The 56028-nt window shown below is 64.1% G+C and carries 55 protein-coding genes and 2 rRNA genes (2 of these 57 only partly in view); 28 read left to right on the forward strand and 29 right to left on the reverse strand.

What is annotated here, in order from left to right:
• Both ACLF6L_RS03695 and rrf read left to right on the forward strand, forming a co-directional pair.
• Nucleotides 1-707, forward strand: a 23S ribosomal RNA gene (locus ACLF6L_RS03695); it begins 2180 nt to the left of the window's first position.
• 104 nt (nucleotides 708-811) lie between these two features.
• Nucleotides 812-927: ribosomal RNA gene (gene rrf, locus ACLF6L_RS03700) — 5S ribosomal RNA — on the forward strand.
• A gap of 273 nt (nucleotides 928-1200) precedes the next feature.
• Here the strand turns inward: rrf and hemG are convergent.
• The 11 genes from hemG to ACLF6L_RS03755 all read right to left on the reverse strand — a co-directional run bounded on the left by hemG (nucleotide 1201) and on the right by ACLF6L_RS03755 (nucleotide 13124).
• Entirely contained in the window at nucleotides 1201-2544 is a 1344-nt protein-coding gene (hemG, locus tag ACLF6L_RS03705; protein ID WP_008930603.1) for a protoporphyrinogen oxidase, read from the reverse strand.
• 108 nt (nucleotides 2545-2652) lie between these two features.
• Complete coding sequence (gene ubiE / locus ACLF6L_RS03710) at nucleotides 2653-3378, reverse strand: bifunctional demethylmenaquinone methyltransferase/2-methoxy-6-polyprenyl-1,4-benzoquinol methylase UbiE (RefSeq protein ID WP_238617702.1); 726 nt, start codon at nucleotides 3376-3378, stop codon at nucleotides 2653-2655.
• Nucleotides 3379-3412: 34 nt separating this feature from the next.
• Complete coding sequence (locus ACLF6L_RS03715) at nucleotides 3413-3874, reverse strand: SRPBCC family protein (RefSeq protein WP_238617701.1); 462 nt, start codon at nucleotides 3872-3874, stop codon at nucleotides 3413-3415.
• Between the two features lie 72 nt (nucleotides 3875-3946).
• Nucleotides 3947-5422, reverse strand: a complete 1476-nt coding sequence (locus tag ACLF6L_RS03720) for an SDR family oxidoreductase (protein WP_412852389.1) — start codon at nucleotides 5420-5422, stop codon at nucleotides 3947-3949.
• Between the two features lie 31 nt (nucleotides 5423-5453).
• A complete protein-coding gene (locus tag ACLF6L_RS03725; RefSeq protein ID WP_238617699.1) occupies nucleotides 5454-5882 on the reverse strand; it encodes a hotdog fold thioesterase in 429 nt (142 codons plus the stop codon).
• Nucleotides 5883-5884: 2 nt separating this feature from the next.
• Complete coding sequence (gene menE, locus ACLF6L_RS03730) at nucleotides 5885-7291, reverse strand: o-succinylbenzoate--CoA ligase (protein ID WP_412852390.1); 1407 nt, start codon at nucleotides 7289-7291, stop codon at nucleotides 5885-5887.
• Nucleotides 7288-8217, reverse strand: a complete 930-nt coding sequence (menC, locus tag ACLF6L_RS03735) for an o-succinylbenzoate synthase (RefSeq protein WP_238617697.1) — start codon at nucleotides 8215-8217, stop codon at nucleotides 7288-7290. The genes menE and menC overlap by 4 nt, the downstream gene beginning before the upstream one ends.
• 103 nt (nucleotides 8218-8320) lie before the next feature.
• Complete coding sequence (menB, locus tag ACLF6L_RS03740) at nucleotides 8321-9169, reverse strand: 1,4-dihydroxy-2-naphthoyl-CoA synthase (protein ID WP_238617696.1); 849 nt, start codon at nucleotides 9167-9169, stop codon at nucleotides 8321-8323.
• Nucleotides 9166-9978, reverse strand: coding sequence for a 2-succinyl-6-hydroxy-2,4-cyclohexadiene-1-carboxylate synthase (menH, locus tag ACLF6L_RS03745; RefSeq protein WP_412852391.1), 813 nt, complete (start codon nucleotides 9976-9978; stop codon nucleotides 9166-9168). The genes menB and menH overlap by 4 nt, the downstream gene beginning before the upstream one ends.
• Entirely contained in the window at nucleotides 9975-11666 is a 1692-nt protein-coding gene (gene menD, locus ACLF6L_RS03750) for a 2-succinyl-5-enolpyruvyl-6-hydroxy-3-cyclohexene-1-carboxylic-acid synthase (RefSeq protein WP_412852392.1), read from the reverse strand. Before menD ends, menH begins: the two co-directional genes overlap by 4 nt.
• A gap of 9 nt (nucleotides 11667-11675) precedes the next feature.
• On the reverse strand, nucleotides 11676-13124 hold the full coding sequence (locus ACLF6L_RS03755) for an isochorismate synthase MenF (protein WP_238617693.1): 1449 nt from the start codon (nucleotides 13122-13124) through the stop codon (nucleotides 11676-11678).
• Nucleotides 13125-13450: 326 nt separating this feature from the next.
• On the opposite strand from ACLF6L_RS03755, the gene clpB reads away from it, so the two are divergent.
• Nucleotides 13451-16045: an ATP-dependent chaperone ClpB gene (gene clpB, locus ACLF6L_RS03760; protein ID WP_412852393.1), complete on the forward strand. Its 2595-nt coding sequence runs from the start codon at nucleotides 13451-13453 to the stop codon at nucleotides 16043-16045.
• On the forward strand, nucleotides 16042-16341 hold the full coding sequence (locus ACLF6L_RS03765; RefSeq protein WP_238617691.1) for a hypothetical protein: 300 nt from the start codon (nucleotides 16042-16044) through the stop codon (nucleotides 16339-16341). The genes clpB and ACLF6L_RS03765 overlap by 4 nt, the downstream gene beginning before the upstream one ends.
• A gap of 19 nt (nucleotides 16342-16360) precedes the next feature.
• Here ACLF6L_RS03765 and ACLF6L_RS03770 read toward each other — a convergent pair whose 3' ends face one another.
• Complete coding sequence (locus ACLF6L_RS03770) at nucleotides 16361-16855, reverse strand: TM2 domain-containing protein (protein ID WP_412852394.1); 495 nt, start codon at nucleotides 16853-16855, stop codon at nucleotides 16361-16363.
• 69 nt (nucleotides 16856-16924) lie between these two features.
• Here ACLF6L_RS03770 and ACLF6L_RS03775 point away from each other — a divergent pair, with 69 nt between their 5' ends.
• The 4 genes from ACLF6L_RS03775 to ACLF6L_RS03790 are packed head-to-tail and all read left to right on the forward strand — an operon-like array spanning nucleotide 16925 to nucleotide 20109.
• Nucleotides 16925-17854: a selenium metabolism-associated LysR family transcriptional regulator gene (locus ACLF6L_RS03775; protein WP_238617689.1), complete on the forward strand. Its 930-nt coding sequence runs from the start codon at nucleotides 16925-16927 to the stop codon at nucleotides 17852-17854.
• Nucleotides 17855-17912: 58 nt separating this feature from the next.
• Entirely contained in the window at nucleotides 17913-18656 is a 744-nt protein-coding gene (locus tag ACLF6L_RS03780; protein WP_412852395.1) for a type 1 glutamine amidotransferase, read from the forward strand.
• A complete protein-coding gene (locus ACLF6L_RS03785; protein WP_412852744.1) occupies nucleotides 18539-19015 on the forward strand; it encodes a Crp/Fnr family transcriptional regulator in 477 nt (158 codons plus the stop codon). The genes ACLF6L_RS03780 and ACLF6L_RS03785 overlap by 118 nt, the downstream gene beginning before the upstream one ends.
• On the forward strand, nucleotides 19012-20109 hold the full coding sequence (locus tag ACLF6L_RS03790; protein WP_238617686.1) for an AI-2E family transporter: 1098 nt from the start codon (nucleotides 19012-19014) through the stop codon (nucleotides 20107-20109). The genes ACLF6L_RS03785 and ACLF6L_RS03790 overlap by 4 nt, the downstream gene beginning before the upstream one ends.
• 10 nt (nucleotides 20110-20119) lie before the next feature.
• On the opposite strand, the gene ACLF6L_RS03795 is transcribed toward ACLF6L_RS03790, so the two are convergent.
• From ACLF6L_RS03795 to ACLF6L_RS03805, 3 genes are all read right to left on the reverse strand, one after another.
• On the reverse strand, nucleotides 20120-21532 hold the full coding sequence (locus ACLF6L_RS03795; protein ID WP_238617685.1) for a PhoH family protein: 1413 nt from the start codon (nucleotides 21530-21532) through the stop codon (nucleotides 20120-20122).
• 29 nt (nucleotides 21533-21561) lie between these two features.
• The gene (locus tag ACLF6L_RS03800) at nucleotides 21562-22038 is read right to left on the reverse strand and encodes a peroxiredoxin (protein ID WP_238617684.1); all 477 of its coding nucleotides are present in this window, start codon (nucleotides 22036-22038) and stop codon (nucleotides 21562-21564) included.
• Between the two features lie 66 nt (nucleotides 22039-22104).
• A complete protein-coding gene (locus tag ACLF6L_RS03805; protein WP_238617683.1) occupies nucleotides 22105-22662 on the reverse strand; it encodes a glycine cleavage system protein R in 558 nt (185 codons plus the stop codon).
• A 186-nt stretch (nucleotides 22663-22848) separates the two neighbouring features.
• On the opposite strand from ACLF6L_RS03805, the gene dapA reads away from it, so the two are divergent.
• Nucleotides 22849-23742, forward strand: coding sequence for a 4-hydroxy-tetrahydrodipicolinate synthase (gene dapA, locus ACLF6L_RS03810; RefSeq protein ID WP_238617682.1), 894 nt, complete (start codon nucleotides 22849-22851; stop codon nucleotides 23740-23742).
• Nucleotides 23739-24887 (forward strand): outer membrane protein assembly factor BamC, encoded by a 1149-nt coding sequence (gene bamC / locus ACLF6L_RS03815; protein WP_412852396.1) that lies wholly within the window; start codon nucleotides 23739-23741, stop codon nucleotides 24885-24887. The genes dapA and bamC overlap by 4 nt, the downstream gene beginning before the upstream one ends.
• 52 nt (nucleotides 24888-24939) lie before the next feature.
• On the opposite strand, the gene folE2 is transcribed toward bamC, so the two are convergent.
• From folE2 to ACLF6L_RS03855, 8 genes are all read right to left on the reverse strand, one after another.
• A complete protein-coding gene (gene folE2, locus ACLF6L_RS03820) occupies nucleotides 24940-25755 on the reverse strand; it encodes a GTP cyclohydrolase FolE2 (RefSeq protein WP_008930626.1) in 816 nt (271 codons plus the stop codon).
• A 15-nt stretch (nucleotides 25756-25770) separates the two neighbouring features.
• Nucleotides 25771-26148, reverse strand: a complete 378-nt coding sequence (gene queD, locus ACLF6L_RS03825) for a 6-carboxytetrahydropterin synthase QueD (protein WP_412852397.1) — start codon at nucleotides 26146-26148, stop codon at nucleotides 25771-25773.
• Nucleotides 26149-26215: 67 nt separating this feature from the next.
• Complete coding sequence (dxs, locus tag ACLF6L_RS03830) at nucleotides 26216-28072, reverse strand: 1-deoxy-D-xylulose-5-phosphate synthase (protein ID WP_412852398.1); 1857 nt, start codon at nucleotides 28070-28072, stop codon at nucleotides 26216-26218.
• 91 nt (nucleotides 28073-28163) lie between these two features.
• Nucleotides 28164-29048, reverse strand: a complete 885-nt coding sequence (gene ispA / locus ACLF6L_RS03835; protein ID WP_238617678.1) for a (2E,6E)-farnesyl diphosphate synthase — start codon at nucleotides 29046-29048, stop codon at nucleotides 28164-28166.
• Entirely contained in the window at nucleotides 29049-29315 is a 267-nt protein-coding gene (locus tag ACLF6L_RS03840) for an exodeoxyribonuclease VII small subunit (RefSeq protein WP_238617677.1), read from the reverse strand.
• Nucleotides 29316-29418: 103 nt separating this feature from the next.
• Complete coding sequence (gene radA / locus ACLF6L_RS03845) at nucleotides 29419-30777, reverse strand: DNA repair protein RadA (protein ID WP_238617676.1); 1359 nt, start codon at nucleotides 30775-30777, stop codon at nucleotides 29419-29421.
• 7 nt (nucleotides 30778-30784) lie between these two features.
• Complete coding sequence (locus ACLF6L_RS03850) at nucleotides 30785-32065, reverse strand: HlyC/CorC family transporter (RefSeq protein ID WP_238617675.1); 1281 nt, start codon at nucleotides 32063-32065, stop codon at nucleotides 30785-30787.
• Nucleotides 32066-32206: 141 nt separating this feature from the next.
• The gene (locus ACLF6L_RS03855; protein ID WP_238617674.1) at nucleotides 32207-33025 is read right to left on the reverse strand and encodes an inner membrane protein YpjD; all 819 of its coding nucleotides are present in this window, start codon (nucleotides 33023-33025) and stop codon (nucleotides 32207-32209) included.
• A 145-nt stretch (nucleotides 33026-33170) separates the two neighbouring features.
• Between ACLF6L_RS03855 and ACLF6L_RS03860 the strand changes: the two genes are divergently transcribed.
• From ACLF6L_RS03860 to ACLF6L_RS03925, 14 genes are all read left to right on the forward strand, one after another.
• Nucleotides 33171-33938, forward strand: a complete 768-nt coding sequence (locus ACLF6L_RS03860) for a 3',5'-cyclic-nucleotide phosphodiesterase (protein WP_238617673.1) — start codon at nucleotides 33171-33173, stop codon at nucleotides 33936-33938.
• Between the two features lie 51 nt (nucleotides 33939-33989).
• On the forward strand, nucleotides 33990-35351 hold the full coding sequence (ffh, locus tag ACLF6L_RS03865) for a signal recognition particle protein (protein WP_008930636.1): 1362 nt from the start codon (nucleotides 33990-33992) through the stop codon (nucleotides 35349-35351).
• A gap of 90 nt (nucleotides 35352-35441) precedes the next feature.
• Entirely contained in the window at nucleotides 35442-35702 is a 261-nt protein-coding gene (gene rpsP / locus ACLF6L_RS03870; RefSeq protein WP_008930637.1) for a 30S ribosomal protein S16, read from the forward strand.
• Between the two features lie 29 nt (nucleotides 35703-35731).
• On the forward strand, nucleotides 35732-36238 hold the full coding sequence (gene rimM, locus ACLF6L_RS03875; RefSeq protein ID WP_412852399.1) for a ribosome maturation factor RimM: 507 nt from the start codon (nucleotides 35732-35734) through the stop codon (nucleotides 36236-36238).
• Nucleotides 36239-36248: 10 nt separating this feature from the next.
• The gene (trmD, locus tag ACLF6L_RS03880) at nucleotides 36249-37013 is read left to right on the forward strand and encodes a tRNA (guanosine(37)-N1)-methyltransferase TrmD (RefSeq protein ID WP_412852400.1); all 765 of its coding nucleotides are present in this window, start codon (nucleotides 36249-36251) and stop codon (nucleotides 37011-37013) included.
• A gap of 13 nt (nucleotides 37014-37026) precedes the next feature.
• Nucleotides 37027-37374, forward strand: a complete 348-nt coding sequence (rplS, locus tag ACLF6L_RS03885) for a 50S ribosomal protein L19 (protein ID WP_008930640.1) — start codon at nucleotides 37027-37029, stop codon at nucleotides 37372-37374.
• 106 nt (nucleotides 37375-37480) lie between these two features.
• Nucleotides 37481-39250: a tetratricopeptide repeat protein gene (locus ACLF6L_RS03890; protein WP_238617670.1), complete on the forward strand. Its 1770-nt coding sequence runs from the start codon at nucleotides 37481-37483 to the stop codon at nucleotides 39248-39250.
• A 22-nt stretch (nucleotides 39251-39272) separates the two neighbouring features.
• The gene (locus tag ACLF6L_RS03895; RefSeq protein WP_412852401.1) at nucleotides 39273-39788 is read left to right on the forward strand and encodes a methylated-DNA--[protein]-cysteine S-methyltransferase; all 516 of its coding nucleotides are present in this window, start codon (nucleotides 39273-39275) and stop codon (nucleotides 39786-39788) included.
• Between the two features lie 137 nt (nucleotides 39789-39925).
• Complete coding sequence (gene soxA, locus ACLF6L_RS03900; protein ID WP_238617668.1) at nucleotides 39926-40729, forward strand: sulfur oxidation c-type cytochrome SoxA; 804 nt, start codon at nucleotides 39926-39928, stop codon at nucleotides 40727-40729.
• Between the two features lie 19 nt (nucleotides 40730-40748).
• A complete protein-coding gene (gene soxX / locus ACLF6L_RS03905) occupies nucleotides 40749-41462 on the forward strand; it encodes a sulfur oxidation c-type cytochrome SoxX (protein WP_238617667.1) in 714 nt (237 codons plus the stop codon).
• 166 nt (nucleotides 41463-41628) lie between these two features.
• Nucleotides 41629-42483, forward strand: a complete 855-nt coding sequence (locus ACLF6L_RS03910; RefSeq protein ID WP_238617666.1) for a 23S rRNA (adenine(2030)-N(6))-methyltransferase RlmJ — start codon at nucleotides 41629-41631, stop codon at nucleotides 42481-42483.
• Between the two features lie 77 nt (nucleotides 42484-42560).
• Entirely contained in the window at nucleotides 42561-44447 is a 1887-nt protein-coding gene (htpG, locus tag ACLF6L_RS03915; protein WP_412852402.1) for a molecular chaperone HtpG, read from the forward strand.
• A 193-nt stretch (nucleotides 44448-44640) separates the two neighbouring features.
• On the forward strand, nucleotides 44641-47919 hold the full coding sequence (locus tag ACLF6L_RS03920; RefSeq protein WP_412852403.1) for an LAGLIDADG family homing endonuclease: 3279 nt from the start codon (nucleotides 44641-44643) through the stop codon (nucleotides 47917-47919).
• 14 nt (nucleotides 47920-47933) lie between these two features.
• On the forward strand, nucleotides 47934-48680 hold the full coding sequence (locus ACLF6L_RS03925) for an NrdJb (protein WP_200176808.1): 747 nt from the start codon (nucleotides 47934-47936) through the stop codon (nucleotides 48678-48680).
• 104 nt (nucleotides 48681-48784) lie between these two features.
• Here ACLF6L_RS03925 and ACLF6L_RS03930 read toward each other — a convergent pair whose 3' ends face one another.
• The 3 genes from ACLF6L_RS03930 to ACLF6L_RS03940 form a co-directional block, all read right to left on the reverse strand.
• The gene (locus ACLF6L_RS03930; RefSeq protein WP_412852404.1) at nucleotides 48785-50464 is read right to left on the reverse strand and encodes a glutamine--tRNA ligase/YqeY domain fusion protein; all 1680 of its coding nucleotides are present in this window, start codon (nucleotides 50462-50464) and stop codon (nucleotides 48785-48787) included.
• A 166-nt stretch (nucleotides 50465-50630) separates the two neighbouring features.
• Complete coding sequence (locus tag ACLF6L_RS03935) at nucleotides 50631-51131, reverse strand: hypothetical protein (RefSeq protein ID WP_412852405.1); 501 nt, start codon at nucleotides 51129-51131, stop codon at nucleotides 50631-50633.
• Nucleotides 51132-51149: 18 nt separating this feature from the next.
• Nucleotides 51150-51404, reverse strand: a complete 255-nt coding sequence (locus ACLF6L_RS03940) for a hypothetical protein (protein WP_412852406.1) — start codon at nucleotides 51402-51404, stop codon at nucleotides 51150-51152.
• A gap of 140 nt (nucleotides 51405-51544) precedes the next feature.
• On the opposite strand from ACLF6L_RS03940, the gene ACLF6L_RS03945 reads away from it, so the two are divergent.
• Nucleotides 51545-52225 (forward strand): hypothetical protein, encoded by a 681-nt coding sequence (locus ACLF6L_RS03945; RefSeq protein WP_412852407.1) that lies wholly within the window; start codon nucleotides 51545-51547, stop codon nucleotides 52223-52225.
• Nucleotides 52222-52689, forward strand: coding sequence for a YcgN family cysteine cluster protein (locus ACLF6L_RS03950; RefSeq protein WP_412852408.1), 468 nt, complete (start codon nucleotides 52222-52224; stop codon nucleotides 52687-52689). Before ACLF6L_RS03945 ends, ACLF6L_RS03950 begins: the two co-directional genes overlap by 4 nt.
• Before the next feature lie 7 nt (nucleotides 52690-52696).
• On the opposite strand, the gene ACLF6L_RS03955 is transcribed toward ACLF6L_RS03950, so the two are convergent.
• A complete protein-coding gene (locus ACLF6L_RS03955; RefSeq protein WP_412852409.1) occupies nucleotides 52697-53368 on the reverse strand; it encodes a glutathione S-transferase family protein in 672 nt (223 codons plus the stop codon).
• Nucleotides 53369-53434: 66 nt separating this feature from the next.
• On the opposite strand from ACLF6L_RS03955, the gene ACLF6L_RS03960 reads away from it, so the two are divergent.
• Both ACLF6L_RS03960 and ACLF6L_RS03965 read left to right on the forward strand, forming a co-directional pair.
• On the forward strand, nucleotides 53435-53827 hold the full coding sequence (locus tag ACLF6L_RS03960; protein WP_200176815.1) for an RNA-binding S4 domain-containing protein: 393 nt from the start codon (nucleotides 53435-53437) through the stop codon (nucleotides 53825-53827).
• 4 nt (nucleotides 53828-53831) lie between these two features.
• On the forward strand, nucleotides 53832-54308 hold the full coding sequence (locus ACLF6L_RS03965; protein ID WP_412852410.1) for an NUDIX domain-containing protein: 477 nt from the start codon (nucleotides 53832-53834) through the stop codon (nucleotides 54306-54308).
• Here ACLF6L_RS03965 and ACLF6L_RS03970 read toward each other — a convergent pair.
• Both ACLF6L_RS03970 and phaE read right to left on the reverse strand, forming a co-directional pair.
• Entirely contained in the window at nucleotides 54305-55372 is a 1068-nt protein-coding gene (locus tag ACLF6L_RS03970; protein ID WP_200176817.1) for a class III poly(R)-hydroxyalkanoic acid synthase subunit PhaC, read from the reverse strand. The genes ACLF6L_RS03965 and ACLF6L_RS03970 overlap by 4 nt on opposite strands.
• Before the next feature lie 15 nt (nucleotides 55373-55387).
• On the reverse strand, nucleotides 55388-56028 hold the 3' portion of the coding sequence (gene phaE, locus ACLF6L_RS03975) for a class III poly(R)-hydroxyalkanoic acid synthase subunit PhaE (protein WP_412852411.1). It continues 478 nt past the right edge of the window; the window shows 641 of its 1119 coding nt (coding positions 479-1119); the start codon falls outside the window, past its right edge; it ends in the stop codon at nucleotides 55388-55390.

Consider the following 56028-nt stretch of genomic DNA (forward strand, 5'->3'; position numbering starts at 1 on the left):
AACCTCGTCCTGTGATCCAGGACAGGGACCGTGTGTGGTGGGTAGTTTGACTGGGGCGGTCTCCTCCCAAAGAGTAACGGAGGAGCGCGAAGGTACCCTCAGCGCGGTCGGAAATCGCGCACTGAGTGCAAAGGCACAAGGGTGCTTGACTGCGAGACAGACACGTCGAGCAGGTGCGAAAGCAGGTCTTAGTGATCCGGTGGTTCTGAATGGAAGGGCCATCGCTCAACGGATAAAAGGTACTCCGGGGATAACAGGCTGATACCGCCCAAGAGTCCATATCGACGGCGGTGTTTGGCACCTCGATGTCGGCTCATCACATCCTGGGGCTGAAGCAGGTCCCAAGGGTATGGCTGTTCGCCATTTAAAGTGGTACGCGAGCTGGGTTTAGAACGTCGTGAGACAGTTCGGTCCCTATCTGCCGTGGGCGTCGGAGATTTGAGAGGGTCTGCTCCTAGTACGAGAGGACCGGAGTGGACGTACCTCTGGTGTTCCGGTTGTCACGCCAGTGGCATTGCCGGGTAGCTACGTACGGACGGGATAACCGCTGAAAGCATCTAAGCGGGAAGCCTTCCTCAAGATGAGATCTCCCTGGGCACTTGATGCCCCTCAAGGGTCGTCGAAGACTACGACGTTGATAGGCGGGATGTGGAAGCGCAGTAATGTGTGAAGCTAACCCGTACTAATTGCCCGTGAGGCTTGACCATATAACACCCAAGCAGTTTGAGGTGTGTAGTTGCAACGACATGACATGCCTGATGTTTTCCCGATTTTGCCGATGTTGAGTTGATCAGCATCAGCGTCAGTTTTGCCTGGCGGCCATGGCGAACCGGAACCACCCGATCCCATCTCGAACTCGGAAGTGAAACGGTTCAGCGCCGATGATAGTGTGGGGCCTCCCCATGTGAAAGTAGGTCACTGCCAGGCACCTATTCCAAAACCCCGATCGGGAAACCGGTCGGGGTTTTTTCTTGCCTCTCATTCCACCTCCGTCTCGTCATTCCCGCCCCGCGTCATTCCCGCCACCCCTCCGTCATTCCCGCGAACGCGGGAATCCAGTGACAGGGCAGAAAACCCTGGACTCCCGCTTGCGCGGGAGTGACGAATAAAGTGGCCCCCCTCGTCAAGACAGAAAGAACGCGGGAATGACGAAGGAATGATGACGATAGAGGTGGGACCATCACAGGCGGAAGGTCTTCCCTACAGCTTTTTCTCTCCCAGCAGGGCGGCGGCCTCGCCGGTCAGGCGACCGTTGCGGGCGCAGTCGTTCATGGCAATGCCCCGGTAGGCGTTGCCGGTCAGGTGCAGCCCCGGATAACGGCCCACATGGGCCATCAGACGATCCATGGCCTCGATATGGCCCACCGGGTAGCCAGGCAGGCCCCGCGGCCATTTCTTCACGAACTGCACGTCAGGCGTGACATCGATCCCCAGGGCCTTGGTGACGCCGTCCCGGGCGTGGGCAATGAGGGCGTCGTCGTCCAGATCCACCATGTGTGGATCCCGTTGTCCACCCAGCATCACGCGCACGCATTTCATGCCTTCCGGCGCCCGGTCCGGGAAGATGGAGCTGTCCCAGAGGATGCCCAGGAAGGGCATGCGGGCGGCGGCGGTGGTCAGCACGCCGAAGCCGTCCAGGGGGTGGTCCAGATGCTTCCAGCCAAAGCCCACCACGGCAATGGGGGCATAGTTGACCGCATCCAGCTGCTGTTCCAGCTCTCGGTCCAGTCCGGCCAGGATGCGGGCGGCGGCGTAAGCCGGCACGGCCAGGATCACTTGGTCCACGGTGCTCGACTTGTCGCCGGCCTCGACCCGGAACCCCTTGCCTTCCTGAACCACGGCTTCCACCGGTGTGCCCAGATGCCATTCTGCCTTGATGGTCTTGTGAAGGTGTTCGGTCAGGGCGTTCATGCCGCCCTTGAAGCTCATCAGTACGCCGCCGGGGCCGGCGCTCTGCTTGCGGCGGGCGATCATGCCCTTGAACAGGCCGCCGTGCTTGCGTTCCAGCTCCGTCACCAGGGGGAAGGCCGCCTTCACGGAGACCCGGTCGGCGGTGGTGCCATAGATGCCGGCGGTCATGGCATCCAGAAAGATGTCGGTGAATGCCTTGCCCAGACGACGGTAGCCGAAGGACTGCAGGGTCTCGTCGCTATCGTCCCGCTTGGGACGAATGAACACCTCGCCCATCACCCGCAGTTTCTGCGGCCAGTTGAGCAGTTCGGTCTTGAGAAACTTGCCCGGAGAGTCGGGCATGGGGTGCATTCGATCGGTATAAATGAAGCGTCTGCGGGAGGCATCCTGACTGCGCATGAGTACGTCACCGGCGCCGCAGTCCGTGACCAGTTGCAGCATGTCCGGCTTGTTGCTCAGAAAGCCGTTGCCGCCTTCCTCGAAGCGAAACCCCTCGATGTCGATGGTGTGCAGGGTGCCGCCCACGTGGGGATTGGCTTCATAGATGACGATGTCCGCATCGCTCCGGGCGCGTTGCAGATAAAAGGCCGTGGCCAGACCGCTGATACCGGCCCCGATAATGGCTACCCGCATGGGTGTCTCCCTTTCTATTCTCTATATCTGTGTCGAAATGGCCATGCGGGCTGTCATGCCCGGCATGGGTTGATGATGATCAAGTCATGTGCCGCGATGCCCGGCCAGTCACTGGCTTGCGGAGGCGGCCGGTTTGCGGGCGATGAACCGCGTCGAAATCCCCAGGAATTCATCTTGCACCTCCACCAGCTCAAACCCGGCCCGGGTGAGCATGTCACACAGCTGTTCCGTGCTCATGAAGCCCTGGATGGACTCCGGCAGATAGGTGTAGGCTTCCTTGTCCCGGGAAATCATGGCGCCGACACGGGGCAGTACCTGACTCATGTAGAGACGATTCATCCGGTCCATCAGGGTGAGTTTTTCACGGCTCATGAACTCCAGGATCACCGCCAGCCCGCCCGGTGCCAGCACCCGGTGAAATTCCCTCAGGGCACCCTCCACGTCCACCACGTTGCGAATGCCGTAGCTGATGCTGATCAGGTCGGCGCTGTCGTCCTCCAGAGGCAGGGCAGTGGCCGGTGCCTCCATGAACGTCACGTCATCCACCTTCCCGCGTGCCAGTTCCAGCATGCCCACGGCCGGATCCACGCCGGTGACCCGTTCGATGGTGGTGCCCTGGGATGCGGCTGCTTCGCGCCAGAACAGGATCAGGTCACCGGTGCCGGTGGCCACATCCACCAGATGGCGCACCGGACCGCCATGAATTTTCATGGCGGCCCGGCAACCGTTGCGTCGCCACTGCCGGTCCACCCCGAAGCTGAGAATGCGATTCAGCCTGTCATAGGTGGGAGAGATGTCGTTGAACATCTGAATGATGCGTTGCTGTTTGTCCATGCAGGGTTGTTCCGATCAAGGGAATGGGGGGATGTCAGGTCTTCGAACCGGACGAGCCGTTGCGGGAATCCAGCGCTCGGGCATTGATCAGGGAGCGGCGGATACGTTCGAAGGCCTGACGACTGATGTGATGGATGATCGGTTTGGCCACCCGGCCCACGGTCTTGTCCAGCAGCCGGGTGGGTAGATGATATTCGATGGTCAGTTGCACCCGGGTGCCGCCGGGGACGGAGGAAAACCGATAGTGTCCGGTATTGCGGATGCCGCTCAGGGACTGCCAGCGGATCATGTGCGGTGGATCCTCGTCGATGATGGTCACGTCCCAGTGAAAGACCATGCCGTTGGCGCGGACCTGCCAGCGATAGGTCTTGTCGTCCAGCGGAGTGACGGATTCCACGGCGTCGGCATAGCGGGGGAATTCATCCACCCGCCGGATCATCCCGAAGACTTCCTCCTGGTCCGCGGGAAACAGCATGTCATGATCAACGACCGGCATCTGATAATCAGCTCCCATGAACGGCGGGACGAATCATGCCCCGCGTGGTTATGTCAAAGACCATCGGACGGGTCAAGCGGCCCGGACCCTTCCGGCGATCCCCTCGGCCAATCCCTTGAAGACAAAGGCGTGGGCCGGTGCCATCAGGTACCAGTACAGCAGCCCCCACACGCCGGCCGGGTGCCAGTAGTTGGTGACGGTGATCCGGGTGCCCGGCGCCTCCGGTGACAATTCGATTTCCAGCACACCCGCCCCGGGGGCGCGCATGCCGAATCCCAGGGTGAGGCGTCGTTCCGGTTCAATGGCCATCACCCGCCAGGAGTCCACCATGTCGCCGAGGCGCAGCTCGGTCGGATGACGGCGACCGTAGTTGCGGCCGGGGCCTCCCAGCAGCCAGTCGATGCCTTCCCGGATCCTCCACAGGAGTTCATGGGCAAAGTAGCGGTTTTCCCCGCCGATGCGACGGACCACCTCCCAGACCTGATCCGGGGTGGCCTCCACCAGGGCACTGCCGGAAGCCTGTTTGGCGTAATAGGCGTAGTCCACCCGGTAGTCGCGGAACATGAACGCCCCTTCGGTCCAGCGGGCGGCGACTCCGTGGGATTTTTCAGCCTCGAAGGTGGCGCGCACCGCGGTACGAAAATCCATCAGCGCCTGGGGCATGAGGCGGCGGGTCAGTGCATCATCGGCCACATAGTCTTCCTTGAGGCCCTCGATCAGGGCCTGAGCAATGGAGGTGGGCACCGAGGTGACCAGACGCAGCCAGTAGGAGGAGGGTTTCGGTGAGAGCAGGGGGACCGGGATGATCCGGGGTGGCGTGCGCCCGGCCTCCTCGGCCAGGATGCGCATCATGTCTGCGTAGGTGAGGTATTCGGGACCGCCGGTATCCAGAATCTCGCCGGCGGCCTCCGGGATCCGGGGGGCGCGCTCCAGGTAGTCGAGCAGATTCTCCAGAGCGATGGGCGGTGAGGTGCGGGAGACCCATTTCGGGGTGACCATGACCGGCAGGTGCAGGACCAGATCACGCATCACTTCAAAGGCCGCCGAACCGGGGCCGACGATGATCCCGGCCCGCAATTCGGTGACCGGGACGCTGCCCTTGCGCAGCTCGTCACCGGTCAGGCGTCGGGAGACGATGTGCTCGCTGCGTGCCGAGTCCGGGGCCAGCCCGCCCAGATAGACGATGCGCCGGACCCCGGCCTCGGCGGCGGCACGGGCGAAATGTCTCGCCGCTTCCAGGTCCAGGCGCCCGAAGGACTTGCCGGCCCCCATGGAGTGGACCAGATAGTAAGCGACCTGGACATCCTTGAGGGCCGGCCCCAGGGTCTCGGGCTTGAGGGCATCGGCCGGGACCAGTTCGGCACCGGTCCAGCCCCGGGCCTCCAGTACCTTCAGCGTGCGCGAAGAGGCCCGAACCCGGGTGCCGCGGGCCAGCAGGCGGGGTACCAGGTTACTGCCGATGTAGCCGCTGGCACCGAACACCAGGGTGAGGGCATTCGGACCGATCGAGTCGTCCGCGGAAGGACTCAAGGTGCCGGGCGTCGCCATGGGGGATCTCCGGTGAGGGATTGTCATCGTACTATACGGGGTTTTTCTCCCTGAGCATCACTGTCAGTCGACAGACGCAGATCGTGGTTCCCGTCTCGTCTTCCAGTTGGATGTCCCATACCTGGGTACTGCGTCCCCGGTGCAGGGGGCGGGCACAGCCCAGGACCCGACCGTGGCGGACGGACTTGAGGTGGCTGGCGCTGATCTCCATGCCGGCGGCCACCCAGCCTGGCGGGGCCGCCAGATTGGAGGCCACGCTGCCCAGGGTTTCGGCCAGGGCCACGGAGGCGCCGCCATGGAGCAGGCCATGGGGTTGTCGGGTGCGTGCATCCACCGGCAGCGTGCCGAACAGGGCCGTGTCCGTGATCCGGGTGATCTCGATCCCCAGGGCTTCCATGAGGGTCCCCTGGTGGGCGGCATTGATGGCCTGCAGATCGATGGGGCGTTGCCAGAGGGACATGATCAGATTTCCCGGGGATGCATGACATTGGCCAGCCGGATCAGGTCGCGGCGTTGAATCTTGAGTCCGCTGGTGGGAGGCATGGGCAGGAAGGCCACCGGCACCATGAAGGGCTTGAGCCGTTCCCGCATCCAGGTGCGCAGGGCATGGGCATCCAGTTCCGTGCCGGACTGGATGAAGGCCACCGGGCGCTGGCCAAATTCCGCGTCCTGTCGCGGCACCACCACTGCACGGAGTATGTCGGGATGGGTATGCAGCAGTTGCTCGATGGCTTCCGGCTGGATGTTTTCCCCGCCGCTGATGAACTGGTTGTCGAGCCGCCCCACCACATGGAAACGGCCGTTTTCCCAGCGACCCAGGTCGCGGGTATGGAACCAGCCCTCTTCATCGGTCGCGGGGAGGATGCGTCCCGCGTCCCGATACCCGAGGAACAGGGTGTCACCGCGGACCAGGATCTCGCCGGTTTCGGCCAGCCGGCATTCCCGATGAGGCAGGATGCGGGCCGGTCCCTCCGGGGGTTGGGTGATCACCTGGGAACTCATCTCGGTCAGGCCATAGCTGGTCCAGCAGGGCAGGTTCTGCCGGCGTGCCTGCTCCAGCAATGAGTCACGGACCGGCCCGCCCCCCAGGAGCAGGTACCGCAGGCTGGAGGGAGGCGGGCCGCTTTGTTGCAGCAGGCGGTGCAACTGGGTTTCCACCATGGAGACATGGGTCACGCCCATGTGCATCAGGAAACCGGTATCCTCGGCGCGCCCGTCCAGCACCAGGGCGGCCCCCCCCATCAGACAGCGAAACACGATGGCCAGTCCACCCACATGGTGGGTGGGCAGGGACAGCAGGTATCGGTCCCCCGGCCGCAGGGGAATGCGTGTCGCGGCCCCCGCGGCGCTGAGCGCATGGTTGGCGTAGCTGTGGACGGCCAGCTTCGGTTGCCCGGTGGAGCCGGAGGTCAGAATGCCGGTGCAGGGGGTGTGCGGCTGAAATTGACGGCGCAGTTCCGGGGGAGGGGATGCCGGGGACGGGACGATCACATCCCGTTCGGTCGTATCGGTCGGTTGCAGGGGCTGCCCTGGTTCCCGTACCAGCCAGTGAACACCCTGTTGCCGCAGCAGGGCATGCAACGGGGTTTCCGGCATGGCCGGATTGACCGGCAACAGACAGGCGCCGCTGCGCAGAACGGCCAGCAGGTCGATGATGCCGTCAATCGTGGTCCGGGTCCGCAGGGCGATCCAGTCTCCACCCTGCACGCCCTGGGCCAGAAAGGTCATGGCCCGATGATCCACCCGCGTTTCCAGTTCGGCGAAGCTCAGGCTGTCTTCCGGGGTGATGATGGCGAGGGTCCCGGCATGACGCCTGCCTGCCTGCCATAGCAGGCAGGGCACGTCGGCATGGGGCGGGGTGTGTTTCATGTCCAGCATCCAAGGTATTCCAGTTCAGCGTGTGGTGTGACCGGCAATGTACGATGTTCCGGTTGGCTGAGGATGGGCGTCAGCAGCGCCCGGGCAAATATACCGAAGGTATCCAGGCCCTGTGGACCCCGCAGATCCCAGTCATGGACCAGGCGCGCGTGGAAGTCCAGGGTGAGGTTGCTTTCATAGGCCGCGCTCAGAACGACGGGAATGCCAAGCTGGCGGGCTTGCTGTATCAGCATGCCGGCGCGGCTCAGGCCGGTGAGCATGGGCTTGACGACCAGGGCACCCAGGCCCGGTGTCCGCAGATCGGGGGCCATGGTTTCTCTGAGGGTTTCATCCCAGGCAAAGGGGATGCCGGTACGGGACCACCATGACAGGTAGTCACTGCCTGCCGGCAGGGGTTCCTCGATGAACTGGATCCGTCGGTGGTCGATGGCGCGACAGAGTGTCTCGGCCTGTTCCAGGGTCCAGGAGCGATTGGCATCCAGGCGTAGCTGCTGCCCTTCCGTGAGCCGTGCCGTGACCCGGCGGATCCTGTCGATGTCCGTCGCCAGGGCGTCGCGCCCCACCTTGAGCTTGAAACAGGGGGATGCCCGATCCGCGGCAATGTCCAGGGCATCGTCATGGCGGATCAGACGGCAGCGGGGGACCGGAGCCGCCGGTGGCAATTGTCCGCTCCATTGCAGCCGTCCGGCTTCCAGGCCGAAACACACCTCCGGGGCGGTTTCCATCGGCAGACGCAGGAGGCGGTCGGGCAGGGGGCCGTCCTGTTCAAGGATCTGCCGGACCTGCTGATGACATCGGGCCAGCGTTGCCCGGCTGAAGCCGGGCAGGGGACTGATCTCGGACCAGAGGCTGTCCGCGCGGGGCCGACACCATTCCAGCAGCAGTCCCTCCCGTCGTGTCAGGGTGTGCCCCGGCATGGATAACGCCTGACGGAGGGGCAGGGAGAAACGCCAAAGCCGGATTTCATGGGGCGGGCATCCCTGCTGCCATGGGTTTTCCGTTCCCGTCGGCGGCACGACTTCAGGGCTGACGTCTGAATTTGCGGAAGTCGGGCTTGCGTTTCTCCAGGTAGGCGTTGCGGCCTTCCTGCCCCTCTTCGGTCATGTAGAAGAGCATGGTGGCGTTGCCGGCCAGTTCCTGGATGCCCGCCTGGCCATCGACCCCGGCATTGAAGGCGGACTTGAGCATGCGCAGGGCGATGGGGGAGTGCTCCAGGATCCGGCGGCACCAGGCCACGGTTTCCTGCTCCAGTTGCGCCAGCGGCACCACGGTGTTGACCAGCCCCATGTCCAGTGCTTCCCGGGCATCGTACTGCCGGCACAGGAACCAGATCTCCCGGGCCTTTTTCTGACCCACCACGCTGGCCATATAACTGGCGCCGAAGCCGCCGTCAAAGGAACCCACCTTGGGGCCGGTCTGGCCGAAGCGGGCATTGTCCGCGGCGATGCTCAGGTCGCAGATCAGATGCAGCACGTGGCCGCCGCCGATGGCATAGCCGGCCACCATGGCGATCACCGGCTTGGGGCAGGAGCGGATTTCCTTTTGCAGATCCAGCACGTTCAGATGATGCACGCCCTGTTCATCCTTGTAACCGGAATCCCCCCGGACCCGCTGGTCACCTCCGGAGCAGAAGGCCAGATCCCCCTGGCCGGTGAGGATGATGACACCGATCCCCTCGTCAAAGCGGGCATCGGACAGGGCCTGGCGCAGCTCCTTGACCGTGCGCGGGCGGAAGGCATTGCGGACTTCCGGCCGGTTGATGGTGATCTTCGCGATGCCTTCGGCCTTGTGATAGAGGATATCTTCATAAGGGGCCGAGTGGTCCTGCCAGTCCAGTGCCGGGATGATGGAAGACGCTGCTGTGCTCATGAGGATGCTTTACTCGTTTGGGTGAAATGCATGGGGTGGCAGACCCGTTCCATGACGGCGGCCACCTGCCCGGGGTCCTGAGCGTGGCAGTTATGCCCCAGGCCGTCCAGTTTGACAAGTTCAAGCCCGACGCAGGTGTCGGCCAGTGCCTGTCCCAAGGCACTGAACTTGGTGTCCTGTGCGCCCGCGATGAAAACCCGGGGACAGGTCAGTTCGGCCAGACCGGGGCGCAGGTCCGGCTGGCCACTCAGACTGGTGGCCAGCAACACCCGGGCCAGGGTGGCGGGGTCCTGGGCGGACCGAACCCGGATGAAGGCTTCCCGGCGAGCGGGTGCCAGGTCGGCAAACACCGGCTGTCGATACCAGTCTTCCAGGACCTGCGGCCAGGGCTCACGCGCCAGCCGCGTGGCCCAGTTTTCGTCATGGCGGCGGCGTGCCCGGCGCTCTGCCTCGGTTTCCAGCCCCGGATGGGCGCCCTCCAGGACGAGGGCGGCGATGGATTCGGGATGACGGGTTGCCAGCCAGGCGGCGATTCGCCCGCCCATGGAATAGCCCGCCAGGGCGATGCGGGCCGGCAGCAAGGGTGCCAGTTGCCGCCAGAACCGCTCACAGTACCCCTCGAAGTCCAGATCTGCCGGCAGGGGCTGACTTCCGTGCCCCGGCAGGTCCGGCAGCAGGCAGTGGTAACGATCCGACAGCAGGCGGGCCGTCCGTCGCCAGTCATCACCGCAACCCATGAAGCCGTGGAGCAGGACCAGGGTGGGGAGATGGGCGGCACCCAGCGCGCGGATGGGGGCTGGCCGGGTCATGTCTCGTAGCGGACGTCCACCAGGGCGCCGATCAGGCCCTTGATGATCCGGCTACTCTGGTTGGGGGGGAAGTTCAGTTCGATCAGGGTGACGCCGCCCTTGCGGCAGGCGTCGGTATAGGCCTTTTCGAAGCCGGCGGCCGAATCCGGGTTGGCGTAGGCCAGGCCGAACAGGGCTGCCGCATTGCGGAACGCAAGGCCGTGGGGCAGTTGGAACAGGGTCTGGAAATGCGACTTTTGCTCGGCGGCGGGCAGCAGGTTGAAGATGCCCCCACCGTCATTGTTCAGGACCACGATGATCAGCGGGTGGAAACACTGTTTCGCCAGTGCCAGGCTGTTCAGGTCATGGAGCAGGGACAGATCCCCGATCAGCAGGGTGGCCCCGGCCGGATGCCCCATGGCCAGTCCCATGGCCGTGGCCACCAGTCCGTCGATGCCGCTGGCCCCCCGGTTGGTGATGCAGCGATTGCCGCGTCCGGGACGGGCGACCATGTCCAGCAGTCGGATGCTCAGGCTGTTGCCGGGCAGCAGCAGCATGTCCTCCGGGATCGTCTCGGTGATGATGCGGGCCGCGGCCGGCTCCGAGAACGGATAGGTCAGTGCCAACGTCAGATGCTCGCCGAGCTGGGACTGCAGGGCGTCGATGCCCAGCCCTCGCTGGGGCGGGATCTGGATCTGGCCGCAGAACTCGGGAATCGAGGCCTGGATCTGGGTGGCCCGGTGCTCCGGGTCCAGACTGTCCTCATGGGGACTCACCAACCAGTACTGACCCTGGAAGCCTGCCAGCCATTGATTGATCCGCTTGCTGGTGATGCGGCCGCCGAACTGGATCACCTGATGCATGGCCTTGAAGCGGCGTCTGACATGGGTGATCGCCAGCAGCAGATCCGGGTGGGCCAGGACGCAGGGATGTTCCGTGAGCCGCAGCTGGCTGCCGATGTCGGCCAGGATGGGTACCGAGGACCGTTCGGCCAGGGCCAGGACCGCCGCGGCCTCGTCGGTATCCAGTTGCCCGGCGACGAATATCACCGGCTCCCTGAGCCGATGCAGGCTGAAGCCGGGCAATGGCGGCGGGGAGGATGCCACCGGTACCACGTCGGACAGCCAGGGGCCGAAGTCGACAGGCGCTTCGGTGCCGTAGAGTGGTTCCCGGAACGGGACATTGACATGCACGGGACCGCGTCCGGGTCCCTGGAGCCGGGCGAGGACCTTATCCAGCTGCTGGGCCAGCCAGCCGCCGGTCAGGGCGGCGTCGGGGGCCGGCAGATTCAGGGCTGCACGCACATGGTGCTGGAAGATGCCCGGTTGGACGATGGCCTGGTTGGCGCCGCAGCCCACCAGTTCCTCGGGACGATCGGCGGTGATCGCCACCAGGGGCTGATGGGTCTGGAAGGCCTCCACCAGGGCCGGATGCAGGTTGGGCACGGCGGTGCCCGAGGTGGTGATCAGGGCGACCGGGCGTCGCTTGGCCTTGCACAGCCCCAGTCCCAGGAAGGCCAGGCCACGTTCATCGAAGTGGGTATGCAACCGCAGCTCGGGATGGTCGTCCCGATAACGGGCCGCAGCCAGGGCCAAGGGGGCACTGCGACTGCCCGGGGCTAGGCAGATATCCCGTACCCCATGCTGATAAAGACGATCTATCAGCAGATGCGCCCATGCCTCATTGATGTGGGTGAACGGTGCCTCCATGACCGCCCCTCAGGATTCCAGCACGGCGAGGAAGGACTCGATCTTGGCCTCCAGTTCGTTCCATTCCGCGGCGGGGTCGGAGCCTTCCACGATACCGACGCCGGAGTAGCACAATGCCTGATTGCGATGGAGCAGGGTGGAGCGGATGGCCACGGCGAATTCCGAGCGCTGCGGACAGATCCTGCCGATCACGCCGCTGTACCAGCCCCGCCGGGCGGTCTCCTGACGGCTGATCAGATCCCGGGCCTCGCCGCGGGGAAAGCCGCAGACCGCCGGGGTGGGGTGCAGGGCCGCCAGCAACTGCTCGTCACGCACGTCCTCCCTGAGGGTGGCATGGATGGGCAGGTAGCGGTGCTGGATGCGATCCAGCTTGAAGACACCGGCCTGGGCCTGGGCGGGGCCTTCGATCTGGGTGATCCAGGGCGCGATCTGTTCACGTACATAGCGGGTGACCAGCTCATGCTCATGGATCAGCTTGGGATCTTGCAGCAGGACGCGTTCCAGGGCCGCGTCTTCCTGCGCCGTGCCGCCGCGGCGCACGGTGCCGGCCAGGGATTCGGTGAATACATGTCGGCCGGAACGACTGAACAGGCGCTCCGGGGAGCATCCCATGAACAGCCGTTCCCCATTTTCAATGGCAAAGCAGAAGCTGCCGGGATTGCTGCGATGCCAGCGTTCCAGGGTCAGAAAGGCCGGCGGGGATTCGTTCAGCTGCAGGTCCACCCGCCGGGCCAGTACCACCTTGCGGATGGGACCCTGGGCGATGTGGTTAAGGATGTTGCCGATGTGGCGGCTGCAGGTGTCGAAGTCCATGTGGTCGACGCGCCGGGTGATGCGCACGCTTGCCCGGGGGAGGCCGTCTGCCGGGGTCTGACGCAGTCGGCACAGGGCCGCGATGAGCCGGGTCTTGCGGGTCATGAAATCCCGTCGTGAGTCCGCCAGCAGATTCACTCCCAGGCGGCACTGGCCTCCCTGTCGTCGCAGCTCGACGGCCGGCAGCACGAAACGGGCCGCCGGAAACCCCTCCCAGTCGTCTTTCCCGGCCTGGCCGTCGAAGGAAAAGCCGCCGATGAAGGCCGTGGCCTGTCCGTCGAGGATGTCATGGATCCGGCGCAGCAGGGCAGGGTAGGCAGTGGCTTCCCGGGCGCTCAACGCCGCGGCGATGCCGATGCCGGCGATGCTTTCGTCCCCTTCCCGGTTCTGCCACAGGCTGCGCTCGCCGGCCGGCGCGGCCTGCAGCCAGCGGAAGGGGTTGGTCCGGGGGACGGGTACGCTCAGGTGCAGCAGATGGTCGCTGCGGAAGGACCAGTTCTTGATCCGGCCCAGCAGGGTTTCCACCGCCCCATGCAGGGGGCCTCCGGTATCCAGGCAGTCGCCTCCGGCATCTCGGCCCACGCCCGGAGTACCGGTGCCCAGGGGCTGGTCGAGTGATACCGGATATTGACTGACTGATGACACGGTACATCCTCTGAACAAGTGGCCGGCCTCGCACTCCCGTTCCGGACCGCCCGGCGGCTCCGGGGGGCGGGCAGGATCCGTCGCCGTCGTGAAGTGCCGCCCGCCAAAAATTATAAAAACCGGTGAATGGGGGCAGATATGACTTATATCACTTTGGATTGTGCCACAGGCGGGACGTTCCGAAACGCCGTGATGGCGACAGCATGGATCACCGGCGCAGGTATATGTTAATAAAAATGGGTTGCAAGTCAGTCCTGCTTGAAAGCCTGCCGCTCCAGCCCAATATCCAGGATTAATCTGACATAGTCTCAAGGGGTTTTGCCACCATGCGCATGGACAAATTCACCAGCAAGTTCCAGCTGGCACTGGCCGATGCCCAGTCCCTGGCCGTGGGCCGTGATCACCAGATGATCGAGCCGGTCCACCTGATGATCGCCCTGCTGGACCAGGCGGGGGGATCGGTGCGACCCCTGCTGGCTCAGAGCGGCGTCAATGTGAATCTGCTGCGGTCCCAGCTGGGGGAGGCCCTGGAGCGTCTGCCCAGCGTGGAGGGGGCGGCCGGTGACCTGCACATTTCCAACGACCTCGGCCGGTTGCTGAATCTGTGCGACAAGCTGGCCCAGGACCGCAAGGATCAGTTCATCTCTTCCGAACTGTTCGTGCTGGCAGCCCTGGAGCATCAGGGTCAACTGGGTGAACTGCTTCGCAAGACCGGCGCCACCAAGGGGGCCGTTGACAAGGCCATCCATGACCTGCGTGGTGGTCAGCGGGTGGATGACCCCAATGCGGAGGAGCAGCGCAAGGCCCTGGAAAAATACACCATCGATCTCACCGAGCGCGCCGAACAGGGCAAGCTGGACCCGGTGATCGGTCGCGACGAGGAGATCCGCCGCGCCATTCAGGTGCTGCAGCGGCGCACCAAGAACAACCCCGTCCTCATCGGCGAGCCCGGCGTGGGCAAGACCGCCATCGTCGAGGGGCTGGCCCAGCGTATCGTGGACGGCGAAGTGCCCGAGGGTCTGAAGGACCGGCGGTTGCTGTCCCTGGACATGGGGGCGCTCATCGCCGGGGCCAAGTTCCGTGGTGACTTCGAGGAGCGGCTCAAGGCGGTGCTCAGTGACCTGGCCAAGCAGGAGGGACGGGTGATCCTGTTCATCGACGAGCTGCACACCATGGTGGGCGCCGGCAAGGCGGAGGGATCCATGGACGCGGGCAACATGCTCAAGCCGGCCCTGGCGCGGGGAGAGCTCCACTGCATCGGCGCCACCACCCTGGACGAGTATCGCAAGTATGTGGAGAAGGACGCCGCCCTGGAGCGGCGCTTCCAGAAGGTGCTGGTGAACGAACCCAACGTGGAGGACACCATCGCCATCCTGCGTGGCCTCAAGGAGCGTTATGAGGTCCATCACGGGGTGGAGATCACCGATCCGGCCATTGTCGCCGCCGCGACCCTGTCTCATCGCTACATCACGGATCGCCAGCTGCCGGACAAGGCCATCGATCTGGTGGACGAGGCGGCCAGCCGCATCCGCATGGAGATCGACTCCAAGCCCGAGAGCATGGATCGCCTGGAGCGGCGTCTGATTCAGCTCAAGATCGAGCGCGAAGCCCTGAGAAAGGAATCCGACGAGGCTTCGCTCAAGCGCCTGGAGGCCCTGGAGGGGGAGATCGATCGCCTGGAGCGGGAGTATTCGGACCTGGACGAGATCTGGAAGGCGGAAAAGGCCGCCCTGTCCGGCACCGCCTCCATCAAGGAAGAACTGGAGCGGGCCCGGTTGGAGCTGGAGACCGCGCGCCGGGCCGGCGACCTGGGACGCATGTCCGAGCTGCAATACGGTCGCATTCCCGAGCTGGAACGGCAGCTGGACATGGCCGCCCAGGCGGAAATGCACGAGATGCGGTTGTTGCGCAACAAGGTGACCGACGAGGAGATTGCCGAGGTGGTTTCCCGCTGGACCGGCATCCCTGTTGCCAAGATGTTGGAAGGGGAGCGGGAGAAGCTGCTGCGCATGGAGGAGGCCCTCACCCGGCGCGTGGTGGGGCAGGACGAGGCAGTCAGGGCCGTGGCCGATGCCATCCGCAGGGCACGGGCGGGGCTTTCCGATCCCAACCGCCCCAATGGCTCCTTCCTGTTCCTGGGGCCGACCGGGGTGGGCAAGACCGAGCTGACCAAGGCCCTGGCCGCATTCCTGTTCGACACCGACGAGGCCATGGTGCGCATCGACATGTCGGAGTTCATGGAGAAACATTCCGTGGCCCGGCTCATCGGCGCGCCTCCGGGGTACGTGGGCTACGAGGAAGGTGGCTACCTGACCGAGGCAGTCAGGCGCAAGCCCTACTCGGTGATCCTGCTGGACGAGGTGGAAAAGGCCCATCCGGACGTCTTCAACGTGCTGTTGCAGGTGCTGGATGACGGTCGTCTCACCGACGGCCAGGGCCGTACGGTGGATTTTCGCAACAGCGTGATCGTGATGACCTCCAATCTGGGATCCCAGCTGATTCAGGAGATGGCCGGCGAGGAACACTATGATCAGATGAAGGCGGCGGTGATGGAGGTGGTCGGCACCCATTTCCGTCCCGAGTTCATCAATCGGGTGGACGAGGTGGTGGTCTTCCATCCCCTGGGTCGGGATCAGATCCGGGCCATCACCACCATTCAGTTGGATTATCTGCGTCGTCGCCTGGCGGATCGCGACCTGCGACTGACGGTATCCGAGGCGGCCCTGGATCGCCTGGGCGAAGCCGGGTTCGACCCGGTCTACGGCGCCCGCCCCTTGAAGCGGGCGATTCAGCAGCAGCTGGAAAATCCGCTGGCCCAGCGCATCCTGCGGGGCGAGTACGGCCCCGGGGATGTGGTGGCGGTGGATTGTGCCGGGGAGGGGCTGACCTTCGGCAATGATCGCGATATGCTTCGCCCATGAGCGAGACACTGCAACTATCAGGTGAACTGGTCCAGCAACTGCAGGAAGTGCTGGCCGGCCACGACCCGCGCTGCGGGGATCCTTTGGTGGCGGTCCAGTACATGGCCGCCGTCACCGGCTACCTGCTGGCCTGCCAGCACGTGCCGGATGATCGACGCCGGGAGTTTCTGGAGCAACTGCAGGCCTTCATGGGAAGCGTGTTCGAGGACGTGGTGGCACAGCAGCGTCAGGTGCCGCCGGAGCCTGCCCACGCCCCCCAGGAGGCCTTCGGTATCTGGCGCCCGGGCGATCCGTGAATGCCGGACGACCCTTGCCTCAGGGTGGCGTCCGGCGGCCCTTGTTGGCCTTCATCAGCGCCCGGAGCATGGCTTCCTGCTGATTGAAAGAGGCCGGTTGCGCCCCGGTGCTCCGCTCTTCTCGCGGATCCGGTTCTTCTCCTCGTCCTTGATAACCCGGCGGCGGCCGATGATCCGGCCGCAGGAAATGGCGCATGCGCAGGGTCTTGTTGAGGTGCGTGACGCGGCGGTCGATCCAGAACAGATCGAAAATCGCGCCGCCCAGCAGACCCAGGGCCGGTAGCAGCAGCCAGATCCCGGCACCGATGGGCAGGCCCAACAGCAGGCTCAGACTCAGGATCAGGTAGGCAATCCCGCCGAGGGGTTCCTTCAGATAGAATCGATGCAGGCCCAGCGGGAAAGCGGCCATCAGGGCATAGGCAACGACAGGGCGGCGCATGTCGCGGATGTATTCGGCATTCATCTGCTGCAGACCGGCCCCCTTGAGGTCCAGCTGCCTCCAAGCCTTGCTCATGCATACCCTCCCGTTGCAGTCACCATACCCAATCATCAGAGTGTAGGACGAAATCAGGGATATCCCATCATGGCTGACCGACGACTTCAGGTGTTCTATACGGTGGCGCGACTTTTGTCGTTCACCAAGGCGGCGGAGGCCCTGCACATGACCCAACCGGCAGTCACCTTTCAGGTCCGCCAGTTGGAGGAACACTTCAATACGCGCTTGTTCGATCGTACCCACAACCGGGTCAGTCTCACCGAGGCGGGACGCACTGCCTACGGGTATGCCGAGCGCATCTTCGAGGCCTACACGGAGATGGACAACGCCATTCGGGAGATCACCGGCGATGTCACCGGCGCACTGACCCTGGGGGCCAGCACTACCATCGCCGAGTACATGCTTCCGGCCTTGCTGGGTAACTTCAAGAAGAAGTATCCGGAAGTGAACCTGCGCCTGAAGGTGTCCAATTCCGAGGGGATCGTCTCCATGGTGGAGAACAACATCATCGACCTTGGCGTGGTGGAAGGCCCCGTGTCCAACCGCAACCTGCAGGTGGAGATGTGCCGACTGGATCAACTGGTGGTCATTGTCCCGCCCTCCCACCCCCTGGCGAAGAAGGACTGCCTGAGCATCGAAGAGATCCTGCCGTTCCCCTTCATTTGTCGGGAAGAGGGCTCGGGCACCCGCGAGGTGATCATGGATTATCTGGTCGCCCAGGACGTGGATCGCAACGGCCTGGCCATCTGTCTGGAACTGGGCAGCCCCGAGGCGATCAAAGGAGCTGTCGAGGCCGGCATGGGGGTCTCCATCCTCTCCCGTTCCACCATCGACAAGGAACTGGCCCTGGAACGTCTGGTGGGCATCCCGCTGGAGCCGCCCCTGACGCGACAGTTTTCGTTCGTGCATCAGCGCCAGAAGTTCCGCTTGCGGGCCATGGAGGAACTCCTGTCCTTCGCCCGTGATTACTGCGAAACCCAGTCCGCTGCCGAGGAGGAGCGCTGTCCGTCTTCCTGACCGGTCCCCGCCCAGGATCCGGTGCTTCAGGCCGCGAGACCCTGCAAGGGAGTCCGCCATGAAGAACTATGCGGTTGTACAGCACAGCTATGCAGAGTTTCTCGGCCTGATCGAGAGCCACCTGGAGCGTCGAGATATCGGCTTCAGTTATTTCCGTCCCTTCGTCGGACAGGGGCTGCCGGGATCGGCTGCCCAGTTCGATGGCCTCTGGCTGCTGGGAGGCGCCTGGCCCACCGCCGACGCGGCCCGCAATCCCCAGGTGCCCGATGAGTTGCGCCTGATCGACATTTTCCGCAAGGCCCGGCGTCCGGTGGTGGGGCTGGGCATGGGGGGGCTGCTGGTGGCGCAGGCCGCCGGCGGCGAGGCGACCCTGTCGCCTGACTGCACCGCGGGTTTCGTCACCGCCCGCAAGACGCCGGCAGGCGAGGGCGATCCCCTGGCGGAGGCCGTGGACGGGCAGCAGGTACTGGTGATGTACCATGGTAACGTCGTCCTGCCCGAGGGGTTGGAGCCCATCCTGGTGGACGAGTCGGGGCATTGGCTGGCGGTGCGGCCCGATCCCCTGACCTACGGTCTGTTGTTTCGGCCCGAGCTCAAGCCGGGCATGCTGGAAGACATCATCATGGAGCCCGGGCACAATCCGCCCCCCGACATCACGGCACTGCTGGTGCAGGCCCGGGATCTCTGGCCGCGGATGCAGGACATGACGGCCCGGGTGGTGGCGGCCCTGGTGACGGCGCTGGGCCTGATGCAGGAGCGCCGCAAGATGCCCGTGTTCAATCTCAAACTGGAGCCCAAGTGAGTCTGCCGCCCCATTCCACCTCCGAGCGACGCCTGCGGAGTCTGTATCGTGGCCTGTCGACCGCTGATCGGGATACCCTGCTGGCCTTTGCCGAGTTCCTTGCCGGCCGAGCCGCGGCGGTACCCACGTCCATTCCCGCACCCGAACCCATTCCCCGTCCCGAGGAGGAGAGCGTGATCCGGGCCATGAAACGCCTGTCCGCCACCTATCCGATGCTGGACAAGGCGCGTCTGCTCAACGAGACTTCACAGCTCATGACCCAACATGTGATGCAGGGGCGGGCGGCGGTGGAAGTGATCGATGAACTGGAGGCGGTGTTTGCCCGCCATTATCAGCGTCTGTGCGAGGCCCGCGAATGATCCCGGTCCTGCGTCGCTGGTACGAACGCCATTTTTCCGATCCCCAGGTGGTGATCCTGGCGTTCCTTCTGCTGTTGGGATTTGCCGTGGTGTTGTTTGCCGGCCGGCTGCTGGCGCCGCTGCTGGCCAGCATCATCATTGCCTACCTGCTGGAGGGGGCGGTGCGTCGCCTGCAGAACTGGCGCATTCCGCGCATGGCGGCGGTGACCCTGGTCTTCCTGGTGTTCATGGCGGTACTGGTGGCCACCCTGCTGGTGGTGGTGCCGGTGCTGAGTCAGCAGATCACCCAGCTGGTACGGGAACTGCCGAACATGGTGGTGCAGGGACAGAACATCCTGCTGCAATTGCCCGAGCGCTATCCCCAGTTCATCACCGAGGAGCAGGTGCGCGAGATCATGGGTGCGATCCGGGCGGAATCCATCGCCCTGGGGCAGCGGGTGGTGAACCTGACCCTGGCCTCGGCCGTGCATGCGGTCACCATCATGGTCTACCTGGTCATCGTGCCCATCATGGTGTTCTTCCTGCTCAAGGACAAGGATGCCATCCTGGGTTGGATCACCGGTTTCCTGCCCCGGGACCGGGGCCTGGCCAACGAGGTCTGGGCCGAGGTGAACATCAAGATCGCCAGCTACGTCCGCGGCAAGTTCGTGGAGATCCTCATCGTCTGGGCCGCCAGCTACCTGACCTTCATCTACTTCAATCTCAACTACGCCCTGCTGCTGTCATTCATGGTGGGGCTGTCGGTGATCATCCCCTACATCGGTGCGGCCCTGGTGACCATTCCAGTGGCGGTGGTGGCCTATTTCCAGTTCGGGGTGAGCAGCGAGTTCACCTATGTGCTGATTGCCTATGCGGTGATCCAGTTCCTGGACGGCAATGTGCTGGTGCCCCTGCTGTTCTCCGAGGTGGTGAATCTGCATCCGGTGGCCATCATCACCGCGGTGATCCTGTTCGGCGGGTTGTGGGGGTTGTGGGGGGTCTTCTTCGCCATCCCGCTGGCCACCCTGATCCAGGCGGTGATCCGTTCCTGGCCCCGCCATGGCAACATGCCCGATCATGAGGAACAGACACGTTACGACAACGAGGCGGCCTGAGCGCGGGTTTTCAGAGATGCTCGGAGGCAAAATCCGCCAGTCGTGAGCGTTCGCCCCGCTGCAGCAGTACGTGGCCGGCATGGTCCCAGTCCTTGAAGCGATCGACCACGTAGGTCAGGCCCGAGGTGGTTTCCGTCAGGTAGGGGGTATCGATCTGCCCCACGTTCCCCAGGCAGACCACCTTGGTCCCCGGGCCGGCCCGGGTGATCAGCGTCTTCATCTGCTTGGACGTGAGATTCTGGGCCTCGTCCAGAATGATGAAGCGATTGAGGAAGGTGCGCCCGCGCATGAAGTTCAGGGAGCGGATCTTGATTCGGCTACCGATCAGGTCCTGGGTCGCCGCCCGACCCCAGTCGCCCCCGGTCTCGGAGCGAGTGAGCACTTCCAGGTTGTCCATCAGGGCCCCCATCCACGGGGTCATCTTCTCTTCCTCGGTGCCGGGCAGAAAGCCGATGTCCTCGCCGACCGGCACCGTCACCCGGGTCATGATGATTTCCCGGTAGCGGTTGTCCTCCAGGGTCTGCGCCAGGCCCGCCGCCAGGGTGAGCAGGGTCTTGCCGGTGCCCGCCGTGCCCACCAGCGAGACAAAGTCCACCTCCGGATCCATCAGCAGGTTCAGGGCAAAATTCTGTTCCCGGTTGCGGGCGTGAATGCCCCAGACCGTGTGTCGTGCGCCGGTGTAATCCCGGGCCAGTTCCACCACCGCGGAGTCACCTTCCCGGCGTCGTACCAGGGCGGTGAACGCAGGATCGTCTTCCCGATAGAGACACTGGTTGGGGTGCCACTGGGTCACCAGCGGGCCGGTGAGGCGATAGAACGTGCGACCGCTCTCCTGCCAGGAATCCATGGATTTGCCGTGGCTGTCCCAGAAATCCGCCGGCAGCTCGCAGGTGCCCCGGTAGAGCAGGTCCACGTCGTCCAGGACCTGGTCGTTGTAGTAATCCTCCGCATGGATGCCCAGTACCGCCGCCTTGATGCGCAGGTTGATGTCCTTGGAGACCAGGGTGACGGCCTCGTCCGGCCGTTCTCCCTGCAGCGCCAGGGCAGTGCTCAGGATGGTGTGATCCGGGGTGCGCCCAGGCAGGTTGTCCGGCAGATGGGAGGACAGCACGCGGGTCTGGAAGAACAGCCGGCCGGTACCCGCGGCATCCGAGTCGCCCAGGCGCGCGCCGGTCAGGGGCAGCCCCTGGGCAATCTGGGCGTGGCTCGCGTCAGCCATCAGTTCATCGATGAACCGGCTGGCCTGGCGTACGTTGCGGGCGACCTCGGAAACGCCCTTCTTGGCCTTGTCCAGTTCCTCCAGGACCACCATGGGGAGGAACACATCATGTTCCTTGAAGCGGAACAGCGCCGCTGGATCGTGCATGAGCACATTGGTGTCCAGCACGAACAGGCGCTTGCCGTGGATGTCCTTCTTGACCATGAACGGGCTCCGGAACGGGGGCGGGTGGGTCAGAGCACGTCGATGGCCTTGAGCACCTCGTCCACATGGCCGGCCACCTTCACCTTGCGCCATTCCCGGCGGAGGATGCCGTCCCGGTCGATGAGGAAGGTGCTGCGCTCGATGCCTCGCACCTGTTTACCGTACATGTTTTTCAGCTTCATGACCCCGAACTGCTCGCAGACCGTTTCGGATTCATCGGCCAGCAGTTCGAAGGGAAAGCCGTGCTTGGCCTTGAACTTCTCGTGGGACTTGAGGCTGTCGCGGGAAATGCCGATCACCGTGACGCCGGCGGCGCGAAACGCATCGTGGCGGGCGGTGAAGTCCTTGCCTTCCGTGGTGCAGCCGGCGGTATCGTCCTTGGGGTAGAAGTAGATCACCACCGGGCCTTGCGCCAGCAGTGTCGAGAGTCGGATGGGGTCGCCGCCGGTGGCGGGGAGTTCAAAATCGGGCACGCTCCCGCCGATTTCGATCGTGTTGTCCGTCATGGGCCTGGTCTCCTGAGCCTGAAATCACTGCAAATCAGCCTGGGGGTGGCCTCATGTGTCACTGACCTACCCCTTGATGGGTTCGATGACACCATCCAGATTCAGTTCATCACAAAAATCCAGAAAGTCCTCCCGCAGGGAGGCGATATGTTCCGTGGTGGGGATCTCCACCGACAGGTGGGCATTGAACATGGGGGTGCCGGAGTGAACGGCCACATAGGCATGGCTGTTGAGTTCACGGATGCCCACCCCGCGGGCAGTGAAGAAGCCCACCAGCTGATGCACGATCCCCGGCTGGTCCAGGGAAATCACATCCACGGAGTAGGGCAGGCTCGGCACCACCGTATCCTGGCGCGGACCCGTGCGCCGGGACAGGATTTCCAGGTCCGCCTGTCGTCCCAGGGCCGCCAGCGCACCGTCCAGCTTGCTCAGGGTGTTCCAGTTGCCCGATACCAGCATGAGGGCGGCAAAGGTGCCCCCCAGGGCCGACATGTGACTGTCCTGGATGCTGCAGCCGCTTTCCAGGATCACCCGTGACAATTGCTCCGCCAGTCCCGGGCGGTCCTCCCCCATGGCGGAAATGACCAGATGAGTTGTACGGGGATGCTTGGTGGGCTGGGGCATGGTCACGGACAGGCAATGATGATGGGCAAAGGGTATCAGTTTCCGCCTGCCTCGCCTATCAAGGCCGCGGCGGTGGCGAGGCGTCCGCGGCGGCGTGGAAACAATCCCGCACGTACCCGCGTCATGGCTTGATGGTGAGGAGGGCGGACATTACTATGTCCGCTTGCATTCAGCGCGGAGGTTTCGATGTTTCACGGCAGCATGGTGGCACTGGTCACACCCATGGAGGAGGATGGCTTCATCTCCGAATCGGCGCTGGAGCGGCTGGTGGAGTTTCATATCGACCAGGGGACCGACGCCATCGTTGCGGTGGGCACCACCGGGGAGTCCGCCACCCTGGATGTGGACGAGCATTGCCGGGTGCTCCGCCTTGTGATGGAGTTCGCCGCCGGACGCGTTCCCGTGATTGCCGGGACCGGGGCCAATTCCACGGCGGAGGCCATCGACCTGACCCGGGTGGCCATGCAGATGGGCGTCGATGCCTGCCTGCTGGTGACGCCCTATTACAACAAGCCCACCCAGGAGGGGCTGTACCGTCATTATCGGGCCATCGCCGATGCCGTGCCCATTCCCCAGATCCTCTACAATGTCCCGGGGCGGACCGCCGTGGACCTGCTGCCCGAGACCGTGGAACGCCTGGCGGATATTTCCAACATCGTCGGTCTCAAGGAAGCCACGGGTGACCTGGACCGGGCCCGCCTCCTGATGGAGCGATGCGGCGACCGTCTGGATCTCTACAGCGGCGACGATGCCACCAGCCTGGAATTCATGCTGGCCGGCGGCAAGGGCATCATCTCGGTCACGGCCAACGTGGCACCGCGCGCCATGCATGACATGTGCGCCGCGGCACTGGCCGGCGACAGGGAGGCCGCCGTGGCCGCCGATACCCCCGTCAAGGGGCTGCACAAGGCCCTGTTCCTGGAGTCGAACCCCATTCCGGTCAAGTGGGCCCTGCATGAGATGGGCCTGATCCCGCCCGGGATCCGCCTGCCGCTGACGCCCCTGTCCGAACCCCTGCGCGAGCCCCTGCGTGAAGCCCTGCGGGCCGCCGGCATACCCTTGAGTACCTATCCTGCATGAAGACATCTCTCAATATGGCCAGGGCCTGGATACTGCTGCCGGGCCTGACTGCCGTCATGGTGCTGACCGCCTGCGGGAGCCTCGGCTCCCGTGATGGTCACGCCGACAGTCGCGAAACCCGGGCCCTGGAAGTCCCCCCCGACCTGGTGGCCCCGAACGTGGACCCGAGTTTCCGCATCCCCGAGCAGACCACGGCCAGGGCCAGCGCCCTGGAGGATCGCCGGGCAGTGCCGGGAGAGATCTCTTCCGGCACCCAGGCCCGGGTGCCGGTCCTGGTGGATGCGAGCACGCTGCAGCTTCGTCGCGAAGGCAATGTGCGCTGGCTGGAGGTGGAGGATACGCCGCCGGCGGATCTCTGGCCCCAGCTGAGGGCCTTCTTCCAGGCCCAGTCGCTGCCCCTGAACCGGGAAGAGCCGGCGTTGGGCATTCTGGAAACCGAGTGGTTCCAGGCCCGTGCCCAGGTGCCCATGGAGGGCGGTATCCGAGGTTTGCTGGGCAGGCTGTTCGGCGATTTCTACGATGCCAGTACCCGGGACCAGTATCGTGTGCGGCTGGAGCCCCAGGGGGACTCCGGCACGGCCGTCTTTGTCAGCCATCGCAGTGTCGAGGAAGTGGCCGAGCGGGAGGATATTGTCCGCTGGCGCATGCGTCCCTCCGATCCGGAAGCCGAGGCCGAGATGCTGGTGCGCCTGATGGTGCATCTGGGTCTGGAGCCCGAGCAGGCCGCCCAAGCCCTGGGGCAGGCCCCCGATCTCACCCCGGGGCTGCGCCTGAGTGAGGCGAATGGTGAAACCGCCCTGGAGGTTCGGGGTGAGTTCACCGGGCTTTGGCGCCGCATGGGGGTGTTGCTGGATCGGGCCGCTCTGCTGGTGGATGACCAGGACCGCAGTGAAGGGGTGTATTACGTGACCTTCCGGCCCGAGGCCCATGAGCGCCGGGGCGGTTTCTTCAGTCGCCTGTTCAGTACCGGTGAGAGTGCCAGGCTGCGACCCGATACCCAGTACCAGATTCATTTGCGGCAGGCCGGGGATTGGGTGCAGGTGATTCCCCGCTCCCAGGCCGGGGAAGCCCTGTCAGGCGGCGAGGCCGCCGCGGTACTGGAGCGGATCGAGCAGGAACTCAATCCCGGCGGCAATCAGGGGTAGGGTCATTCGCTTCACGCGGGCAGGGCATGGCGCCCTGCCCGGTTCCCTGGCGTCAACCTGCCGTCTTGTCCTTCTCGATCAGGGCATAGGCGGAATGGTTGTGAATGGACTCGAAGTTCTCCGAGGACACGGAATAGGCACTGATCCGTGCATCCCCGTTCAGGCGGATGGCGATGTCGCGAACCAGGTCTTCCACGAACTTGGGATTGTCGTAGGCCCGCTCCGTCACATATTTCTCGTCCGGCCGCTTGAGCAGACCGTAGAGCTCGCAGGAGGCTTGGGATTCCACCAGATCGATGAGTTCCTCCACCCAGACGAACTGTTCCACCCGGGCATTGACGGTGACGTGGGAACGCTGATTGTGGGCGCCGTACTCGGAGATGCCCTTGGAGCAGGGGCAGAGGCTGGTGACCGGCACCACCACCTGAATGTTCATGCTCGGTCTGCCGTCACTGATCTCGCCGATGAAGGTGACTTCGTAGTCCATCAGGCTCTGCACGCCGGATACCGGCGCCGCCTTGTTGACGAAGAAGGGGAAGCGCATCTCAATGTGCCCGGTGGCGGCTTCCAGGCGCTCCGCCATCTCGTGCAGCATGGTCTTGAACGAGTCCACGGTGATCTCGTATTCGTGGGTGTTGAGGATCTCCACGAAGCGGGACATGTGGGTGCCCTTGAAGTCCTGGGGCAGGTTCACGTACATGTTGAAGGAGGCCACCGTGTGCTGGTCCTTGCCGGTGCGATCCCGCACCCGTACCGGATGGCGGATGTCCTTGATGCCCACCTTGTTGATGGGGATGCGCCGGGTATCGGCGCTGGACTGCACATCGGGGATGGCCGAGGCGCGGGCCGGGGAGGCGGTTGTGCTCATGACGGTGTCCTTTGGCTACTCTTCCGTATAGCGGACACAGGCCCGCTCGGTCTCCCACAGGGTGATGGCGCTGACCCGGACGCCCGGTGCGTTCAGGCGGGCAGCCATCTCCCGGAAGAACCAGGCCGCGATGTTCTCGGCCGTGGGGTTCATGTCCCGGAAGGGTGCCAGATCGTTGAGATAGGTGTGATCCAGCTCGCCGGCGATTTCTCTCGCCAGCGACTTGATGGTCTTGAAGTCCACGGCCATGCCCAGGGAATCCAGCACCGTGGCCTCCACTTCGGCTTCGACCTTCCAGTTATGACCATGCAGGCGGGAACAGTTCCCCGGGTAATCACGGAGCGTATGTGCCGACGCGAAATCGGTCAGCACCTTGAGGGTGTATTTGGGCACGGCGGGCTATTGTTTACCAGTTTTGTCGGATATTACGCGACTGTCATGAGCGGCACAAGCCTGCTGATCACAGGCGAGCCTTGATGGCGGCCTCGATGCCGGCCGTGTCCAGTCCCGCATCGGCGAGGAGTTCCTCGCGGGTGCCGTGGCTCTGGAAACGGTCGGGGAGGCCCAGGTGGAGCAGGCGGGCGGTCACGTCATGGCGTGCCAGGCACTCGGCCACGGCGCTACCGGCCCCGCCGGCGACCACATTGTCCTCGATGGTGACGATGAGGTCATGGGTACGAGCGGCTTCCAGCACCCGGGTTTCGTCCAGGGGGCGGACAAAACGCATGTTGATCACGGTCGCATCCAGGGTGTCGGCCACTTCCAGGGCCTGGGTGAGCAGGGTGCCGAAGGCCAGGATGGCCACGCCCTTGCCCTTGCGGCGGATGTCGGCCTCGCCCACGGGCAGGGGCAGCAGGCCTTCGTCGATGGTCGCGCCGGTGCCCTTGCTGCGGGGGTAACGCACCGCTGCCGGCTGATCCAGCAGATAGCCAGTGGACAGCATGCGGCGGCATTCGTTTTCGTCGGCGGGGGTCATGATGACCATGCCGGGGATGCAGCGCAGGAAGGACAGGTCGAAGCTGCCCGCATGGGTGGGGCCGTCGGGACCCACCACGCCGGCACGATCAATGGCCAGCAGCACCGGCAGATCCTGCAGCACCACGTCGTGGATCAGCTGGTCATAGGCGCGCTGCAGGAAGGTGGAGTAAATGGCCACCACCGGCTTCAAGCCTTCGCAGGCCATGCCGGCCGCCAGGGTGAGGGCGTGCTGTTCGGCAATGCCCACATCGTGGTAACGCTCCGGATACTTGCAGGCAAAGGCCCGCATGCCGGAGCCCTCGCACATGGCCGGCGTGATGGCCACCATGCGCTCGTCGGCGGCGGCCTGGTCGCACAGCCAGTCGCCGAACACCTGGGTATAGGTGGGGGTGCCGCCGCTCTTGCCGTTCTGGATACCCTGTTCCGGATCGAAGCTGCCCACGCCATGGTAGGTGCAGGGGTCTTCCTCCGCCGGGGCGTAGCCGCGGCCCTTGTGGGTGACTACATGGAGCAGCAGCGGTCCGTCCATGGCCTGCAGGTTGCGCAGCATCTTGACCAGTCCGACCACGTCATGGCCGTCGACGGGGCCGTAGTAGTTCAGGCCCAGTTCCTCGAACAGGGTGCCCGGAATGATCATGCCCTTGACGTGCTCCTCGGCGCGCCGCATGAACTCGCGCATGGGGGGCATGTGCTCCAGGACCTTCTTGCTGCCTTCCCGCATGGTGGAGTAGATGGGGCCGGACAGCAGGCGGGCCAGGTAGCGGTTCATCGCGCCCACGTTGGGCGAAATGGACATGTTGTTGTCGTTGAGGATGACCAGCAGGTCGGCCTTCTCGTCGCCGGCGTGATTGAGGGCCTCGAAGGCCATGCCGGCGGTCATGGCGCCGTCGCCGATGATGGCGATGGACTTGCGTTTTTCCCCTTTCTGCCGGGCCGCCAGGGCCATGCCCAGGGCCGCGCCGATAGAGGTGCTGGAGTGACCGACGCCAAAGGCGTCATAGGGGCTCTCGTCCCGCTTGGGGAAACCGGCCAGGCCGCCCTTCTTGCGCAGGGTATACATGGTATCCCGGCGACCGCTGAGGATCTTGTGGGTGTAGCTCTGATGGCCCACGTCCCAGACCAGGCGATCTTCCGGGGTGGCGAAGGTGTAGTGCAGGGCGATGGTCAGTTCCACGGTGCCCAGGTTGGCCGCCAGATGACCGCCGGTGCGGGAAACCGATTCCAGTAGGAAGCCGCGCAACTCGTCCGCCAGTACGGGGAGCTCATTGAGAGAGCACTTGCGCACGTCTTCCGGTGACTGGATGCGAGACAGCAGGGGGTACGAAACGGTGTGTGTCATTTCACTGTCGTTCGGCGAAAAGTGCATTATCCGGAGGGGCGCCCGGCCGCGCAAGCCGAAACCTGCATGGGCCGGGTGCCGCGGCGGCGGCTCAATGGATGCGTTCGATGATGTAGCGGGCGATCCAGCGCAGCAGGTCGGCGCCTTCGTCCAGCTCCTTGAGACTGTCCAGGGCGCGATCCACCAGTTCCCGGGCTTGCTGCTTGGAGGCCTCCAGGCCGATGATGGCCGGGTAGGTGGCCTTGCCCAGGGCCTGGTCCGCGCCCTGGGTCTTGCCCAGGGTTTGGGTATCGCCCTCGACATCAAGGATGTCGTCACGGATCTGGAAGGCCAGTCCGATGGACTTGGCGAAGCAGTCCAGTCTGGCCGCCAGCGGTTCGTCCACATCCGGGCAGCTGTTGAAGCCCAGCATCACGGCGGCCCGGATCAGGGCGCCGGTCTTGTGGATATGCATGTTTTCCAGCTGGGCGATGTCCGGTGTCTGGCCCTCGAAGCTCAGGTCGATGGCCTGTCCGCCCACCATGCCCCGGGAGCCGGATGCCCGGGCCAGGTGTTCGATCATGCGCAGTCGGGCCCGGGAGTCGTCCACCATGGCCGGGTCGCAGGCCAGGATCTGGAAGGCCAGGGCCTGCATGGCGTCACCGGCCAGGATGGCGGTGGCCTCGTCATAGGCCTTGTGGCAGGTGGGCTTGCCGCGGCGCAGGTCGTCATCATCCATGGCCGGTAGATCGTCGTGGATGAGGGAGTAGACATGGATCAACTCGACCGCGCAGGCGGGACCATCCAGGCGTTCCAGCGGGACGCCCAGGGCCATGCCGGTGGCATAGGTCAGGACGGGACGAATCCGCTTGCCGCCGTTGAGGGCCGAGTAGCGCATGGCTTCGTGCAGGCGCGCCGGCAGGATGTTTTCCCCCGGCAGCCAGCCGGCCAGGGCGTTCTCAAACCGTTGCTGCAGTTCGGAAATGCGGGACTCCACTCAGCGTTCTCCTTCCTCGTCGGTGCCGTGGTCCGACGTGTCAAAGTCGATGTCGGTGCCGCTTTCGGTGAGTTGGCGGACCTTCTGTTCAGCCTGGGTCAGGGCCTGCTGGCATCGGCGGGTGAGGGCGATGCCGCGCTCGAATTCCTTGAGCGAGGCCTCCAGGCTCAGTTCTCCCTGCTCCATGCGGGTGACCAGCGCCTCCAGTGCCTCCAGGTCCTGCTCGAAGGTGGCGGGCTCGGCGGCCGGGGGCGTTTTCTTCACCATCACTCCTGGTCCTTGATCGGGGATGTACCTGAAAGGCTGCTAACTTATAGGAATCCGGCGGGACGGGAAAGCCCAACGGCGAGTTTGCCTGTCCTGGATCGGGTCAGATCCACTCCAGAATGTCGCTCAGGCGCTTGGCCGCCATCACCTCCATGCCGTCGATGGGCTTTCTGGGGGCGTTACCGGCGGGCACGATGGCACGGGTGAAGCCATGCTTGACGGCTTCCCGCAGGCGTTCCTCGCCGTTGGGCACGGGACGGATCTCTCCAGCCAGACCCACCTCGCCGAAGCTCACCAGTTCATGGGGCAGGGGGCGGTCGCGGAAGCTGGACAGGGCCGCCAGCAGCATGGGCAGGTCCGCTGCCGTCTCGGTGACCCGGACCCCGCCCACCACGTTGACGAAGACATCCTGGTCATACAGGGCCAGGCCGCCATGGCGGTGGAGTACCGCCAGCAGCATGGTGAGCCGGTTCTGTTCCAGTCCCACGGTGATGCGGCGCGGCTGCGGGGCATGGCTTTCGGCCACCAGGGCCTGCACCTCCACCATCAGCGGCCGGGTTCCCTCGCGGGTGACCATGATGACGCTGCCGGAAACGGGGGCTTCGTGGCGGGACAAGAAGATGGCCGAGGGATTGGTGACCGGCTTGAGGCCGGTTTCCAACATGGCGAACACGCCCAGTTCGTTGACCGCGCCGAAGCGGTTCTTGACCGCTCGCAGGACCCGGTAGCGTCCCCCGGGGTCCCCCTCGAAATAGAGAACGGTATCCACCATGTGTTCCAGCACCCGGGGACCGGCGATCTGACCTTCCTTGGTGACATGGCCGACGATGAACAGGGCGGTCCCCGTCTGTTTGGCGTAGCGCACCAGGACGGCGGCACTTTCCCGTACCTGGGCCACCGAGCCGGGGGCGGACTGCAGCTGTTCGGAGTAGATGGTCTGGATGGAATCCACCACCATCACCTGAGGCCGTTCCCGCTCAGCGTGGGCGGTGATCCGTTCGACACAGGTTTCGGTGAGCAGGCGCAGGTCGTCGCAGGGCAGGCCCAGGCGGCGCCCCCGCAGGGAGACCTGTTCCGGGGATTCCTCGCCGGTGACATACAGGCTGTGCAGCTCCGGCAGGGTAGCCAGGGTCTGCAGCAGCAGGGTGGACTTGCCGATACCCGGGTCGCCGCCGATCAGTACCACCGACCCCTGTACCAGCCCACCGCCCAGAACCCGGTCCAGTTCGGAAATGCCGGTGCTGGTGCGGGCCTGCTCGCCGCCGCCGACATCGCCCAGGCGGCGCACCTGGGGAGCGGCGGCGCCGGCATATCCGGCAAAGCGGCCGGTGGTGGGCGCGGCGGGCGCCGAGATCACCGTCTCCATGGCGTTCCATGCGCCGCAGTCCGGGCACTGGCCGCTCCACTTCGGGGTCAATGCGCCACAGGCGGTGCACTGGTACTGGGTCTTTGGCTTGGCCACGACGCGCTCACTCCTGTGCCGTCGGGCGCGGCGGCAGGCGCGGACTGATGCGCACGGTGCGGATGGCGTTGTTTTTTACCTGCACGATTTCCATGGGATACCCCTGCATGAGCACGCTGATATTGGCATCGGGAATGGTTTCCAGATGTTCCAGCAACAGTCCGTTGAGGGTGCGGGGGCCATCCAGGGGGAAGTGGGAGCCCAGCAGTCGGTTGAGTTCGCGCAGATGGATGGTGGCATCCACCAGATAGCTGCCGTCGGCCTGGGGGAGGATTTCCGGGGTGATGGCGCCCGGGTCCGAGGTGAACTCGCCCACCACCTCTTCCAGCAGGTCCTCCAGGGTGACCAGCCCCTGAATGTCGCCGTATTCATCCACCACCAGGCCGATGCGCCGCTTCTCCCGCTGGAAGTTGAGGAGCTGGCGATTGAGGTTGGTCCCTTCGGGAATGAAGTAGGGGTCACGCAGGGATTCGCGTAGCTGTCCCGGAGTCAGTTCGTTGCGGTAGACCATGGGCAGAACCCGACGAAGGTGGATGAAGCCCAGGATGTTGTCCACGTTGCCCTCGAACACCGGCAGTCGGGTGTACTGGCTGTGAATGAGCTGTTGGGTGATTTCATCCCAGTCATCTTCCAGGTCGATACCCACGATCTCGTTGCGGGGCACCATGATGTCTTCCACGGTGGCCTTTTCCAGATCCAGCAGGTTGACCAGCATGCGCTGATGGCGGGCCGGGATCAGGGCGCCGGCCTCGTTCACGGCCACCCGCAGTTCTTCGCTGGAGAGGGCGTGCTGGGCGCGGGCCTGGGCGCGCACGCCCAGCAGCCGCAGGACGGTGTTGGAGAGGAGGTTGACCGTCCACACCAGGGGGTACGCGACGACCATGAGGGGGGTGTAGACGTAGGCGGCCGGGTAGGCCACCTTCTCCGAGTGCAGGGCCGCCAGGGTCTTGGGAGCCACCTCGGCGAAGACCAGCAGGGCCAGGGTCAGCAGGCCGGTGGCGATGGCGATGCCCGCATCCCCGTAGAGCCGGAAGCCGATATAGGTGGCCAGCTGGGTGATGATGATGTTGACGAAGTTGTTGCCCAGCAGGATCAGGCCGATCAACCGGTCCGGCTTGTCCAGCAGCCGCTGGGCCCGACCGGCGCCCCCATGCCCGGCCTGGGCCAGGTGGCGCATGCGGTAGCGGTTGAGCGCCATCAGCGCAGTTTCGGAGCCGGAGAAGAAGGCGGAGCAGAAAAACAGTGTGACCAGCAATGCCGCCAGTACACTCAGGGGTATTTGTTCCAAGGTGGGTCCGGTACCACGGGGCGATTGAACACCCGTGGAATTACACGGGCCGGATCATGTCTCTGTCAAGGGGCGTGCCGCGATGCGGGACGGGGCCGTCGTGGAAGCCGGCCCCGTCCCGCCATCCGGCGCGATTTGCCGTCAGACGCCCAGGATCATTTCCAGGACCATCTTACTGCCCACGTAAGCCACAAACAGAAGGGCAAATCCGATCAGGGTCCAGCGGGCGGCCAGCCGGCCCCGCCAGCCGAAGCGGAAGCGGCCGATCAACAGGGTGGCGAAGATCATCCAGGCGATGATGGCGAACACCACCTTGTGGGCCAGGTGCTGGGCGAACAGGTCTTCCAGCACGAAAAGGCCGGTCACCAGGGCCGCGGTCAGGAAGATGAAGCCCCAGCCGATGACGTGGAACAGCATGGAGTCCATGGTGGACAGCGGCGGCAGGGCGCGAATCAGTCCGCCGGGGCGGTGGTTGTGCAGGCTGTAGTTCTGCAAGGCCAGCAGCGCGGCCTGGATGGCGGCGATGGTCAGCAGGCTGAAGGCGATCATGGCCAGCAGCATGTGGGCGCGCAGGCTGGGGTCGACCGCGGTGGTGGTATGAAGGTCTCCCGCCAGGGCCAGCTCCAGGGATACCGTAACCCCGGCGAAGGGAAGCAGGAGGATGCCGAGGATATGGATGGGGTAACGGATGGAGGCCACCAGCAGGAAGAAGGCGATGAGCCAGGCCACCATGGAGACCACGCTGAAGACCCCCATGCCGGTGCCGTTGGCACTGAAGACGTGGAGGTAGAGCAGCAGGGCGTGCAGGGCAACCGCCCCTCCCCAGACGGAGAACAGTAGCATCTTGCCCCGGGCGGGCGGCGCGGCGCCGCCGGAGCCCTTGCGCAACCGCTGCATGAGCAGAGCGCCCCCTGTGAAGTAGAGCACGGTGGTGATGAATCCGATGGCGGCTACGAGCATTTATGAGCACCAAACCTTAGATTTCAATTGAGAATCATTGCATAAATTCCCTTCCCGGAGAAGGGATCGAACATGATATCGGTCCCGGCGGACAGCGTGTTAGGATCAAGCTCAATATTCTGGTCCAGCAAGGTGCGCAAGGAGCATGCAGATTACGGTCCTTGGTTGCAGCGGCGGCATCGGCGCCGGCCGTCGTACCACCGCCTTCCTGGTCGATGACGACATCCTCATCGACTGCGGCACCGGAGTGGGTGACCTGTCCCTGGAAGCCATGGCCAGGATAAGGCATCTGCTGATCACCCATACCCACCTGGATCATATAGCCTGTCTTCCGCTGCTGCTGGACACCCTGTTCAGCCGGCTGCAGTCCCGGCCCTTGGTGATCCATGCCCGTGCGGATTGTATGCATATTATCCATGATCACATTTTCAATTGGCAGATCTGGCCGGATTTCTTCGAGCTGCCGGAACGGGAGCGGCCGGTGGTGCGGTTCCATGCCATGGAACCCGCTGTCCCCATTTATCTGGACGGACGTCGCATCGACATGCTGCCGGTGGCCCATTCGGTACCGGCGGTGGGGTATCGGGTGGAGCGGGACGGGGCGGCCTTTGCCTTCAGCGGCGACACCACCAGCAATGACGGTTTTTGGGATGCCCTCAACGCCCATGACACCCTGGATCTTTTGTTCGTGGAATGTGCCTTTCCGGACCGGGAGCAGGCCCTGGGCCAGCAGGCGGGACATTACTGTCCCGCGTTGCTGGCGAGGGATCTTACCAAGCTGCGTCATGCTCCCCGGGTCGGCATCACCCACCTCAAGTCCGGCGAGGAAGACAGCGTGTTTGCCGCGTTGCAGGCCCGGGTTCCCGGGCGGGAGCTGCTGCGGCTCTGCAGTGGCGATGTTTTCACGATATAATCCCTCACCCTTCCAACCGGTTGCATGCAGCGCCGCGGCGCCTCAAAGCCTATGTTCGACAGCCTTTCAGAACGCCTTCAGGGCACCATCAAGCGCCTTCGCGGCCAGGCCCGCCTGACCGAGGAGAACATCCAGGACACCATCCGCGAGGTCCGCAAGGCCCTGCTGGAAGCGGACGTGGCCCTGCCGGTGGTGCGCGAGTTCATCGCCCGGGTGAAGGAGCGGGCGGTGGGCCAGGAAGTGCTGGCCAGCCTGACCCCGGGCCAGGCCCTGGTCAAGGTGGTGAACGATGAGCTGATCAAGGTCATGGGCGAGGCCAATGACGGCCTCAAGCTCAATGTGCAGCCACCGGCGGTGATCCTCATGGCCGGCCTGCAGGGGGCGGGTAAGACCACCACCGTGGCCAAGCTGGCGCGCTGGCTCAAGGAGCGTCAGGACAAGAAGGTGATGGTGGCCAGCTGTGACGTCTACCGTCCCGCCGCCATCCGGCAGCTGCAGACCCTGGCGGGCGAAGTGGGTGTGAACTTCTTCCCCAGCGAGTCCGGTCAGGACCCCCTGGACATTGCCGCCGCCGCCCTGGAGCAGGCCCGCAAGCAGTATCAGGACGTGCTGATCGTGGACACCGCCGGGCGTTTGCACATCGACGGGGAGATGATGGACGAGATCCGGCGCCTGCATGCGCGCCTGGATCCCGCCGAGACCCTGTTCGTGGTGGACAGCATGACCGGCCAGGACGCCGCCAATACCGCCAAGGCCTTCAACGACGCCTTGCCGCTCACCGGCGTGGTCCTCACCAAGGCCGATGGTGACGCCCGGGGCGGAGCGGCCCTGTCGGTACGCCATATCACCGGCAAGCCCATCAAGTTCCTGGGCATGGGCGAGAAAACCGCCGCCCTGGAGCCGTTTCATCCCGACCGCCTGGCCTCCCGCATTCTGGGCATGGGGGATGTTCTCAGCCTGGTGGAAGAGGCTTCCCGCCAGGTGGACCAGGACAAGGCCGAGAAGCTGGCCCGCAAGATCAAGAAGGGCAAGACCTTCGATCTGGAGGACCTGCGTGACCAGCTCGGGCAGATGTCCAAGATGGGCGGCGTGAGTTCCCTGTTGGAGAAGCTGCCTGGGGCGGGGGATCTGCCCGATGCCATCAAGAACAAGTCCCATGACAAGGATCTGCAGCGCATGGTGGCCATCATCAACTCCATGACCCCCAAGGAACGTCGTCATCCGGACATCATCAAGGGGTCACGCAAGCGGCGCATTGCGGCCGGGTCCGGGACCCAGGTGCAGGACGTGAACCGCCTGCTCAAGCAGCACATGCAGATGAGCAAGATGGTGAAGCAGTTCTCCAAGGGTGGCATGAGCAAGATGATGAAATCCCTCAAGGGCCGCATGCCGGGAGGGCGTTTGCCCTTCTGAAGCTTGTACCTTGCCGAAGCGCGTGTATAATGGCGCGTTTTTCCGGGGCATGTCCCCCAAACGATACCAGACAAGCAGGGCTAACAGCAGATGGTAACGATTCGACTGGCTCGCGGTGGCGCCAAGAAAGCGCCTTTCTACCACATCGTGGTGACCGATTCCCGCAGCCGCCGCGACAGCGGCTACATTGAGCGCGTGGGCTACTTCAATCCCGTGGCCCGTGGTCAGGAGGTGCGCCTGCACCTGGACGCCCAGCGCGTGGAGCACTGGCTGTCCAAGGGTGCCGCGGCTTCCGACCGTGCCGCCAGGCTGATCAAGGAATTCACCAAGCAGAACGCTGCCGCCGCCTGAGGCGACGGCCCGTTCGAGTCCCCCCGCCGATGAGCCGTCCGGACTGGATCATACTGGGACGCATTGCCGGGGTTTACGGCGTCAAGGGCTGGGTCAAGCTGTTTTCCGAGACCGAGCCCCGCGAAGGCATCGTGGACTATGATCCGCTGTCCATCCAGATCGGCGGTGAATGGAAGGTCCTGAAGCTGGAATCCGGCCGTGCCCACGGCAAGGGTGTGGTGGCCAAGCTGGAGGGCGTCGATGATCGCGATGCCGCTGCGGCGCTGATCGGTGCCTCCATCGGCATTCGCCGGGAGCAGTTGGAGCCCTTGCCGAAAGGCGAGTATTACTGGGCCGATCTTGTCGGCCTGGAAGTGATCAACCTTGAGGCCGTCAGTCTGGGCTGGGTCGACCACCTGATGGAGACCGGCGCCAACGACGTACTCGTGGTCAGTGGAGATCGGGAACGCCTGATTCCCTATGTCAGGGATCAGGTGATCCAGGAGATTGACCTGGAGGCAGGCATCATTCGCGTGGACTGGGACCCGGATTTCTAGGTCCGCCACGGTGAGATTCGATGTCGTCAGCCTGTTCCCCGACTGGGTGGCTTCGGTCGCCGACTGGGGCGTCACGGGGCGTGCCCGCGAACGCGGGCTGATGTCCGTCCATTGCTGGGACCCGCGGGACTTTACCCGTGACCGGCATCGCACCGTGGATGACCGTCCCTACGGGGGAGGTCCCGGCATGGTGATGAAGGTGGATCCCCTGCGCCAGGCCATTCAGGCGGCCAGGGTCGACGACGAAACACCGGCCCGGGTGATCTACATGAGCCCCCAGGGGCGGCGGCTTGACCAGGCAGGTGTTCACCACCTGGCAGCCCTGCCCAGGGTCATACTGCTGGCAGGCCGTTACGAAGGTATCGACGAGCGGCTGATTCAGCTGGAAGTGGACGAGGAGTGGTCCATCGGCGACTACGTGCTGTCCGGTGGCGAGCTGGCGGCCATGGTGGTGATCGATGCCTGCGCCCGGCTTTTGCCCGGGGCCCTGGGGGACGCATTGTCCGCCACGCAGGATTCCTTCAGCCAGGGACTGCTGGATTGTCCTCATTACACCCGGCCGGAAGTGGTGGACGGGTTGGGCGTGCCGGAAGTGCTGCGTTGCGGTGATCATGGCCGGATCGAGCGCTGGCGTCGCAAGCAGGCGTTGGGTCGGACCTGGGAACGGCGACCCGATTTATTGGCACAACAGGAATTAAGCGAGGCGGACTGCCGCCTGCTGGAAGAATATCAACGCGAGCTGGCGGACGCGCAGGCCGCGCCGAGCAGTGACTGACAGGGGTCGAAACATGAGCAACATCATCCAGCAACTGGAAGCCGAGCAGATGAACCGCGAGGTGCCCGATTTCACGCCAGGCGACACCGTTGTCGTCCAGGTGAAGGTGAAGGAAGGCAACCGTGAGCGTCTGCAGGCCTTTGAAGGCGTGGTCATCGCCAAGCGTAACCGCGGACTCAACTCCGCCTTCACGGTGCGCAAGATCTCCCACGGCGAGGGTGTGGAGCGCGTGTTCCAGACCTACAGCCCCACCGTGGCGGAGATCCAGGTGAAGCGTCGTGGCGCCGTGCGCCGCGCCAAGCTGTACTACCTGCGTGGCCGCACCGGCAAGGCCGCCCGCATCAAGGAAGACATCAAGTAATAGCGGTGGTCTTGAGAGTCATGAAGAAAGCGCTTCGGGAAACCGGGGCGCTTTTTTTTCGCCTGTGTTGATGGGCCGCCGGAGGATGTGGTCAAGGAGTATCGTCATGCCTGGTTTACGGATGCCGAAGGTTTTCCTGGTCTTTTTCCTGATGAGCCTGCTGCTGGGCGGGATGCCGCGGGTCCTTGCCGACCCGGTGGTGGATGAGGCCATGGCCCTGTCGCGCCTGGGTGCCACCGATCTGGCCCTGGGGGTGCTGGCGAGGCAACCGGTGGATCACCAGGCCCAGCCGGGGCGATGGATGGCCCGGGAGCAGGCGCGTATCGAGATCCTGGGAACCAGCGAGCGCTGGGAGCAGGTGGTGGAACGGACTCAGGGGGTGCCGGTGGAACTGCCGGTGGATTTCTTGATCTGGACCCGCACCCGGCAGGCCCATGCCCTCATCGCCCTGGAACGGGGGCGGGAGGCACGGGATGTACTCAGGCCCCTGATCTGGTTTGGTGCCCCGAACGCCACGGACTCCTGGTTTCGGGCCTGGCGCCGCATGCTGGCGGAATCCTACAGCCTGGATGGTCGGCCGGAAGACGCCCTGACCGCGTTGCGTCGTTACCGCCTGGATTACGGCGGCGAGGCTGGGGATGCCGCACTGCTGGAAGCGCGCATCCTGCTCTCGGTGGGGCGGCATGAGGAAGCGGTCAACGCCCTGACCGGCGTGGACGGTCACGAGGCCGGCGCCTTGCGCATCCTGGCCCGATTCCGGGCCGGCGCGCTTGCCGCCGAGGAGGCGGTCAGCCAGGCCGGTCGGGCCGCCCGCGGACAGGACCGGGACTCGGTGGCGGCGGCGCGCTATCTGGCGGTTGCGGCCGTGGCCGCCCGGTCGTTGCAGGATCCAGTGCAGCAGATTCCGGTGCTGGAATCCGCCCTGGTGGCACAGTCCCGGCTGGGTAGCGGGGATGACCTGTATCGACTGACGGCAGAGCCGCTCTGGCAGAGCTATCTGCGCCTGGGGGAGCGTCTGGCCAACGAGCGTCAGCTCCTGATCGGTGATGACGAGGCCTGGTTCACGCTGGTGGACAGTCTGCAGGCCCGGCAGCCCCTGGCTGCCCGTGGGCTGCTGGCGGTCGTTGCCCTGAGAAGCCCCATGCCGCAGGGGCAGGCCCAGGCCCATCGGCGTCTGAGTGAGCAGCTGGCGACCGTCGAAGGTCTGGGTGAGTCATTGCTGCAGGCCCTCTATCTTGGCGACGGCCCGTTCGGAGCAGCCGACCGGGTCCCGGCTCCGGTGCGTCATCTGCTGGCGGAAACCGCCCTGGGACAGGGAGATCTCGACACCGCTTCCCGTCTGATGGCGGGTCTGGAGCGGGCGCCGGAGGGGGTGGACCCGTTCCTGTGGGGATTGCGCCGGGCGCGTACCCTGATTCTGGGCGGCCAGGAGGAGGCGGGTATCGATGGCCTTTACCGGGTGCTGTCCGGGGTCCGTCAGCTGGAAGGTGAGGCGGCGGACCGTTTCATGCAGGTATTGTTCGATCTGCAGTCGGTCCGTCGTCATCAGGATGCCCTGAACCTGTTTCAGGTGGTTGCCCCCCGGTTGACGGAGCGGCGCAGGTTGCGTGAACTGATGTTCTGGCAGGCCGACTCCCACCGTGCTCTGGGCGAGCATGAGCAGGCCGCCCGATTGTATCTGCGCTCCGCCCTGCTGGGGGACAGTACCGACATGTGGGCGCTCAGTGCCCGGTTCCAGGCGGCCGAGGCGCTCGGGGAGGCGGGTCTGGTCCGGGATGCCAGGGTCATTTACGAGGACCTGATCCGTCGTACCCCGGAGGCGGAGCGCCGGGTGGTGCTCAGGCAACGCTTGCAACAGTTGCAGTTGCAGCAGTAGGCTGCCGGGCATGGTTTCATCCATGCCTTGCAGTCCCGATTACGATCTGGTCATGGACTCGCCCCTGGGGCGACTGGCTCTGCGTTGCTCCGATCGGGGGCTGACGGCGCTGGATTATGTCACCGGCGAAGTCCCCCTGCGCGATCCCCGCAATCCCCTTTCGTCCCGGGCCGCGGCACAGCTGCGGCACTATTTCAATGATCCCGCCTTCATTTTCGACCTGCCCCTGGACCTGGCAGGGACCCCGTTTCAGCAGCGCATCTGGTCGGCACTGTGCCGAATTCCCAGTGGTGAGGTGCTCAGCTATGGGGGGCTTGCCCGCCGGCAGGGGTCCGGTCCCCGGGCAGTCGGTGGTGCCTGCCGGGCCAACCCACTGCCGGTGATCGTTCCCTGTCACCGGGTGATCGCGGCCGACGGCAGTCTGTGCGGCTATGGAGGCGCGACCCGTGGTGCCGGGATTGAGATCAAATCCTGGTTGCTGGCGCACGAAGGCGTGTCGGTGTCTTCGTCATGCTTCGTTATTCCTTCGGGTTCTTAGCGTATTCCTTGATGTATTGACATTTGTCTATGTTGCGCTCAGTCTTATGCGCAAGGGCTTCGGGCGCCCGTTTGCGTGCTTTTCGGGGGCTGAGAAAGACAACAACGGCGTTGGAAAAACGTGTGGAGGACAGGGGTATGCTGAAGAATATCTTGGCCGGCGTGGCGCTGGCCGGAAGCTTGGTGGGTGGTGCCATGGCTTCCGATTCACCGTATCTGACCGGGCGTGAACAGCTGCTCATGCTGGCCGATGACAATCCCGCGGAATTGACCCAGTGGCGTGGTGAGGATCTGTTTCATGAGGTCCGGGGACCGAAGAACGCATCCTTGGAGCGCTGTGACTTCGGGCTGGGGCCCGGGGTGCTGAAAGGGGCCTATGTGCGGATGCCGCGCTGGTTCGAGGATGCCGGGCGGGTCATGGATCTTGAGTCCCGGATCATCCATTGCATGAAAACCCTCCAAGGATTCACCGACCAGGATGACCCCATTGCCCGCAAGCACTCCAGCGACACCCGCGAGGCGGACCTGGTGGCCATCTATACCTACGTGGCCAGCCAGTCCAACGGCATGAAGTGGAACCCTCCCATGAATCATCCCATGGAACGGCTGACCCGCAACGCCGGGGAGGTCCTGTTCCATCGTCGTGCCGGCAGCATGGATTTTGCCTGCGCCACCTGCCACACCACGCCCCGCAAGCGCATCCGGCTATCCTTCCTGCCGGTGGAATCCAATGTTGAGGAATGGTCCAAGGCCATCTCCTGGCCCGCCTACCGCATCGGTCACGGGGTGGTGAGGACTTCCCAGCATCGGGTCCGGGGCTGCTATTACCAGATGCGCCAGGCCGGCATCCAGTTCGGGTCGGATGCCTCCATTGCCATCATTTCCTACTGGACCCATCAGGCCCGGGGTGGCGTGGCCACCCTGCCTGATCTCAAGCGTTGATGCCGGGGGGGAGCGGATCATGAACAAACAGAACAATATTGTCGGATATGCCCTGGTCACCATCGGCATGGTGCTGGCCTCGGCGGCCCTGATCGTCGGATGTGCCCAGCCTCGGCCGGATACCCAGGCGGAGCGGGATTTCAGTCGCATGTCCCCGGAGGCCTACGCCGAGTACCTGATCTTCCGTTCGGGCAGTTTCAACCTGGATCAGGCCACCCAGGAAGGCACCACGGCGGCGGATCGCATGACACAGGATGTCCTGCAACGCATGTGCAGCGAGGCTCGTAATCGTCCTCAGCCCGAACTGGCCGTGCGCATCGTTGGGGCAGCTCGGGACAGCATCGTCTATCCCGAGGGCGGCATCCAGCTGGGAGACTGGCGCCAGGGTGCCGAACTGGCCCGCAGCGGGACGGGGTTTCGCATCGGACATAACGTGGATGATCACAGCCAGCCCGTGGGCGGGAACTGCTACGCCTGCCACCAGCTGGACCCGGATGAGTTGGGTTTCGGCAATCTGGGGCCCAGCCTGGCCGCCTATGGTGCCCTGCGCGGTGACAGCGAGGCGGTGCGCAAATTCGTCTACGACATGATCTACAATCCTCATAGCTTCTTCCCCTGTACCCAGATGCCTCGCTTTGGTGTCAACCAGTTCCTGACGCAGGAAAGCATTGCCCACATCATGGCCTACCTGCTGGACCCGGAATCGCCGGTGAACTCCCGCCACGCCAGATGACGGTCACGCCCGGGACAGGGATGTCCCGAATCTTTTCCCTGAGTGACGTAAAACCTCTATCATCTCCGCGGAGTCCATGGGGGACTTCCGGGCGGACGGCTCGTGCCTGTCCGCCGTTTTTCTTCCCCGGCATCGCCCTTGTCTTGAGTCCCGAGAGAATCCCTACATGTTGAGTTACCGTCACGGCTTTCACGCCGGCAATTTTGCCGACGTGCACAAGCACGCGCTGCTGGCCTGTGTGCTGGCGGCCCTGACCCGCAAGGACAAGCCGCTGGCGGTGGTGGATACCCATGCCGGGGCCGGTCTTTATGATCTGCATGATCCACTGGCGCTCAAGACCGCCGAGTACCGGGATGGCGTGATGCGGGTCTGGTCCGCACCCAATCCGCCCGAGGCCCTGTCACCCTATCTGGAGATGATCCGCGCCCTGAACGCGGCGGATGGCACCTTGACCCTGTATCCCGGATCCCCCACCGTCTCCCGGATGCTGACGCGGGATCAGGATCGACTGATCCTCAATGAACTGCACCCGGCGGATCATGGGGTGCTGCGGGCCAACTTCTCCGGCGATCCGCGGGTGGCGGTGCATCAGCGGGACGCCCGTGAACTCCCCAAGGCCCTGCTGCCGCCGGTGATCCGTCGCGGACTGGTCCTGGTGGACCCGCCCTATGAGCGGGACCGGGAGTACCGGGAGACCCTGGATCTGATATTGGAGGCCCATCGTCGTTGGCCGACCGCGGTCGTCATGGTCTGGTATCCCATCCTGTCCGCCGGGCGGCACCGGGGCCTGGTCCAGGGGCTGGCGCGGGGCGGCGTCAAGGACCTGCTGGTGAGCGAGCTGTGTATTGCCCCGCCGCAGACCCCCATGGGGCTCAATGGATCGGGCATGGCCATCCTCAATACGCCCTGGCAGCTTGATCGGACTCTGGCCGACGTACAGGCCTGGTTGTACGCCTGCCTTGACCCCCAGGGGCAGGGGAGCAGCACGCTGGAATGGCGGGTACCTCCGCAAGGGGATTGAGCCCCCCTTGAAACCCGACTGATCATCCCCAAATACCTCTCACCTGATCAGAGCCAATTCTCAATCGCGGAGCATCCATGAGCGTTGATACCCACAAGGAAACCCGACAGTTCCAGACCGAGGTCAGCCAACTGCTGCACCTGATGATCAATGCGCTGTACTCCAACAAGGAGATCTTCCTGCGCGAACTCATCTCCAATGCCGCCGACGCCTGCGACAAGCTGCGCTTCGAGGCCTTGTCCGACGACGCCCTGATGGAAGGGCAGGGGGAGCTGCAGATCCAGGTGAGCTTTGACAAAGAGGCCCGTACCATCACCGTGCGTGACAACGGTATCGGCATGAGCCGGGAGGAGGTGATCCAGAACATCGGCACCATCGCCCGTTCCGGCACCCGGGAATTCATCGGCAAGCTCACCGGCGACCAGAAGAAGGACGCCCATCTCATCGGCCAGTTCGGCGTCGGCTTCTATTCCGCCTTCATCGTCGCCGACCGGGTGACCCTCACCACCCGCCGTGCCGGCATGACCCCGGAGCACGGCGTGCGCTGGGTCTCCGACGGTACCGGCGAATTCTCCGTGGAAACCGTGGAAAAGGCCGAGCGGGGCACCGAAGTGGTGCTGCACCTGAAGGCGGACGAGGACGAGTTCCTGGATCAGTGGCGGCTGCGTCACATCATCACCCGCTATTCCGACCACATCCCCCTGCCCATCGCCATGCCCGGCACCGACGACAAGGGTGAGCCCAACGGCGAATGGGAAACGGTGAACCGGGCCAATGCCCTGTGGACCCGTCCCAGATCGGAGATCACCGACGACGAGTACAAGGCTTTCTACAAGCACGTGGGCCACGACTTCGAGGACCCCCTGGCCTGGACCCACAACCGGGTCGAGGGGCGCCAGGAATACACTTCCCTGCTGTACATCCCCACCCGCGCGCCCTTCGATCTGTGGGATCGGGACCGTCGCCACGGGATCAAATTGTATGTGCAGCGGGTCTTCATCATGGACGACGCCGAACACCTGATGCCCACCTATCTGCGCTTCGTGCGCGGCGTGGTGGACTCCAGCGACCTGCCTCTGAACATCTCCCGCGAGATCCTGCAAAGCAACAAACTCATCGACGGCATGCGCGCCGGCTCGGTGAAGAAGGTGCTGGGCCTGCTGGAGGACATGGCCGCCAACGAGCCGGAAAAGTACCGGACCTTCTGGGATGCCTTTGGTCGGGTGATGAAGGAAGGCCCCGGCGAGGACTATGCCAACCGGGAACAGATCGCCCGTTTGCTGCGCTTTGCCAGCACCCACACCGGTGAATCCGCCCAGACCGTCTCCCTGGCGGACTATGTGGCGAGGATGAAGGAAGGCCAGCAGCACATCTACTACATCACCGCCGACAGCCATACGGCGGCCCTGCACAGCCCCCATCTGGAGGTCTTCCGCAAGCGGGGCATCGAAGTGCTGCTGCTGTCCGACCGGGTAGACGAATGGCTGGTGTCCCACCTGCACGAATTCGACGGCAAGTCCCTCAAGTCCGTGGCCAAGGGCGAACTGGACCTGGGCGACACCGAGACCGAGGAAGAAAAGCAGGCTCAGCAGGCCGCCGAGGAGAAGGTCAAGGATCTGTTGCCGCGCATCAAGGCGGCTCTGGAGTCGCGGGTGGAAGACGTGCGGTTCTCCCACCGGCTCACCGACTCACCGGCCTGTATCGTCCTCTCCGAGCACGACATGGCCCTGTACATGCAGCAGCTGCTCAAGCAGGCGGGTCAGAACCTGCCGGATACCCGCCCGGTGCTGGAGGTCAACCCGGCCCATCGTCTCATCGAGCGCATGGGCGAGGAGACCGACGACGCCCGTTTTGCCGACTGGGCCAGCCTGCTGATGGATCAGGCGATTCTGGCTGAAGGTGGTCAGCTGGAAGATCCCGCCGGCTTCGTGCGGCGCCTGAACGCCCTGATCACCAGCGGCTGAGGGTGCTGCCCGGTGCCCCTCTCCCCGGTCGGGGAGAGGGGCGTTTTTTTGTGCGCCATAGCCCATTCCCCACCGATTTTCCAGCTTGAATTTCTCCCGTCCAGGGGCTAGTCTTGGCCCACGAAATTCCCCTATGTTGTGCTAATGCATTCTGCAGGGCACAACAAGTTGTATCTCAAAAAGGAATCCCCCGATGAAATCCCAGGCCGAACAAGCCCTTGCGAATCCGTCTTCACGGGAAGTGCCGATGCAGCCGGCCTCCCTGGACATCTGGGACAAGAAGTATCGTCTCAAGACCCGCACCGAAGAGGTTCTGGATCAGACCCTGGACGATACCTGGAAGCGCATCGCCCGGGCCCTGGCCGATGTGGAGGCCACCCCCGAACTGCGGGAGAAATGGTACGGCAAGTTCCTCTGGGCCCTGCGCCAGGGGGCGATCCCGGCCGGCCGCATCATCGCCAATGCCGGTGCCTGGGAGCACAAGCCCGCCACTTCCACCATTAACTGCACCGTGTCGGGCACTATCCATGACTCCATGGACGACATCCTGCAGAAGCTCCACGAGGCGGGCCTGACCCTGAAGGCGGGCAGCGGCATCGGTTACGACTTTTCCACCCTGCGTCCCCGTGGGGCTTATGTCTCCGGTGCCGGTGCCTATACCTCCGGGCCTTTGTCGTTCATGGATATCTACGACAAGATGTGCTTCACCGTGTCCTCCGCCGGGGGGCGGCGTGGCGCGCAGATGGGCACCTTCGATATCGGTCACCCGGACGTGGTGGACTTCATCCGCGCCAAGCGCGCGGACGGCAGCCTGCGCCAGTTCAACCTCTCCCTGCTCATCACCGCCGATTTCATGCAGGCGGTGAAGGATGACGCCGAATGGCCCCTGGCCTTTCCCATGACCTTGCAGGAGGCGGAGCAGGACGGCATCGACCTGGATGATCCGGCGCAGGTGCTGTGGCGCGACTGGCCCGATCCCGCCGACTACATCACCAATAATGACGGCCTGGTGGCCTGCCGCATCTACCGGCGTCTGCCGGCCCGCAAGCTGTGGAACGTGGTCATGACCTCCACCTATGACTATGCCGAGCCGGGCTTCGTGCTCATCGACAAGGTCAATGAGATGAACAACAACTGGTGGTGCGAGCAGATCCGGGCGACGAACCCATGCGTGACTGCCGATACCCGACTGCACACCCAGTACGGTCTGGTGCGCATCGGCGACCTTCATGCTTCCGGCGTGCCGCTGGAAGTGACGGTGGATCGTCGTGCCTTGGGGGAGGAAGGCATGGGTACTTCCTCAAGGCCGGCCAAGCCGGCATTCATGACTGCCAGCGAGGCGGATGTTTATCGCGTGGTCACCCGGGACGGCTACGATATCAAGGCTACGGAATGGCATGATTTTTACACCCAACGGGGCAAGATCAAGCTGCGCGATCTGCGCGCGGGTGATGAACTGCTGGTGCAATCGGGCAAGGGGCAGTTTGGACAAGAGGGCGATGAAAAACTGGGTGTACTGCTGGGTCTGATCACCGGGGATGGTCACTTCACCCATCGCGGCGACGGTAAAGAGGCCGTTCTGATCAACTTCTGGAACGATGACCGGCAGCTTGCCGATGACATGGCAGCCTACGTCAATACGCTGATTGCTGGCGTTGCCAGGAATACCCGTACCTATTCGGTGTCTCCCGTGGCGGTACCGGAGCGCAATCATCTATTCATTCGTTCGGTATTGCTGAAACGGGTACTGGCCCATTACGGCTTCACGGCCGATAGCAAGTTTTCCGTGCCCGAGGTCATCTGGCGGGGTTCAGAGGCCTGTGTGCGGGGGTATCTGCGTGGGCTGTTCCAGGCGGACGGTACGATCAATATTTCGGGTAAAAGTCAGAGTTGTTCCATCCGGTTGGCTTCCAGCCACAGGGATCTGCTGCAGGAGGTGCAGAGGCTATTGGCCAACTTCGGCATATTCTGCCGCATCCATCAGCGGCGTTTGCCGGGGTTGCGTACCTTGCCCGATGGCAAGGGGGGGCAACGGGAATACCTGTGTCAGGCGGATCATGAACTCATTATCGACGGTCAGTCCCGGGAGATCTTCATGGAGGAAATCGGCTTCCTGCTGGACTACAAGAATGATAAATACCGGCAATGGGTGGCTGACAAGTTGCTCAGAAAGACCCAACGCTTTACAACCAAGATTGTTTCAATTGAATACTGCGGTCGTGAGCCGGTCTACGACACGACTCAGCCGGATCACAACACGGTGGTGTTCAACGGTCTGGTGACCGGGCAATGCGGCGAGCAGCCTCTGCCAAAATATGGCGCATGTCTGCTCGGCTCCATCAACCTCACCAAGTTCGTGCGCGAGCCTTTCACCGCCAAGGCCCGGTTCGACTGGGAACAGTTCCGGGAGACCGTCGCCGTCTTTACCCGCATGCTGGACAACGTGGTGGAGATCAACGGCCTGCCACTGCCCCAGCAGCGGGAGGAGATCATCCGCAAGCGCCGCCACGGCATGGGCTACCTGGGGCTGGGTTCCGCCATCACCATGATGGGCATGAAGTACGGCGAGGAAAGATCCCTGCGCTTCACCGAGGACGTCACCCGGGAGATGGCCCTGTCGGGCTGGCGCACCGGTCTGTCCCTGGCTCGGGAGAAGGGGCCGGCACCCATCATGGAAGAAGAGTTCGAGGTGACCCCCACCCTGATGCGCCTGCGCCCGGAGATGGAGCAGGACGGCATCAAGGTGGGCGACAGGATCAAGGGCAAGGTACTGCATGCCCGCTACAGCCGTTACATGCAGCAGGTGGCCCAGGTGGACCCTGAGCTGATGAAGTCCCTGGCGGCCCAGGGCTGCCGCTTTACCCACCACACTTCCATCGCGCCCACGGGGACCATCTCCCTGTCTCTGGCCAACAATGCCAGCAACGGGATCGAGCCCTCGTTCGCCCATCACTATGCCCGCAACGTGATCCGCTCCGGCAAGAAGACCAAGGAAAAGGTGGATGTGTACTCCTTCGAGCTGCTGGCCTACCGGCACCTGGTCAATCCCGAGGCCATGCCCTATGCGGAAGACCCCAAGGCCCAGCTGCCCGAGTATTTCATCACCGCCGACGAGATCGATCCCAAGGCCCATGTGGATGTGCAGGCGGCGGCACAGAGGTGGATCGACTCGTCCATTTCCAAGACCATCAACGTGCCCACGGCCCATCTGTTCGACGACTTCAAGGGCATCTACATGTACGCCTATGAGCAGGGGCTCAAGGGCTGCACCACCTTCCGCTTCAACCCGGAGGCCTTCCAGGGCGTGCTGGTGAAGGAAAAGGATCTGGAGAACACCACCTATCGCTTCGTGCTGGAAGACGGCAGCGTGGTGCTGGCCAAGGGCAACGAAGAAATCGAATACGACGGCGAGACCCACAACGCCGCCAATCTTTACGATGCCCTGAAGGAAGGGTATTACGGTAAATTCTGAACAGGGGCATCATCATGACCATCAAGATCAGCAGTAAGATCGTGGATTTCGGCATCAGTCGCGAGCCTCACCCCGATGGTGAGAGCCAGCCGCCGGCAATGCCCCAGGAACCGGCGCCCGTGGCGGCGCCGGCCGCGGACACGGCCGACAAGGCCCCCAAGGTGGTGCACATGCACGAGAAGCTGGAACGGCCGGAGATGTTGCTGGGGTCCACCTACAAGCTGAAGACCCCGCTCTCCGAGCATGCCCTGTACGTGACCATCAACGATGTGATCCTGAACCCGGGCACCGAGCACGAGCTGCGGCGTCCCTTCGAGATCTTCATCAACTCCAAGAACATGGATCACTTCCAGTGGATCGTGGCCCTGACCCGCATCATCTCGGCGGTGTTCAGAAAGGGCGGTGACGTCACCTTCCTGGTGGAGGAGTTGCGCTCGGTGTTCGATCCCCGGGGTGGCTATTTCAAGAAGGGCGGCAAGTACATGCCTTCCCTGGTGGCCGAGATCGGCGATGCCATCGAGAGCCACATGCGCATGATCGGTCTGATCAAGGATGAGGGTCTGGACGAACATCAGCGCCGCCTGGTGGAGGAAAAGCGCGCCCAGTACGAGGCCAGCGTGCATCAGGCCAGCGACGATCCCCAGGCCCGGGAGAGCTTCCCCCCCGGTGCCCAGCTCTGCGGCAAGTGCCACACCAAGGCGGTGGTGGTGATGGACAACTGCCTCACCTGCCTGAACTGTGGGGACAGCAAGTGCGGCTGATGGGAAATGAAATGATGTGACATGAAAAAAGCCCCCGCCGATGGATCATCGGCGGGGGCTTTTTTTAGGTGCGCCTGGCGGGTTGACTCCCTCGGGGGGGCGGATCAGGCCTGACTCTCGATCTTTGCCCAGGTATCCCGCAGGGTGACGGCCCGGTTGAATACCGGACGCTCCGGGGTGCCGTCCGGGTCGGCGGCGAAATACCCCAGGCGCTCGAACTGGAAGGACTCGCCCGGACGTGCCTGGGCCGTCTCCGGTTCGAGGCGGGCATCCGGGATCACTACCAGGGATTCCAGGTTCAGATGTTCGATGAAGTCCACGGCCTTGTCGCCGGCGGGGTCGGGCGTCTGGAACAGACGGTCGTAAAGCCGGACTTCGGCCTGTACCGAGTGGACGGCGGAGACCCAGTGGATGGTGCCCTTGACCTTGCGGTTGGCGCCGGGCTGGCCGGAGCGGGTGTCCGGGTCCAGGGTGCAGCGCAGTTCCACCACCTGGCCGTCCGCGTCCTTGATCACTTCGTCGCAGCGGATGATGAAGGCATTGCGCAGGCGTACTTCGCCGCCGGGCTTGAGACGGAAGAACTTCTTCGGTGCCTCTTCCATGAAGTCGTCGGCCTCGATGAAGATTTCCCGGGACATGGCGATCCGGCGGGTTCCCATGTCCGGCTTCTGGGGATGGACCGCCGCTTCCAGCCACTCCGTCTCGCCTTCCGGGAAGTTGGTCAGCACCAGCTTGAGGGGGCGCAGGACGGCCATGGTACGGGGGGCGCGTTCGTTCAGGTCATTGCGCAGGGCGTTTTCCAGCACGCCGAAGGGGATGATGGAGTCGGACTTGGTGACGCCGATCTCGGCACAGAAGGCACGGATGGCCTCGGGGGTGAAGCCCCGGCGACGGACCCCGGCCAGGGTGGGCATGCGGGGATCGTCCCAGCCGCTCACATGGCCTTCATCCACCAGGCGGGTAAGGCGGCGCTTGGAGAGGACGGTGTAGTCCAGGTTCAGCCGGGAAAACTCGATCTGTACCGGGCGGGACGGTACCGGCAGGTGTGCCAGCAGCCAGTCATACAGGGGGCGGTGATCCTCGAATTCCAGGGTGCACAGGGAGTGGGTGATGTGCTCGATGGCATCGCTCTGGCCGTGGGCGTAGTCGTAACTGGGGTAGATGCACCACTGGTTGCCGGTACGCGGGTGGGTCAGGTGGCGGATGCGGTAAATGACCGGGTCCCGCAGGTTGATGTTGCCGGAGGCCATGTCGATCTTCGCCCGCAGCACATGGGCGCCGTCCGCGAACTCGCCAGCCCGCATGCGCTGGAACAGGTCACGGCTCTCTTCCCTGGGGCGGTTGCGGAAAGGGCTTTCCACGCCGGGTTCGGTGAGGGTGCCGCGCTGGGCGCGGATGGTGTCCGCGTCCTGACTGTCCACATAGGCCAGGCCGTGGTCGATCAGGTGCAGGGCCCACTCGTAGAGCTGTTCGAAGTAGTCGGAGGCATGGCGCTCATGCTTCCAGGCATAGCCCAGCCAGTGCACATCCTCCTTGATGGCATCGATGTAACGCTGCTCTTCCTTGGCCGGGTTGGTGTCGTCGAAACGCAGATTGGTGTAGCCGCCGAACTCCTCGGCCACACTGAAGTTCAAGGCGATGGACTTGGCATGACCCAGGTGCAGGTAGCCGTTGGGCTCCGGCGGAAAACGGGTGATGATCTGCTGATACTGGCCCGCTTCCAGTTCCTTGCGGATGCGGTTGCCGATGAAGTGGGTGGGGCCCTGGGTGTCCGGTTCGGTCATTGCCTGATGCGTGCTTGGGGTAAGCCGCTCAGTATACGGGGAGGCCGGTGTGGCGCCAATACGGGGGAGGCGTTGCGGCAGGTGGACGGGATTAAATGCAGTGAAAGAAAAAGCCCCCTGAGGGAAGGGGGCTGGGGACAGAAATACAAAAGGCCTTAATGGATCTTCAGGTCACATCGAAGAACCGGCTGGATTCCGACGGCCGATTGGGGTCGGGGAACATGTCGCGGACGATGCGTGCTTCCAGACGCTCCTGCATTTCGGTCATGGCAGATGGCTCGGGGGCACTGCCGGATGCAGAGGAACCGCTTGTCGCCCCGGTGCTGTTGCTGCCGGCGGCTTCGGGTGCCTGCGGGGTGGGGCCTGGTTCCGCTGCCCGGGCGGGATCGACACCAAAGCCGGTCGGGGCACTCTCCGCCTCGCGGGCTGCCTGCAGCCGGGCCTGGGCTGCCAGCTCGCTGCTGCCCTGCTGACGGGCGATGGTTTCTTCCTGTGAACGCGCGGCGTCGGGACGTCCCTGCTCGACTTCCTCGTTGTTGAGCACGGCCCGGTCGGTTTCGGTGGGGGTCACCGTGCCGCCGCCGCCCTCGCGTTCCACGGGCGCGGGGATCACCGGGTTGGGAATCACCGGCTGAACCGGGTTCATGACAGGGGTTGTGACCATCATGGCTTGGACTCCTCGCCGTTAGGCCTTCACGTTGATGAGTGTGCCCAGCATCCGGTTTTCCGTCTGCAGGACCTTGACGGAGGCTTCCACCTGGGTGGCGTGCTGAATTTGCTCGACCAGGGGGGCCGTCAGACCGCGTGGCGCCGTACCGTTGATCTGGTCGGCACTGGCAATCTCCGCCGCGTTTCCGCGCAGCCCCTTCAGGCCGGTATGAATTCCGGAAAGCGCACTTTGGCTTGCAGTTGTGATGACCATCGGCTTGTCTTGGTTCAATGCTTACTACAAGTCTAGTTGAACAATGGGCGAATGTCTTCCCGTCGGGCGGATTCTTCATGCCGTTCAGTGACTGCGCCCGGCCGGTCCAGGAATGCTAATCTTGTTCATCCCACGGCGTTTCCCTGTGTGACCCCATCATGTTCAAAAAGATCCTGCTGACTTTGACCGTGGCCATCCCTTTTTTCGGGTTGGCCTTTCTGCTGACCGGTTCGCCCCCCCGGACCCATTACGACAATCTGCCCTGGGATGTGGAGGTCCATGCCGACGGGACCTCCAGTGTCTTCGGTATCCATCTGGAACAGACGCCCCTGTCGGAACTGCGGGAGCGGTTCATGGTGTTTCCCAGTCTGGCCCTGTTTCAGAGCCGGAAGGACGGGCAGAGCCTGGAGGCCTATTTCGGACCGGTGAAATTGGGGCCTTTCGAGGCCAACTTCCTGGCGGTGCTGGCGGCGGATGAGCAGACCCTGGCCGGGTTTGCCGAGCGGGCGGTCCATGGCAAGGCCACTCCCAGCGGCGCGCGCCGCCTCGAACTGTCGGAAAACGACACCCGGGCCGCGCTGGCCTTGCCGGTGGTGGAAATCACCTATGTCCCCAGGGCCCGGTATGACGAGGATTCCGTGCTGGCCCGTTTCGGTGAACCTGCCCGGCGCCTGCCCATGGATGATGGGCGCCGCTACTGGCTCTATCCGGAACAGGGGCTGGTGCTGATGTTCAATCGCCGGGGGCGGGATGTGCTGCACTATGTCGCGCCGGCCCGTTTCGACGAGGCCCAGGGGCGCATTCTGGCCGGCGAGGGCCTGGACCGGATGCTGCCATGACCGGAGCATCGCACAAACCCGGTTTCTGGGAGGGGCGGTCGCTGGCCGACCTGAACGACCGAGAATGGGAGGCCCTCTGCGACGGTTGCGGTCGCTGCTGTCTGCACAAGCTGCAGGACGAGGACACTGACGAAATCTACTACACCGACGTGGCCTGCCGTCTGCTGGACTCAAATACTTGTCGCTGCAGCCATTATGAGGATCGTCTGTCCCGGGTGCCGGATTGCGTCCGGCTGAGTCCGGATGAGGTGAGCCAGGTGGCATGGCTGCCGCCCACCTGTGCCTATCGGCGGCTGCACGAGGGCAGGGGGCTGCCCTCGTGGCATCCCCTGCTCACCCATGACCCGGAGAGCGTGCACCGGGCGGGCGTGTCCGTGCGTGGCCGCATCCTCTGTGAGCAGAAGATGGGGGATGACTGGGAGTCACGGATCGTCCTCTGGCCCTGTCAGGATGGACCGGACTGACCCGTTCTCAGCCCGGAATCCCGGCAAACTGCCGGGGGCCGTACCCCTCCCTGGCCCGCAGATAGGCCTTGAAACGGGCGGCGAAATCCGGCACCACGGATCCCTTGACCGCCTCCAGGGCATTGAGCCGGTCTGCCCAGGCCTGGATGCGGGGGAAGTCGGCCCCGTCGAACAGGGGCATGGCCTGGTTCAGCAGGGCGTAGCGCATGAACAGGGGGGCGTAGGCGGCATCCACCAGGGAGAAGGCCTCACCGTTGAACCAGGGGCCTTCTCCCTGGGCGGCCTCCAGACGGCGCAGGCCGGCGATGGCGGCGGCCAGATGTTGTTCCAGGTCATGCTCGGTTTCCGACATCATGATCCGGTACTGGTCGATGATTGCCTGGCTGCCGAACTCGATCCAGGCCCGGTTCAGGGCCAGGGTCAGCGGGTCGGCGGGCTTGAGGCTGGGTGGGGTGATATCGTCGATGAACTCGTTGATGACGGCGGATTCGAACAGGACCGTTTGCCGGTCCACCTGCAGTACCGGCACCTTGCCGGTGGGGGAGAGGGCAAGAAACCATTCCGGCGGGTGTTCCAGGTCGATGTAGTCGATCTCGTAGGGGGCCTGCTTGTAGCGCAGGGTGATAACGCTGCGCTGGACGAAGGGGCACAGTTCGAAGCTGATGAGTCTCAGATGCATGGAGAGAGGGGACTCCTTAGGTTTGGTAAGCTGATCAGTGTATCAACCCACGCAGGGGCATGATTCATGAGTGACCCATTGGATGTTGTGCGAATCGACAAATGGCTCTGGGCGGCCCGTTTCTTCAAGACCCGTGCCCTGGCCGCCGAGGCGGTGAGCGGGGGGCATGTCCACGTGAACGGGCAGCGGGTCAAGCCGGCCCGAGCCGTCAAGGTGGGCGATCAGCTTCGCATCACGCGCAATGCCGAGGCCTGGGAGGTGGAGGTGCTGGGGCTGAACGACCGGCGCCGGCCCGCCACCGAGGCTCAGGCCCTGTACCGGGAGTCTGAACAGAGTCAGGCCCGCCGCACCGAGGAGGCCGAAGCGCGGCGTCTGGCCCGCCTGGCGGTGCCCCATACCGAGCATCGCCCGGATCGCCGTGACCGGCGCCATATCCGCCGCTTCATCGGCAAGGAGTAGCCCCATGCCCAGGCCCGTGACACCGCTCATCGCTGCCGACGTGATCATCCGTCTGGAGGATCAGGCCGATTGCATCGTGCTGATTGAGCGTCTGAATCCGCCCCATGGCTGGGCCTTGCCCGGCGGCTTCATGGATGTGGGGGAATCACTGGAGCAGGCCGCGGTCCGCGAGGCCCGGGAGGAAACCGGGCTGGTGGTGCGATTGGAGGTTCTGTTGGGATGCTATTCGGATCCCGGCCGGGATGAGCGGGGGCATACGGTGAGTGCCGTCTATGGGGCGGTGGCCCGGGGGAGGCCGGTGGCGGCGGATGATGCCAAGGCGGTCTGGATCGTGGCCCCGGACCAAGTGGACCGGCCCCTGGCCTTCGATCATCGCCGGATACTGGATGACTATCTGGAATTCCGGCGTACGGGCCGGGTGGCGCCGCTCCCTCCTCCCCCCGATGGGGGAGGGGGAGAGGGACGACAGGGGATTGATTAACCCCGTTCCTTGACCCACTTGCCGATGGCCGGCGGCACGGTCTTTTGTGCCTTGCCGCTCACATAGATGCCGATATGGCCGCCGGGGAAGGACAGTTCGGTGTAGTCCTTGGTGCCCACCTTGCCGGCCAGGGCCTTGGAGGCATCCGGCGGTACCAGGTGATCCTGCTCGGCAAAGATGTTCAGCACCGGCATGGTCACGTTGGCCAGATTCACCTCGTACTCGCCGATGTGCAGATCGCCGTTCATCAGTTTGTTCTGCTGGTAGAAGTCCTTGATGAACTGACGATAGGTCTCGCCGGCCTGGTCCGGGCTGTCGAAGATCCACTTCTCCATGCGCAGGAAATTGTCCAGCTTGTCCTTGTCCTGCAGCACTTCCACCATGTCCAGATACTTCTGGCCCATGAGCTGGTAGGGCTTGAGGTTGAGGAAGGTCCAGTTGAGCAGTTCGCCCGGGATATTGCCCATGGTGTCCACCAGGGTGTCGATGTCCACGTGCTTGACCCAGTGGGAGAGGATGTTGCCCGGAGTATGGAAGTCCACCGGGGTCACCATGGTGATCAGGTTCTGCACCTTTTCCGGATGCATGGCGCTGTAGCACAGGCTGAAGGTGCCACCCTGGCAGATGCCCAGCAGGTTGATCTTGTCCAGGTTGTGGCGACGGCAGATCTCGTCCACGCAGCGGTCCACGTAACCGTTGAGGTAATCGTCCATGGTCAGGAAGCGGTCGGCCCTGTCCGGATAACCCCAGTCGATCAGGTAGACATCCATGCCGGCTTCCAGCAGGCCCTTGACCGTGGAGCGGTCATCCTGCAGGTCGGTCATGTAGGGACGGTTCACCAGGGCGTAGACGATCAGTACCGGTACCGGGTGCTGGACCACGGAGGCGGGCGCCTGGAAGCGATACAGGGTGAGCTTGTCTTCCTTGTAGACCGCTTCCTTGGGCGTCACGCCGGAGGGGATGTCACCGGCATCGGCCAGGTTCTGCAGGCCCTGGGTGAGCTTGTTCTGGAAGGTGGTCAGTTCGTCCATGACCTGATCGGGTCTGATCTGAATCGGAATCATTGGCCGGATCTCCTTTTAATCGCTCTGCTTGGCCTTGGTGGTGGTTGCGGTCTGGCGTTTTGTGGCCGTGGCGCGACTGCGGGTGCCGGTGGCGGCGCGGGAAGCGCTGGCGCTGTCCTTGCCTTCGGCCTTGCTTTCCACCGGGGCTTCCACCTTTGCCGGCGCGGCCTTGTCATTCACCTGGTCGGTCAGCTTGCGTACCGCGGCCTTGAGGGCCTGCAGTTCACGGCGGCTTTCCTGCAGGCGGCGATGCAGGGTATTGACCTCGCGGCGGGTGGGCATGTTCAGGCTTTCGGTGACCTCGTCCATGAGGCGGGTACCCTGGCGCTTCACCGCCATCAGGCTGTTGACCATCTCGCCGTAGATCCTGGCGTACTCCTCGGACATGACGAATTCGCCGTAGACCTCTTCGCAGACGTCCACCCACTCATCGTAGAGGGCGCGCATGGAGGTGATGGGCTTGTCCTGACGACCGGCGTCGTCCAGGCGGGCGCGGAAACGGTCGATGGAGTCCATGCCGACCTTGTTGAAGGCGGCCTGATAGTTCTGCATGGCCTGCTGGTAATTGACCATCAGCTTGGCCAGGTTCTGGTACTGCTCCTGGGATTCGCGGGTGTAACCGACACCGGGCACGGACAGGAAACGGTCCAGCTGTT

Origin of the sequence: Ectothiorhodospira shaposhnikovii, from assembly GCF_047222355.1 — a bacterium.
GTDB lineage: Bacteria > Pseudomonadota > Gammaproteobacteria > Ectothiorhodospirales > Ectothiorhodospiraceae > Ectothiorhodospira.

Excerpts from the sequence above, each read along its gene's own strand:
- ACLF6L_RS03910 (WP_238617666.1), top strand. The coding sequence starts at position 41,629 with ATGTTGAGTTACCGTCACGGCTTTCACGCCGGCAATTTTGCCGACGTG.
- ACLF6L_RS03920 (WP_412852403.1), top strand. The coding sequence starts at position 44,641 with ATGAAATCCCAGGCCGAACAAGCCCTTGCGAATCCGTCTTCACGGGAA.
- menD (WP_412852392.1), bottom strand. The coding sequence starts at position 11,666 with ATGGAGGCACCGTTCACCCACATCAATGAGGCATGGGCGCATCTGCTG.
- ACLF6L_RS03800 (WP_238617684.1), bottom strand. The coding sequence starts at position 22,038 with ATGACGGACAACACGATCGAAATCGGCGGGAGCGTGCCCGATTTTGAA.
- folE2 (WP_008930626.1), bottom strand. The coding sequence starts at position 25,755 with ATGAGCACAACCGCCTCCCCGGCCCGCGCCTCGGCCATCCCCGATGTG.
- clpB (WP_412852393.1), top strand. The coding sequence starts at position 13,451 with ATGCGCATGGACAAATTCACCAGCAAGTTCCAGCTGGCACTGGCCGAT.
- ACLF6L_RS03945 (WP_412852407.1), top strand. The coding sequence starts at position 51,545 with ATGTTCAAAAAGATCCTGCTGACTTTGACCGTGGCCATCCCTTTTTTC.
- ACLF6L_RS03765 (WP_238617691.1), top strand. The coding sequence starts at position 16,042 with ATGAGCGAGACACTGCAACTATCAGGTGAACTGGTCCAGCAACTGCAG.
- ACLF6L_RS03965 (WP_412852410.1), top strand. The coding sequence starts at position 53,832 with ATGCCCAGGCCCGTGACACCGCTCATCGCTGCCGACGTGATCATCCGT.
- bamC (WP_412852396.1), top strand. The coding sequence starts at position 23,739 with ATGAAGACATCTCTCAATATGGCCAGGGCCTGGATACTGCTGCCGGGC.
- ACLF6L_RS03895 (WP_412852401.1), top strand. The coding sequence starts at position 39,273 with ATGCCTTGCAGTCCCGATTACGATCTGGTCATGGACTCGCCCCTGGGG.
- ACLF6L_RS03925 (WP_200176808.1), top strand. The coding sequence starts at position 47,934 with ATGACCATCAAGATCAGCAGTAAGATCGTGGATTTCGGCATCAGTCGC.
- ACLF6L_RS03930 (WP_412852404.1), bottom strand. The coding sequence starts at position 50,464 with ATGACCGAACCGGACACCCAGGGCCCCACCCACTTCATCGGCAACCGC.
- ACLF6L_RS03890 (WP_238617670.1), top strand. The coding sequence starts at position 37,481 with ATGCCTGGTTTACGGATGCCGAAGGTTTTCCTGGTCTTTTTCCTGATG.
- ACLF6L_RS03855 (WP_238617674.1), bottom strand. The coding sequence starts at position 33,025 with ATGCTCGTAGCCGCCATCGGATTCATCACCACCGTGCTCTACTTCACA.
- soxA (WP_238617668.1), top strand. The coding sequence starts at position 39,926 with ATGCTGAAGAATATCTTGGCCGGCGTGGCGCTGGCCGGAAGCTTGGTG.
- ACLF6L_RS03955 (WP_412852409.1), bottom strand. The coding sequence starts at position 53,368 with ATGCATCTGAGACTCATCAGCTTCGAACTGTGCCCCTTCGTCCAGCGC.
- menH (WP_412852391.1), bottom strand. The coding sequence starts at position 9,978 with ATGACCCGGCCAGCCCCCATCCGCGCGCTGGGTGCCGCCCATCTCCCC.
- rimM (WP_412852399.1), top strand. The coding sequence starts at position 35,732 with ATGAGCCGTCCGGACTGGATCATACTGGGACGCATTGCCGGGGTTTAC.
- ACLF6L_RS03775 (WP_238617689.1), top strand. The coding sequence starts at position 16,925 with ATGGCTGACCGACGACTTCAGGTGTTCTATACGGTGGCGCGACTTTTG.
- ACLF6L_RS03935 (WP_412852405.1), bottom strand. The coding sequence starts at position 51,131 with ATGATGGTCACAACCCCTGTCATGAACCCGGTTCAGCCGGTGATTCCC.
- rplS (WP_008930640.1), top strand. The coding sequence starts at position 37,027 with ATGAGCAACATCATCCAGCAACTGGAAGCCGAGCAGATGAACCGCGAG.
- menC (WP_238617697.1), bottom strand. The coding sequence starts at position 8,217 with ATGCCGGGGCACACCCTGACACGACGGGAGGGACTGCTGCTGGAATGG.
- ACLF6L_RS03720 (WP_412852389.1), bottom strand. The coding sequence starts at position 5,422 with ATGGCGACGCCCGGCACCTTGAGTCCTTCCGCGGACGACTCGATCGGT.
- menB (WP_238617696.1), bottom strand. The coding sequence starts at position 9,169 with ATGAGCACAGCAGCGTCTTCCATCATCCCGGCACTGGACTGGCAGGAC.
- ACLF6L_RS03715 (WP_238617701.1), bottom strand. The coding sequence starts at position 3,874 with ATGCCGGTCGTTGATCATGACATGCTGTTTCCCGCGGACCAGGAGGAA.
- ACLF6L_RS03970 (WP_200176817.1), bottom strand. The coding sequence starts at position 55,372 with ATGATTCCGATTCAGATCAGACCCGATCAGGTCATGGACGAACTGACC.
- menE (WP_412852390.1), bottom strand. The coding sequence starts at position 7,291 with ATGAAACACACCCCGCCCCATGCCGACGTGCCCTGCCTGCTATGGCAG.
- ACLF6L_RS03770 (WP_412852394.1), bottom strand. The coding sequence starts at position 16,855 with ATGAGCAAGGCTTGGAGGCAGCTGGACCTCAAGGGGGCCGGTCTGCAG.
- rpsP (WP_008930637.1), top strand. The coding sequence starts at position 35,442 with ATGGTAACGATTCGACTGGCTCGCGGTGGCGCCAAGAAAGCGCCTTTC.
- ffh (WP_008930636.1), top strand. The coding sequence starts at position 33,990 with ATGTTCGACAGCCTTTCAGAACGCCTTCAGGGCACCATCAAGCGCCTT.
- ACLF6L_RS03960 (WP_200176815.1), top strand. The coding sequence starts at position 53,435 with ATGAGTGACCCATTGGATGTTGTGCGAATCGACAAATGGCTCTGGGCG.
- ACLF6L_RS03950 (WP_412852408.1), top strand. The coding sequence starts at position 52,222 with ATGACCGGAGCATCGCACAAACCCGGTTTCTGGGAGGGGCGGTCGCTG.
- hemG (WP_008930603.1), bottom strand. The coding sequence starts at position 2,544 with ATGCGGGTAGCCATTATCGGGGCCGGTATCAGCGGTCTGGCCACGGCC.
- soxX (WP_238617667.1), top strand. The coding sequence starts at position 40,749 with ATGAACAAACAGAACAATATTGTCGGATATGCCCTGGTCACCATCGGC.
- htpG (WP_412852402.1), top strand. The coding sequence starts at position 42,561 with ATGAGCGTTGATACCCACAAGGAAACCCGACAGTTCCAGACCGAGGTC.
- dxs (WP_412852398.1), bottom strand. The coding sequence starts at position 28,072 with ATGACACACACCGTTTCGTACCCCCTGCTGTCTCGCATCCAGTCACCG.
- dapA (WP_238617682.1), top strand. The coding sequence starts at position 22,849 with ATGTTTCACGGCAGCATGGTGGCACTGGTCACACCCATGGAGGAGGAT.
- ACLF6L_RS03780 (WP_412852395.1), top strand. The coding sequence starts at position 17,913 with ATGAAGAACTATGCGGTTGTACAGCACAGCTATGCAGAGTTTCTCGGC.
- ubiE (WP_238617702.1), bottom strand. The coding sequence starts at position 3,378 with ATGGACAAACAGCAACGCATCATTCAGATGTTCAACGACATCTCTCCC.
- ACLF6L_RS03795 (WP_238617685.1), bottom strand. The coding sequence starts at position 21,532 with ATGGTCAAGAAGGACATCCACGGCAAGCGCCTGTTCGTGCTGGACACC.
- ACLF6L_RS03725 (WP_238617699.1), bottom strand. The coding sequence starts at position 5,882 with ATGTCCCTCTGGCAACGCCCCATCGATCTGCAGGCCATCAATGCCGCC.
- ACLF6L_RS03840 (WP_238617677.1), bottom strand. The coding sequence starts at position 29,315 with ATGGTGAAGAAAACGCCCCCGGCCGCCGAGCCCGCCACCTTCGAGCAG.
- ACLF6L_RS03790 (WP_238617686.1), top strand. The coding sequence starts at position 19,012 with ATGATCCCGGTCCTGCGTCGCTGGTACGAACGCCATTTTTCCGATCCC.
- ACLF6L_RS03805 (WP_238617683.1), bottom strand. The coding sequence starts at position 22,662 with ATGCCCCAGCCCACCAAGCATCCCCGTACAACTCATCTGGTCATTTCC.
- ACLF6L_RS03860 (WP_238617673.1), top strand. The coding sequence starts at position 33,171 with ATGCAGATTACGGTCCTTGGTTGCAGCGGCGGCATCGGCGCCGGCCGT.